Here is a 56,146-nt window from a genome sequence, read left to right on the forward strand (position 1 = left end):
AGCAGACGTGCGGTGGTTTCCATCGAGCGCTTGCCTTTGAACTGCAGCAGGCTGTTCAACAGGTTCGGCACATCGCCGATGTTGTTGAAGAAGTTGCTGACGCCGGTGCGCAGGAAGCTCGGGGTGATGTAGCGATAGCCATCGACGACCGGCAGGAACACCCATTGGTCAAAGCGGTAGTTGAAGTGGTAAACGCGACGGTTCCACTCTTCCAGCGGGTCGTAGACGTTCAGCGCGTTGAGCGTCGAGCGTTCGAACTCGCGCTGATCCAGCCCCGGGTTGAAGGTGAGTTTGCTCAGCGGCTCCTTGAAGCCGTCACTGTCGACGACGACAGGGGCGTTGGCTTTGCTGTTGTCGGCATTGGCGACGCCTGCACAGAGTAACGCTGCGATAAGCAGGAGATATTTAGCCACGGAAGAACTCCAGCATGGCGTCGCTGTTGACGCGGTAATTAAGGTTGCCGCAATGGCCGCCCAATGGGTAAACGGTCAGGCGGTCGCCGAAGGTCTTGCGCAGGAAACCGAGGTCGCCCGGGCCGAGGATGACGTCGTCGGCGTTGTGCATGACGGAGATTTTCGGGCTGTCGCGCAGGTAATCCTTGAGCGCATACAAGCTGACCTGGTCGATCAGTTGCAGCAGGCTGCCGCCGTCAGTGCGGGCGCGCCACATCGGGATGACCTGTTCGGTGATGTAGCAATCGAAGTCGCACTGCAGCGCACGCTTGAGGAATGGCGTGAGGCTGGTGCCTTCGGTGATCGGGTATTTCGGGGGGGTGATCAGGCCGCGGCGGTTGATCAGGTCCGAGGTAAAGGCAATATCGGCAGCCGAGAAACGGAACGAAGTGCCGATCAGCATGGCCATCTGTTCGTTGGTCAGGTGCTGTTTGGACTGCTGGAAGTCGTAGAGCAGCGCATCGTTGAGGTCGATGTAGCCTTTTTGCTGGAAGTAGCGGGTCAGTTTGTTCAACACCAGTTCATAGAACGTCGTGCTGTTGTTGATGCCCTTCACCTCGGTCTGAACGAGTTTGTCCAGATTGGTGATGGAGGTGTAGAGGTTGACCGGCGGGTTGAGCAGCAGAACTTTCTTGAAGTTGAAGCTGCGACGGGTTTCGTCCAGGTGCGCGACGAACGCGGCATCCAGTGCGCCGAGGCTGTAGCCCGTCAGGTAATACTCGGTAACCGGCACTTTCGGGTTTTGTGCTCGAACCGCTTGCATCACCCGGTACATGTCTTCGGCATCTTCCTTGGTGATGCCCGGGGTCGCGAAGCGTGAAGCGGCGCTGATGAAGTCGAAGCTTGTCGGCGACGACAACTGCACGACGTGGTAACCCGCTTTGTAGTAGAGCTTCTTCAGGTACTCGTTAAGGCTGCTGTCATAGCGCGCACCGGTGCCGGCGATCAGGAAGATCAGCGGCGCCGCTTTATCCTGGGTCGCGATACGGTAGGTCAGTTTTTTTACCGCCCAGAAGTTATCCGGCAGTTCGAAGGCGCGCTCCGGTCGCAGGGTAATGCTGCGATCCTCCTGATTGATGTCGTCGTCCAGCGGCAGCTCCGGACGCAGGTCCGGTGGGGTCGTGGCAATGGTCGCCTCGAACGGGTTGGTCAAGGGGTAGCCATAACTGGCGGCGTCGATGTCGACCGCCAGTGCGGACGCACTCAAAATAAGGCCGCCAAACAGGGCGGCGAAGCGCAAGGAACGGAGCATGACTAGATCCCTTAGAGGAAGGTGCCGGATGAAGTTCGCAGGCTATGACCACAGGTTCGGTGCCAAAGTGCCACGCATCGGCACCAAACTGGCTTAATTCCGGGTAATAGAAGCTGGACGATACACTTTGCGGCTGTTTCATGACTAGTTATCTGTTACGCGCGTTTGCTTAAAGCCGCGAGGGGATTAAGCTGGCCGCCGTTTTCGTCTATTGGAGTGCTCCATGTCTCGCCGTCTGCCCGTGATTTTGCTGCTTGTTTTGCTGCCGATATGGCTGGCCGCCAGTTATGGCGCGCGTTATGGCTTCATGGAGGATGCGCAATGGGTCGGGCTTTGCGTGGATGAGGCGAATCGTTGGGAGTGTCAGGTTCGTTCGAACCTGGGCTTGATGATTCATTTCAACGTGTTGGGCTGGTCAGCGGTCGCGGCGGCTGTGATCGGTTTCTTGCTGCCGGGGCGGGCAGGGTGGTGGTTGGCGGTGCTGGCGCTGGTGTTGGGGTTCCCGGCGTTGGCTTTATACAACACGACGCTGGCTGTGTTTGCGGTGGTGATTGCTGCTTTGCGGTTGGTCAGGGCGCCTCGTACTGTTTAATAGTCAGTCATCGCGAGCAGGCTCACTCCTACATTTTGACCGTGTCCAACAGGCGGGCGCGGTCAAAATGTAGGAGTGAGCCTGCTCGCGAGCAGGCCGGTAAGGTTGGCAAATGTCCCATCTAACATAGTCAGGTTGCAGCTTCTACCTAACAGTTCTGATAGTAGACAGCCCTTCTGATAACTCCGAATCTAGCTATCCAACCCTGGATATGAAACGGAGCAACGCCATGACTGTTCAGCGAGAGACGTTGCTCTGCCGCTATCAATACGACCCGCTGGATCGGGTGATGAATTGCGCGCCCTTGAATCAGGACGGTGTTCAGCGCTTTTATCGGAAAAATCGTCTGAGTACTGAGATCCAGGGGTCGGTGCGGTACTCGGTGTTCGAGCACGAATCGCAGCTCATGGCGCAGCAACAGCGTGAGGCGGGGCGGGTGGACTGCGCTTTGCTCGCCACTGATTTGCAACGCTCGGTGTTGCATATGGTTGCTGTTGGTGAGCATCAACGGCCTGTTTATGCTCCCTATGGTCATCGATCACCTGAAAGCGGTCTGAGCAGTCTTTTGGGTTTCAATGGTGAGCGACGGGATCCGGTCACCGGGCATTATTTGCTGGGGAACGGGTATCGCGCGTTTAACCCGGTGTTGATGCGATTCAACAGCCCGGACAGTTTGAGTCCGTTTGGGAAGGGTGGGGTGAATGCTTATGCGTATTGCGCTTGGGATCCGGTCAACATGGTGGACCCGATGGGGGAGTTTGCATTATTTGCTCGAGGAGTTTCGCAACTTACATCTGCGGCACATTCGGCCTCCCGGCAAATTGGAAAAGGCCTGAGCGCAATGAAAAAAAGCGTGATAGGTCGCTTGAATAAAGCACCGAAATCGCCTCGGCCTGGGCATGGGCCGTTGACTACGATCGAGTCAGGCCGGCAGGGGCTAACGAAGACAGTACCCAAAAAACAAAGCGCCCAGGTAAAGGAGGCGATGGCAAAAGCGAATGAATTGAATTTTTATGATGTGGGAGCAAAATATCAACGCGCCGCATTACCAATCGCTATAAACGAACCGAGAGCGGCGCAATTGCAGCGCATAGCTAAAGCAAAGCAATTTCCGGAGGTCATAAAATATAACTTCCCTGCGGATTACCCTAAATCTCTTTCCGAATTTCAACTGGCTGATAGGAATCTAGGCAACGCAGTTTTGGATCATGTATTGCAATTCCCTGGAGAATTAATGCATACAGAGTCGCTAGTAGCATTAATAAGAAGGGTGTGACCAAACCGAAATAATTAAGGGATTGGCCTTGTCGTCAACCCCTGCGAACCCGCAAACACCGCCACAACGCCGCCACCATCAACACACTCACCAGCGCCCAACCCCAGGCCTGCTGGTTCTGCAGCCCTTCACGAAACAACTGCGGCGCAATGCCAGCGCCCACAATGAAGGTCAGCAATGCAATCTCCCGGCGCGGCACGTTCACCGGGCGGCACAGGTAGACCAGTGCCGGGACGATGAACGCCATGCTCGGGAAGCTGCGATAGCGCGGGTCGAAGACCAGTTCCAGCATCGTCACCGCTGCCGCGAAGCCTGCGAACGCAACCAGCCAACCCGCCCGGCGTTCAAGCACGTTAAACGCACTATCACGCCAGCCGGTACGGGCACTCAAGGTCAGCGCGGCATGGACCAGTACCAGTAAGTTCAACGCCGTCAGCAACCCGACCCACAACCATTCACTGGTGAACCGTGTAGTGACCCGTGCCAGGTCGCCCCAGGCGCCAATCGAGCAGGCGGCCAGCGCGCCGAGCAGCGGTAGAACCAGAGCTGCACGAGTGCTGCGTACGCGGCCGCCAAGGATCAGCGTGCCCAGAAAGATCAAGCTGCCCACAACCAGCCACTGCGACCAGTACGGCACATTCGACACCGGACCCGCCAATACGCCTTTGTCCTGGCGATCTGCATCGAACAGTCCCCAGTAACCACCCACCGCGCCTTCACTCGCGCGTTTCCACGGCTGGTCAAACGCCTCGATCAGGTTGTAATGCCAGCCTTGTTGTTCGGCCATCGCGACGAAGCCCCGAATGAATTTCGCCTCGTTGACCCGGCTTGGCAATGCGGTCTCGCGCTGACGGCCTTCGCTCGGCCAACCGGTTTCGCCGATCACTACATCTTTTGGAGCGAACTTGTTGCCGAATACTTGTCGCACTTCGGCGACATGCTGGAGGGCTGCATCAATGTTCGAAGGTTCATCTTCCCAATACGGCAGCAGGTGAATCGTCAGGAAGTCCACCGCCGGCGCGATTTCCGGGTGCTTGAGCCAGAACTCCCAGACGTCGGCGTAAGTGACAGGCTGTTTGACCTGGCTTTTGACTTTATTGATCAACCTGGCCAGTTGCGCACCGGTCACTTCCTTACGCAGCAAGGCTTCGTTGCCGACGATGACCGAGGTCACCACGTCCGCGTTGGCGTTGGCCGAGGCGATCAGCAGGTCCACTTCTTTCTCGGTGTCCACCGGGTTGCTGTTGACCCAGGCACCGATCATCAGCTTCAGACCATGTTTGCGCGCCAGATCGGGCAGGGCTTCGAGGCCGGTCATCGAGTATGTGCGGATGCATTCAAATCGGGTGGCCAGCAGCGCGAGGTCCGCGTCCATGCGCTCGGGGCGCAATTTGAACGGCACGTCAAACGGCGACTGGTCTTTGTCGAACGGGGTGTAGGAGGCGCATTGCAACTTGTGCGTCGCGCTGGCCACGTCGGGCAGGATCACGGGTTTGCCCAGGCCGTACCAGAAACCACCCAAGGCAAACAGCCCCAGCAGGCAAGCGAACAGGTAGGCAAAAAAAGGAAATCGGGTAGTCGCGGACATGGTCAGGCCGTGTGGGAGCAAAGCCGCGCATGTTACCTGCATTTGCCTCGCGCTTGGTGGCGTACATGGTTTTGACATGCAAAGTTCGGGCGGATCGGCCTGTGTGCTTTGCCCGGTCAGGGTTAATGGCGTTCTGATGTCGTTTCTCGATGCCTTGAGGTCGCTGGCAGAGAAGGTCGCAGTTGTCGTGAGGTTGATGATCAAGGCATCAGCGCGTTTATAGAGACATCGCGCTGATGATCCAACGAGTTTGCAGTGAAGCGTGATGGGCGCACGGCGCACCAAAACAATACGTTGACGCGACTCGGCATCCGTCGAGCGCAGCACTTTCGGGGAAGTAACGATGAAGATGCGACGACTTTTAGGCGCGGGTGCCGCTCTGGTGCTTGCGATTGGCTCCACAATGGCCAATGCCGAGAGCAAAACCCTGAGCATCGGTTATGTCGACGGATGGTCCGACAGCGTCGCGACCACGCATGTGGCCGCCGAGGTGATCAAGCAGAAGCTGGGTTATGACGTGAAACTCCAGGCGGTGGCGACCGGGATCATGTGGCAGGGCGTGGCAACCGGCAAACTCGACGCCATGCTGTCCGCGTGGCTGCCGGTGACTCACGGCGACTACTGGACCAAGAACAAGGACCAGGTCGTCGACTACGGCCCGAACTTCAAGGACGCCAAAATCGGCTTGATCGTGCCGGAATACGTCAAAGCCAAGTCGATTGAGGACCTGAAAACCGACGATAGCTTCAAAGGTCGCATTGTTGGCATCGACGCAGGGTCGGGCGTGATGCTCAAGACCGATCAGGCCATCAAGGATTACGGACTGACCAACTACACCCTCAAGGCCAGTTCCGGCGCTGGCATGATTGCCGAGCTGACCCGTGCCGAGAAGAAAAACGAATCCATTGCCGTCACCGGTTGGGTGCCGCACTGGATGTTCGCGAAGTGGAAACTGCGCTTCCTCGACGACCCGAAAGGCGTTTATGGCGCAGCTGAAACCGTTAACAGCATCGGCAGCAAAGAGCTGGCGACCAAAGCACCGGAAGTGGCCAAGTTCCTGAAGAACTTCCAGTGGGCGTCGAAAGACGAAATCGGCGAAGTCATGTTGGCGATTCAGGATGGCGCCAAGCCGGATGCAGCGGCGAAGGATTGGGTTGCCAAACACCCGGAGCGTGTTGCTGACTGGATTAAATAACAGTCACCTCGTTTAACCCTGTGGGAGCGAGCCTGCTCGCGATTGCGGTGCATCAGTCAGCAATGATGTTGACGGTTGCACCGCTGTCGCGAGCCGGCTCGCTCCCACATTTATTTCTGTGTGCTGGAGTTTGGCGAGTCTGTCATGTCGTTCTAATACTAAGGTCGTCTGGAACCTGGCCCGCAGCCGCATAGAGTGGATAACGTTCCAACAATAATCTGTGCTGCGAGGATAAAAACAATGAACGACAGCATTTACCTCTCGATTCAAAACAGCCCGCGCTTCAAGGAGCTGGTTAGTAAACGAGAAAAGTTCGCCTGGATTCTTTCGGCGATCATGCTTGGGCTTTACTCCGGATTCATCCTTCTGATTGCTTACGGGCCGCATGTACTGGGGGCGAAAATCAGTCCTGAGTCATCGATTACCTGGGGCATTCCGATCGGTGTCGGGTTGATTCTCTCAGCCTTTATCTTGACCGCTATTTATGTTCGACGCGCCAATGGCGAATTCGACGACCTGAACAATGCGATTCTCAAGGAGGCTCAGCAATGATCCGGCGTCTGATGGCTCTATTGAGCATTGCAGCCTTTGCGCCTGGCGCGTGGGCGGCTGAAGCCCTGACGGGCGAAGTGCACAAACAACCGCTGAACATCCCCGCGATCCTCATGTTCGTGGCGTTCGTCGGCGCAACGTTGTACATCACATACTGGGCCTCGAAGAAGAACAATTCGGCAGCCGACTACTATGCAGCGGGTGGCAAGATCACCGGCTTTCAGAACGGTCTGGCCATTGCCGGTGACTACATGTCGGCTGCGTCTTTCCTGGGTATTTCTGCCCTGGTGTTCACGTCCGGCTACGACGGCCTGATCTACTCGATCGGCTTCCTGGTGGGCTGGCCAATCATTCTGTTCCTGATCGCCGAACGTCTGCGCAACCTGGGTAAATACACCTTTGCCGACGTGGCGTCCTACCGCCTTGGGCAAACCCAGATTCGCTCGCTGTCCGCGTGCGGTTCGCTGGTGGTGGTGGCGTTCTACCTGATCGCGCAAATGGTCGGCGCCGGCAAGCTGATCCAGCTGCTGTTCGGTCTCGACTATCATGTTGCAGTGATCCTGGTCGGCATCCTGATGTGCATGTATGTGTTGTTCGGCGGCATGCTGGCGACCACGTGGGTGCAGATCATCAAGGCTGTCTTGCTGCTGTCCGGTGCCTCGTTCATGGCGCTGATGGTCATGAAGCACGTCAACTTCGATTTCAACGCACTGTTCTCCGAAGCCATCAAGGTTCACCCGAAAGGTGACGCGATCATGAGCCCGGGCGGTCTGGTGAAAGACCCGGTCTCTGCGTTCTCCCTGGGTCTGGCGCTGATGTTCGGTACCGCTGGCCTGCCGCACATTCTGATGCGCTTCTTCACCGTGAGTGATGCGAAAGAAGCTCGCAAGAGCGTGCTGTACGCGACAGGTTTCATTGGCTACTTCTATATCCTGACGTTCATCATCGGCTTCGGCGCGATCCTGCTTGTCAGCACCAACCCTGCCTTCAAAGATGCTGCCGGCGCACTGTTGGGCGGCAACAACATGGCGGCGGTGCACCTGGCCAACGCGGTCGGCGGCAGTATCTTCCTGGGCTTCATCTCGGCAGTAGCGTTCGCGACCATTCTGGCAGTAGTTGCCGGTCTGACCCTGGCCGGTGCTTCGGCGGTGTCCCACGACCTGTATGCCAGTGTGATCAAGAAGGGCAAGGCTAACGAGAAGGATGAAATTCGCGTCTCGAAAATCACCACTATCGCTTTGGCAGTGCTGGCTATCGGTCTGGGCATTCTGTTCGAAAGCCAGAACATCGCGTTCATGGTGGGCCTGGCGTTCTCCATCGCGGCGAGCTGTAACTTCCCGGTGCTGTTGCTTTCCATGTACTGGAAGAAGCTCACCACGCGTGGTGCGATGATCGGCGGCTGGCTGGGTCTGATCAGCGCTGTTGGTTTGATGGTGCTCGGTCCGACCATCTGGGTGCAGATCCTGCATCACGAGAAGGCTATCTTCCCGTATGAGTACCCTGCGTTGTTCTCGATGGCCATTGCGTTTGTGGGGATCTGGTTCTTCTCGGTCACTGACAAATCCGCGGCAGGCGTCAAGGAACGGGCGTTGTTCTTCCCGCAATTTGTTCGTTCGCAGACAGGTTTGGGGGCGAGTGGGGCGGTTTCGCACTAAGGCTTCAGGTTTGTTTGAGTAAGGTGGGTTAAACAGAAATGCCCCGATCGAGAGATCGGGGCATTTTTGTTTCCGTCTGAAGGGTGTGTGTCGCCGGATTTGACCTTATCGCCAGCAGGCTGGCTTCCACATTGGATGCGTGCTCCCTGTGGGAGCCAGCCTGCTGGCGATAGCGATGCTTCAGTCGCTGCGTGAACCCCAGGCAAACAAAAACGGCCTCCTGCTCTTTATATAAAAGCAGGAGGCCGTTTTCGGTACTGCAAAAGACGTTATCGCAAGACAGGTCTTATTTGCGGTCTTCCAGCTTGGTGATGTCACGCGACTCGTAGCCGGTGTACAGCTGGCGCGGGCGGCCAATCTTGTACGGGCTGGAGAGCATTTCTTTCCAGTGGGAGATCCAGCCGACGGTCCGCGCCAGGGCGAAGATTACGGTGAACATGCTGGTTGGAATGCCGATCGCCTTGAGGATGATCCCCGAGTAGAAGTCGACGTTCGGGTACAGCGAGCGTTCGATGAAGTAAGGGTCGGTCAGGGCGATCTCTTCCAGGCGCATGGCCAGTTCGAGTTGCGGATCGTTGTTGATGCCCAGCTCTTTCAGTACTTCGTCGCAGGTCTGCTTCATCACGGTGGCGCGAGGGTCGCGGTTTTTGTAAACCCGGTGACCGAAGCCCATCAGTTTGAACGGATCGTTCTTGTCCTTGGCCTTGGCGATGAACTTGTCGATGTTCGACACATCGCCAATTTCATCCAGCATGGTCAGAACAGCTTCGTTCGCGCCGCCGTGAGCAGGGCCCCACAGTGCAGCGATACCGGCGGCGATGCAGGCGAACGGGTTGGCACCCGAAGAGCCGGCCAGACGTACGGTGGAAGTCGATGCGTTTTGCTCGTGGTCGGCATGGAGGATGAAGATCCGGTCCATGGCCTTGGCGAGTACCGGGCTGATCGGTTTGATCTCGCACGGGGTGTTGAACATCATGTGCAGGAAGTTTTCCGCGTACGTCAGGTCGTTGCGCGGGTACATCATGGGTTGACCCATGGAGTACTTGTAAACCATCGCTGCCAGGGTCGGCATCTTGGCAACCAGGCGGATCGCGGAGATTTCGCGATGCTGCGGGTTATTGATGTCGAGGGAGTCGTGGTAGAAGGCCGAGAGGGCGCCGACTACGCCGCACATGACGGCCATCGGGTGGGCGTCGCGACGGAAGCCGTTGAAGAAGGTCTTCAGCTGCTCGTGAACCATGGTGTGGTTCTTGACGGTGCTGACGAACTGGGCCTTCTGTTCTGCGGTCGGCAATTCGCCGTTGAGCAGCAGATAGCAGGTTTCCAGGTAGTCCGACTTTTCAGCCAACTGCTCGATCGGGTAACCGCGGTGCAACAGAATGCCGTTGTCGCCGTCGATATAGGTGATCTTCGACTCGCAGGAGGCGGTCGACATGAAACCAGGGTCAAAGGTGAAACGGCCCGTGGCCGTCAGGCCCCGAACATCGATAACATCGGGACCAACGGTGCCGGTTAAAATGGGCAGCTCGACGGGGGCTGCGCCCTCGATGATCAACTGCGCTTTTTTGTCAGCCATGTGGCCTCCTATTTATGCTTGAAATCATCAGACAGACCCCCCACGCAGGGCCCGCACCACTATAGTGAGATAAATTCGAATGTCAATTTGCCTAAAGTCTTGCTCCAGAAGGCTTTAACCGTACTTTTTCCTCGAAATTGCCTGCCATTTACGCCTTTTATCCAACTTGTGCAATGCGCTATTAGGGGAAGGTGAACGCGTTGTCATTAGTAGCCTAACTGTCTATACTCGGCCACCGACCGCCAGGGGCTTTTGGGCCTGCTTTATTGGGGGTCGCATCCCTGGGTGGTGGTTACCTGACCAGTGCACTCCCCAACAACTTTGCCCTGATTGTTAGGGGCTCTTCAGTGTGAAAAAAAAGCCGTGAAAAGCCAACGACCTGTAAACCTAGACCTAAGGACCATCAAACTCCCCATCACCGGCGTTACGTCGTTTCTTCACCGTGTTTCCGGCATCATCCTCTTCCTGGGCCTTGGCTTCATGCTTTATGCATTGGGCAAGTCTCTGGGTTCCGAGGAAGGTTTTGCCGACGTGAAGGCAACCTTGACCAGCCCGCTGGCCAAGTTCGTAGCATGGGGCCTCCTGTCCGCTCTTCTGTATCACCTGGTAGCCGGTGTGCGCCACTTGATCATGGATATGGGCATCGGTGAGACGCTGGAAGGCGGCCGCCTGGGCTCGAAAATTATCATCGCCGTTTCCGTGGTGTTGATCGTTCTGGCAGGAGTTTGGATATGGTAACCAGCGTTACGAACCTTTCGCGTTCCGGCCTTTATGACTGGATGGCGCAACGTGTGTCTGCGGTCGTTCTCGCGGCTTATTTCATCTTCCTGATCGGATACCTCGCTGCGAACCCGGGCATTGGCTACGACCAATGGCACGGCCTGTTCGCCCACAACGGGATGCGTATCTTCAGTCTGCTGGCCCTTGTGGCCTTGGGCGCTCACGCCTGGGTCGGCATGTGGACCATCGCGACCGACTACCTGACGCCGATGGCGCTGGGCAAGTCCGCGACTGCAGTACGTTTCCTTTTCCAGGCAGTATGCGGCGTTGCGATGTTCGCTTACTTCGTCTGGGGTGTGCAGATTCTCTGGGGTATCTGATTCATGGCTAACATTCCAACGATTTCTTTCGACGCCATCATTATTGGTGGTGGCGGTGCCGGCATGCGCGCAGCGCTTCAACTGGCGCAGGGCGGTCACAAGACTGCCGTGATCACCAAGGTTTTCCCGACCCGTTCGCACACTGTGTCCGCCCAGGGTGGCATTACCTGCGCCATCGCTTCGGCCGATCCGAACGATGACTGGCGCTGGCACATGTACGATACCGTCAAGGGTTCCGACTATATCGGTGACCAGGATGCTATCGAATACATGTGTCAGGAAGGCCCTGCTGCGGTCTTTGAACTGGACCACATGGGTCTGCCGTTCTCCCGTACCGAACAAGGACGTATCTACCAGCGTCCATTCGGCGGTCAGTCGAAGGATTACGGTAAAGGTGGCCAGGCTGCCCGTACCTGCGCCGCTTCCGACCGTACCGGTCACGCGCTGCTGCACACCCTTTATCAGGGCAACCTGAAAGCGGGCACCACGTTCCTGAACGAGTACTACGCGGTTGATCTGGTGAAGAACGCGCAAGGCGAATTCGTCGGCGTGATCGCCATCTGCATCGAAACCGGCGAGACCAGCTACATTCGCGCCAAGGCCACCGTGCTGGCGACGGGCGGTGCCGGTCGCATCTACTCGTCTACCACCAATGCCCTGATCAACACCGGTGACGGCGTCGGCATGGCCCTGCGTGCTGGCGTTCCGGTGCAAGACATCGAAATGTGGCAGTTCCACCCGACCGGTATTGCCGGCGCTGGTGTACTGGTGACTGAAGGTTGCCGTGGTGAAGGTGGTTACCTCATCAACAAGCACGGCGAGCGTTTCATGGAGCGCTACGCTCCGAACGCCAAAGACCTTGCCGGTCGTGACGTTGTTGCCCGCTCAATGGTCAAGGAAATCATCGCCGGTAACGGTTGCGGTCCGAATGGCGACCACGTACTGCTCAAGCTCGATCACCTGGGCGAAGAAGTACTGCACAGCCGCCTGCCTGGCATCTGCGAACTGTCCAAGACCTTTGCTCACGTTGACCCGGTTGTTGCTCCGGTTCCGGTTGTTCCGACTTGCCACTATATGATGGGCGGTGTTCCGACCAACATTCATGGCCAGGCGATCACCCAGGATGCCGAAGGCGTCGACACCATCATCCCTGGTCTGTTCGCAGTGGGTGAAGTGGCTTGCGTATCGGTTCACGGTGCCAACCGTCTGGGCGGCAACTCGTTGCTCGACCTGGTTGTGTTCGGTCGTGCGGCCGGTCTGCACCTGGAAAAAGCGCTGACTGACGGCATCGAATACGATGACGCTACCGACGCCAACATCGAAACCGCCCTGGCGCGTCTGTCCGCTCTGAACGAGCGTACCGATGGTGAAGACGTGGCAACCCTGCGTCGCGAGCTGCAGAGCTGCATGCAGAACTACTTCGGTGTATTCCGTACCGGCGAATACATGCAGAAGGGTATTGCCCAGCTGGCTGACCTGCGCGTGCGCATCGCCAACGTCAAGATCAACGATAAGTCGCAGGCGTTCAACACTGCGCGTATCGAAGCGCTGGAACTGCAAAACCTGCTGGAAGTGGCCGAAGCCACCGCCATCGCTGCAGAAATCCGTAAAGAGTCCCGCGGTGCTCACGCCCGTGAAGACTTTGAAGACCGCGACGATGAAAACTGGCTGTGCCACACCTTGTTCTTCCCGGGTGACAAGCGCGTTACCAAACGTGCCGTGAACTTCTCGCCGAAAACTGTTCCGACTTTTGAACCTAAGATTCGGACTTATTAAGGGTGGCCGCCATGTTGAAAGTCAGCGTTTATCGTTACAACCCTGATCAGGACGCCGCGCCGTTCATGCAGGAGTTCCAGGTTGATACCGGTGGTAAAGACCTGATGGTGCTGGACGTGCTGGCCCTGATCAAAGAGCAGGACGAAGGTTTCTCCTATCGTCGCTCTTGCCGTGAAGGTGTTTGCGGTTCCGACGGCATGAACATCAACGGCAAAAACGGTCTGGCGTGCGTAACGCCGCTGTCCGCTGTCGTAAAAGGTAACAAGTTGGTTGTTCGTCCACTGCCAGGTTTGCCGGTCATTCGTGACCTGGTCGTCGATATGAGCATCTTCTACAAGCAATACGAGAAGGTGAAACCTTACCTGCAGAACGACACGCCGGCTCCGGCCATCGAGCGTCTGCAGTCCCCTGAAGAGCGTGAAAAGCTCGACGGTCTGTACGAGTGCATCCTGTGCGCTTGCTGCTCGACCTCTTGCCCGTCCTTCTGGTGGAACCCGGACAAGTTCCTGGGTCCAGCTGCCCTGCTGCAAGCGTACCGCTTCCTGGCAGACAGCCGTGATACCAAGACGTCCGAGCGTCTGGCTTCGCTGGATGACCCGTTCAGCGTATTCCGCTGCCGCGGGATCATGAACTGCGTCAACGTATGTCCGAAAGGCCTGAACCCGACTAAGGCCATCGGTCACATTCGTAACATGCTTCTGCAAAGCGGCGTGTGATACAGCAGTAGTACCCGCAAGACCGCTGTACCCGTAGATGCTACGGCGCAGGCTTCAACCGGCGCCGTAGTTTTAACCTGAGCAGCAGCCCATAAAGCTGCGGCTCTTATTTTGAAGAAATGAGACAAGCAGGGGCATCCGGGCTGGTACCCGGACTATCAGCGTGATCCAAGGTGGCTTGTTTTAGTCGCTGCATTCGGACTTCTGCAAGCGTGCTCGGTATCGACGCCGGTGGTGTTCCCCTAACCGAGGGTGACCAAGCATGCAAGAAAGCGTGATGCAGCGCATGTGGAACAGCGCCTACCTATCCGGTAGTAACGCTGCCTATGTGGAAGAGCTCTACGAGCTCTACCTGCACGACCCTAACGCTGTGCCAGAAGAGTGGCGCACCTACTTCCAGAAGTTGCCTGCTGACGGCAACACTGCCACCGATGTTTCGCACTCCACAATTCGCGATCATTTCGTCTTGCTGGCAAAGAACCAGCGCCGCGCACAACCGGTTTCCGCCGGCAGCGTGAGCAGTGAGCACGAGAAGAAGCAAGTTGAAGTGCTGCGATTGATTCAGGCTTACCGTATGCGTGGCCACCAGGCAGCCCAGCTTGACCCGCTGGGGCTGTGGCAGCGTCCTGCACCTGCAGACCTGTCGATCAATCATTACGGCTTGACCAATGCCGATCTTGATACGACCTTCCGTGCCGGAGACCTGTTCATCGGCAAAGAGGAAGCGAGCCTACGCGAAATTCACGAAGCGTTGCAGCAGACATATTGCCGCACCATCGGCGCTGAATTTACGCACATCACCGATTCCGAGCAGCGCCAGTGGTTCCAGCAGCGCCTGGAAAGCGTGCGTGGCCGTCCGACGTACTCCGCCGATATCAAGAGCCATCTGCTTGAGCGCGTGACTGCCGGTGAAGGCCTGGAAAAATACCTGGGTACCAAATACCCGGGCACCAAGCGTTTCGGTCTGGAAGGCGGCGAGAGCCTGATTCCGATGCTCGACGAACTGATCCAGCGTTCCGGTTCCTACGGCACCAAGGAAATCGTCATCGGCATGGCCCACCGTGGCCGTCTGAACGTTCTGGTCAACACCTTCGGCAAGAACCCGCGCGAGCTGTTCGACGAGTTCGAAGGCAAGAAGAAGGTCGAGCTGGGTTCCGGTGACGTTAAATACCACCAGGGCTTCTCGTCCAACGTGATGACCACCGGTGGTGAAGTTCACCTGGCCATGGCGTTCAACCCGTCCCACCTGGAAATCGTTTCCCCGGTGGTCGAGGGTTCGGTTCGCGCCCGTCAGGATCGTCGTAACGACCCTACCGGCGAGAAGGTTCTGCCGATCTCCATCCACGGTGACGCGGCATTCGCCGGTCAGGGCGTGGTGATGGAAACCTTCCAGATGTCGCAGACCCGCGGTTTCAAAACCGGCGGCACTGTGCACATCGTGATCAACAACCAGGTTGGTTTCACTATCAGCAACCCGCTGGACTCGCGTTCCACCGAGTACGCCACCGACGTTGCCAAAATGATCCAGGCGCCGATCCTCCATGTGAATGGTGATGATCCGGAAGCCGTGTTGTTCGTTACCCAACTGGCCATTGATTACCGCATGCAGTTCAAGCGTGACGTGGTGATCGACCTCGTCTGCTACCGTCGTCGCGGCCACAACGAGGCCGACGAGCCGAGCGGCACCCAGCCGATCATGTATCAGCAGATCACCAAGCAGCGCACCACCCGTGAGCTGTACGCCGATCGTCTGACCCAGGGCGGTGTGGTCGACGCAGAGCGTGTTCAGGCGAAAGTCGACGAATACCGCAATGCGCTGGACAACGGTCTGCATGTTGTAAAAAGCCTGGTCAAAGAGCCGAACAAAGAGTTGTTCGTGGACTGGCGTCCGTATCTGGGCCACGCCTGGACCGCGCGTCACGACACTCGCTTCGATCTGAAAACCTTGCAGGAACTGTCCGCCAAGCTGCTGGAAATTCCAGAAGGCTTCGTGGTTCAGCGCCAGGTCTCGAAAATCTACGAAGACCGTCAGAAGATGCAAGTCGGCGGCCTGCCGATCAACTGGGGTTACGCCGAAACCATGGCGTACGCGACCCTGGCGTTCGAAGGTCACCCGATCCGCATGACGGGTCAGGACATCGGTCGCGGTACGTTCTCGCACCGTCACGCTGTCTTGCACAACCAGAAAGACGCGGGCACCTACATCCCGTTGCAAAACCTGTACAAGGGCCAGCCACGTTTCGATCTGTACGATTCGTTCCTGTCCGAAGAAGCCGTACTGGCGTTCGAATACGGTTACTCGACCACCACGCCTGAGGCGCTGGTGATCTGGGAAGCCCAGTTCGGCGACTTCGCCAACGGTGCCCAGGTGGTTATCGACCAGTTCATCACCAGTGGCGAGCACAAGTGGGGCCGTCTTTGCGGTCTGACCATGCTGCTGCCGCACGGTTATGAAGGTCAGGGTCCGGAGCACTCTTCGGCTCGTCTGGAGCGTTACCTGCAGCTGTGCGCCGAGCACAACATTCAGGTAGCCGTACCGACTACGCCGGCTCAGATCTACCACTTGCTGCGTCGTCAGGTGATCCGCCCGCTGCGCAAGCCGTTGATCGTGCTGACTCCAAAGTCGCTGTTGCGTCACAAACTGGCCGTGTCGACCCTGGAAGATCTGGCCGAAGGTTCGTTCCAGACCGTTATCCCGGAAATCGATGTTCAAGACCCGAAAAAGGTCGAGCGCATTGTTCTGTGCAGCGGCAAGGTCTACTACGACCTGCTGGAAAAACGCCGTGCCGAAGGTCGTGACGACATCGCCGTCGTGCGTATCGAGCAGCTGTACCCATTCCCTGAGGACGACTTGAACGAAGTCCTGGCTCCGTACACCAACCTCAAACATATCGTTTGGTGTCAGGAAGAGCCGATGAACCAGGGTGCCTGGTACTGCAGCCAGCATCACATGCGCCGCATCGTTGGCAATCACAACAAGGCACTCGTACTCGAGTACGCCGGTCGTGACGCTTCCGCTGCACCTGCTTGTGGTTATGCATCGATGCACGCCGAACAGCAGGAAAAACTGCTGCAAGACGCCTTTACTGTTTAACGCCTTCGCGCACCTGAAACCGAATTTAAGGACCCACAGATAATGGCTATCGAAATCAAAGCCCCCACTTTCCCGGAATCGGTTGCCGATGGCACCGTTGCCACCTGGCACAAACAACCGGGCGACGCTGTAAAGCGTGATGACCTGATCGTCGATATCGAAACCGACAAGGTTGTTCTGGAAGTGTTGGCTACCGCTGACGGCGTGCTGGGCGCTATCGTCAAGAACGAAGGCGACACCGTTCTGTCCGACGAAGTCCTGGGCTCCATCGAAGCGGGCGGCGCTGCTGCCGCTCCAGCTGCCGCCGCAGCACCTGCTGCTGCACAAGCTGCTGCTCCTGCCGCTGAAGGCGAAGACGATCCTGTTGCTGCACCGGCTGCTCGCAAGCTGGCTGAAGAAAACGGCATCAACATCTCCTCCGTTGCCGGTACTGGCAAAGGCGGTCGTGTGACCAAGGAAGACGTGGTTGCAGCTGTAGCCGCCAAGAAATCCGCACCTGCTGCCGCGCCTGCGAAGGCTGCTGCACCGGCCGCCGCTGCTCCGGTTTTCGCCGCTGGCGACCGCATCGAGAAGCGCGTTCCGATGACCCGCGTGCGGGCCACCGTTGCCAAGCGTCTGGTTGAAGCTCAATCGAACATGGCAATGCTGACTACGTTCAACGAAGTCGACATGACTGAAGTCATGGCGCTGCGTTCGAAGTACAAGGATCTCTTCGAGAAGAGCCATAACGGCGTACGCCTGGGCTTCATGTCGTTCTTCGTCAAGGCGGCTACCGAAGCGCTGAAACGCTTCCCGGCTGTCAACGCGTCGATCGACGGTGCCGACATCGTTTACCACGGCTACGCCGACGTCGGTGTTGCTGTTTCCAGCGACCGCGGCCTGGTTGTACCGGTTCTGCGTAACGCCGAACTGATGAGTCTGGCTGAAATCGAAGGCGGCATCGCCACCTTCGGCAAGAAGGCTCGTGACGGCAAACTGTCCATGGACGAAATGACCGGCGGCACTTTCACCATCACCAACGGTGGTACCTTCGGTTCGATGATGTCGACCCCGATCGTCAACCCGCCGCAGGCGGCTATCCTGGGCATGCATAATATTCTGCAGCGTCCTATGGCGATCAACGGTCAGGTCGTTATCCGTCCGATGATGTACCTGGCTCTGTCCTACGATCACCGTCTGATCGATGGCAAAGAAGCTGTGACCTTCCTGGTTACCATCAAGAACCTGCTGGAAGACCCGGCTCGTTTGCTGCTGGATATCTGATAGAAGCGGCTGCAGGTCTCAAGCTTCAAGCGGCAAGAAATTGCGGCTTGGCTTGAGGCTTGCGGCTTCAAGCTTGTTGCCAAAAGAGGATTTTTTGAATGTCGCAGAAATTTGACGTAGTAGTGATCGGCGCGGGCCCTGGCGGCTATGTGGCTGCCATCAAAGCAGCGCAGCTGGGTCTCTCGACGGCCTGCATCGAGAAATACACCGACGGCGAAGGGAAACTCGCGCTGGGCGGTACTTGCCTGAACGTCGGCTGCATTCCATCCAAGGCGCTGCTGGACAGCTCCTGGAAATACAAGGAAGCCAAAGAAGGCTTCGCGATCCACGGTATCAATCACGCTGGCGTGACCATGGACGTGGCTGCAATGGTTGGCCGTAAAGCCAACATCGTCAAAGGCCTGACCTCTGGCGTTGCAACCCTGTTCAAGGCAAACGGCGTAACTTCCCTGCAAGGCCACGGCAAACTGCTGGCCGGCAAGCGCGTTGAGCTGACCAAGCCAGACGGCACCGTTGAAATCATCGAAGCCGAGAACGTGATTCTGGCTTCGGGCTCGCGCCCGATCGATATTCCACCGGCTCCTGTTGACCAGAACGTGATCGTCGATTCGACGGGCGCACTGGAATTCCAGTCCGTGCCTAAGCGCCTGGGCGTGATCGGCGCTGGCGTCATCGGCCTGGAACTGGGTTCGGTATGGTCGCGTCTTGGTTCCCAGGTCGTCGTTCTGGAAGCGCTGGAGAAGTTCCTGCCGGCCGCTGACGAAGCGGTTTCCAAGGAAGCCTTCAAGACCCTGACCAAACAAGGTCTGGACATCAAGCTGGGCGCTCGCGTTACCGGTTCCAAAGTGAACGGCGACGAAGTCGTTGTGAACTACACCGATGCCAATGGCGAACAGAACATCACGTTCGACAAGCTGATCGTTGCCGTTGGTCGCCGTCCAGTGACCACCGAACTGTTGGCTGCCGACAGCGGTGTGAACATTGACGAGCGCGGTTTCGTTTTCGTTGACGACCAGTGCGCTACCAGCGTTCCGGGCGTTTACGCGATCGGTGACGTGGTTCGCGGCATGATGCTGGCGCACAAGGCGTCCGAAGAAGGCATCATGGTTGTTGAGCGCATCAAGGGCCACAAAGCCCAAATCAACTATGACCTGATCCCGTCTGTTATTTATACTCACCCGGAAATCGCATGGGTGGGTAAAACCGAGCAGACCTTGAAAGCCGAAGGCGTTGAAGTTAACGTCGGCACTTTCCCGTTCGCCGCTTCTGGCCGTGCCATGGCAGCCAACGATACCGGTGGTTTCGTCAAGGTCATCGCCGATGCCAAGACTGACCGCGTATTGGGCGTTCACGTAATTGGCCCGAGCGCTGCAGAACTGGTTCAGCAGGGCGCGATCGGTATGGAATTCGGCACCAGCGCTGAAGACCTGGGCATGATGGTTTTCTCCCATCCGACCCTGTCTGAAGCCTTGCACGAAGCAGCTCTGGCTGTGAATGGCGGCGCCATCCACATCGCCAACCGCAAGAAGCGTTAAGACAATAAGAAACCACGGCGGTTTAGCCCGTCGTGAGCCTTGCATGCAAAGCTCACCGCGGAACATCCGCTGGACGCAGTCTTGCGTAGCTGCACCGGTTGTCCGGAAAGGCTACGCAAGCAGCAGTCACAGGTGGTGCGGCACTTGAACAAGTGCAGCACCGAATGCGCAGTACCTAACGAAGACGGTAATAAGCATGAATCTTCACGAGTATCAGGGTAAGCAGCTGTTCGCTGAGTACGGCCTGCCAGTATCCCAGGGTTTCGCCGTAGACACCCCGGAAGCAGCAGCAGAAGCTTGCGACAAAATCGGTGGTACCGAGTGGGTTGTCAAAGCCCAGGTCCACGCTGGTGGTCGCGGTAAAGCGGGCGGCGTAAAGCTGGTTCGCAGCAAAGAAGACGCCAAGGCATTCGCACAGCAGTGGCTGGGCAAGCGTCTGGTGACTTACCAGACTGATGCCAATGGTCAGCCAGTCACCAAGATCCTGGTTGAATCGTGCACTGATATCGCTAAAGAGCTGTACCTGGGCGCTGTCGTTGACCGTTCCAGCCGTCGTATCGTGTTCATGGCTTCCACCGAAGGTGGCGTGGACATCGAGAAGATCGCTCACGACACGCCTGAAAAAATTCTGAAGGCCACTATCGATCCACTGGTTGGCGCTCAGCCATTCCAGGGTCGCGAGCTGGCATTCCAGCTGGGTCTGGAAGGCAAGCAGGTTGCTCAGTTCGCCAAGATCTTCGTAGGTCTGGCCAAACTGTTCAAGGATCACGACCTGGCTCTGCTGGAAGTGAACCCGCTGGTGATCAAGGCTGACGGCGATCTGCATTGCCTCGACGCCAAGATCAACATCGACGCCAACGCCATGTACCGTCAGCCTAAGCTGAAGACTTTCCACGATCCGTCGCAAGACGATCCGCGCGAAGCGCACGCTGCCAAGTTCGAACTGAACTACGTAGCACTGGAAGGCAACATCGGTTGCATGGTCAACGGTGCTGGCCTGGCCATGGGTACCATGGACATCGTCAACCTGCATGGCGGCAAACCAGCCAACTTCCTCGACGTGGGCGGCGGTGCTACCAAAGAACGCGTTACCGAAGCGTTCAAGATCATCCTGTCCGACACTAACGTCGCTGCAGTATTGGTCAACATCTTCGGCGGCATCGTTCGTTGCGACATGATTGCCGAAGGCATCATCGGCGCTGTGAAAGAAGTCGGCGTGAAAATCCCGGTTGTTGTTCGCCTTGAAGGCAACAACGCTGAGCTGGGCGCTAAAGTACTGGCAGAAAGCGGTTTGAACATCATCGCTGCTACCAGCCTGACCGACGCTGCTCAACAAGTTGTCAAAGCTGCGGAGGGCAAATAATGAGCGTCCTGATCAATAAAGACACCAAAGTTATCTGCCAGGGTATTACCGGTTCGCAAGGTAGTTTCCACACCCAGCAAGCCATCGAATACGGCACCAAGATGGTCGGTGGCGTTACGCCTGGTAAAGGCGGCACCGAACACCTGGGTCTGCCAGTGTTCAACACTGTGAAAGACGCTGTAGCTGCCACTGGCGCCACCGCCAGTGTGATCTACGTTCCAGCTCCTTTCTGCAAAGACTCGATCCTGGAAGCTGCTTTCGGCGGCATCAAGCTGATCGTTTGCATCACCGAAGGCATTCCTACCCTGGACATGCTGGACGCCAAAGTTAAGTGCGACGAGCTGGGCGTAGTCCTGATCGGCCCTAACTGCCCAGGCGTGATCACCCCAGGCGAATGCAAGATCGGCATCATGCCAGGTCACATTCACTTGCCAGGCAAGGTCGGTATCGTTTCCCGTTCCGGCACCCTGACCTACGAAGCTGTGAAGCAGACTACTGACGCCGGTTTCGGTCAGTCGACTTGCGTCGGCATCGGTGGTGACCCGATCCCGGGTTCGAACTTCATCGACATCCTGAAGCTGTTCCAGGAAGACCCGAAGACCGAAGCGATCGTTATGATCGGTGAGATCGGCGGTTCGGCTGAAGAAGAAGCGGCTGCCTACATCAAGGCACACGTGACCAAGCCGGTTGTTTCCTACATCGCTGGTGTGACTGCCCCTGCGGGCAAGCGCATGGGCCATGCTGGCGCAATCATCTCTGGCGGCAAAGGCACAGCAGACGAGAAGTTTGCTGCCCTGGAAGACGCAGGCGTTAAAACCGTGCGTTCGCTGGCAGACATCGGCAAGGCTTTGTCCGAGCTGACCGGTTGGGCGATCAAATAAGCTTCGTGCTTGGCTGACGCTTCACCAAACAAAGGCCACCTTCGGGTGGCCTTTGTTGTTTCCGGGGTTTGCGTTGCCAGTGACTTTTGTGGCGAGGGAGCTTGCTCCCGCTGGGTTGCGAAGCGACCCCAAAACCGGCCATCGAAGTTTGCCTGGTACACCGCATGAACTGGTTTTACGACCGCTTCGCAGCCGGGCGGGAGCAAGCTCCCTCGCCACATGGGCCGGTGCAAGTAAATTAGATATGTAAATGCGACATGGAATTGTCGTGTATCGGATAGTTCGCCCTCTAACAGTGCGTTCGTCACCCAAATTCGTTAGGCTAGCCGCCATTTTTGCGTCAGCGTCCCACAAGGAAGCGTCGCGCTAAAAGGGTCAGTCCTATGCGGACCGACAGCATTTCCCTCACCCATAAGGGAAATCCCTCTCTAAATTCCGATTCAGTAGTGTGGTATTTCCTTAATGAAAGTGTTGAAAGGCCAGGACATCCTGGCACTTGGTTTTATGACGTTTGCCCTGTTTGTCGGGGCTGGCAATATCATCTTCCCACCTATCGTCGGTTTGCAGTCCGGGCCTCATGTCTGGATGGCGGCGCTAGGGTTCCTGATCACAGCAGTCGGTTTGCCGGTCATCACCGTTGTAGCCCTGGCCAAGGTCGGCGGCGCCATGGATGCGTTGAGCAGCCCGATCGGTAAAGTCGCCGGGGGCTTGCTGGCCGCCGCGTGCTACCTCGCTGTAGGCCCTTTGTTCGCCACTCCGCGAACCGCTACCGTGTCGTTCGAAGTCGGCTTGGCACCACTGACCGGTGAAAGCCCGCTGGCGCTGTTCCTCTATAGCTCGGTGTACTTCCTGCTCGTGTTCTTCATTTCGCTCTATCCAGGCCGTCTGCTGGATACCGTAGGAAGGTTCCTCGCGCCGCTGAAGATCATTGCCCTGGCGGCACTCGGCATTGCGGCATTTGCTTTGCCTGCCGGTGATGTCGGTGTGGCCACGCCGGAATACGTGGCGGCTCCATTCTCCCAAGGCTTTATCAATGGTTACCTGACCATGGATACGCTGGGTGCGCTGGTGTTCGGCATTGTGATCGTCAACGCCATCCGCTCTCGTGGCGTTGATTCGCCGGTACTGATTACCCGTTACGCGATTATTGCAGGGCTGATTGCCGGCGTGGGCCTGGCGCTGGTTTACGTCAGTCTGTTCCGTCTTGGGTCGGGCAGCCATGAAGTGGCGGCCGGTGCTACCAACGGTGCGGCAGTGCTGCACGCCTATGTTCAACACACCTTCGGTTCGCTGGGCAGCGGTTTCCTTGCGGTACTGATCTCGTTGGCGTGCCTGGTCACAGCGGTCGGCCTGACCTGCGCTTGTGCCGAGTACTTCAGCCGTGTGCTGCCACTGTCTTACAAGACCCTGGTGATCATCCTGGCGGCGTTCTCCCTCCTGGTGTCCAACCTGGGGCTCACCAAGCTGATTGCGTTCTCGATCCCGGTCCTTACCGCCATCTACCCGCCATGCATCGCGCTGGTGGCGTTGAGCTTCTGCAAAGACTTCTGGCATGAACAGGGCCGCATAGTCGGTCCGGTGATGCTGGTGTCGTTCATCTTCGGCCTGATCGATGCGCTTAAAGGTGCAGGTCTCGCGGACTGGATGCCTGCGCAGTTGTCCCACTTGCCGCTCAGCGAGCAAGGTTTGGCGTGGCTGGTTCCATCGGTCATGACGCTGGTTGTCGCAGTGGTGTGCGATCGCCTGCTGGGCAAACGCGAAGAAGCGTTGGCTTAAGCGTCCTCAAGGCCCGTCACAAACGGGCGGCGAACACACAGGGAAATGCCCCGTATCAATCGATGCGGGGCATTTTTTTTGCAAACGGTGCAGTGTCTTTTTCCCTGATCTATCGTCGAACCACTGCCAGTAAGCGCTAGGCTTACCGACGCCACTACATCACAAGGACCTGCATGTCGTTCATCCACGCCAACCTGATCCATCTTCTCGCCGCGCTCTGGTTTGTCATCTGCTGGGGCGGCTACACCCGTTATGCCACGTGGAAAGGCCGCGACACCGCCTGCCTGGCCAGTGTGCTGCATCTGTATCGTGAAGACTGGATGCGCCGCATGCTCTTGCGCGACAACCGTATTGCCGACGCCAGTGTGATTGGCAACCTGGAACGTAATGCATCGTTCTTCGCCTCCAGCACGCTGATTATTCTGGCCGGTATCCTCACCGTGCTGGGTGCGTCCGAAAGGGCGGTGTCGTTGCTGGCGGATATTCCGATGGTGCAACAGGCGTCCCAAGGCATGTCAGAGATCAAGCTGCTGTGTCTGGCAATGGTTTTTGTCTATGCGTTCTTCACGTTCAGCTGGTGCATGCGGCAATACAACTTTGCGGCCATCCTGGTCGGCTCGGCCCCCATGGTCGGTGAACGGCATGTGTCCGAGCAGGAACGAAAGGCTTTCGCCGCCCGCGCTGCGCGTGTCATTTCGATGGCTGCCAACCAGTTCAATTTCGGACTGCGCTCCTATTACTTTGGCATGACGATGCTGGCCTGGTTTGTCAGCCCGTGGTTGTTCATGCTGTTGAGTACCGGTGTGGTGCTGGTGCTGTACCGACGCGAGTTTCATTCTGACGTTCTCGACGTGATGGTCTATACCCCTACAGAGGCGCCCTTGCCTGAAGCGAACAAAGAGGCTGTTTGATGAGTATTCCGTTTTGGTGTGTGTTTATCAGCGCATTGCTTATTTATGTGGCGCGCATGCCCGTCGCCAAAGCAATGAAAGAGCAGGGCGGTTACAACAATCACCTGCCGCGCCAGCAACAGGCTCAACTCACCGGGTTCGGTGCGCGTGCAGTGGCTGCTCATCAGAACAGCATTGAAGCGTTCATTTTGTTTGCCGTCGGTGTCTTGATGGCTCACACCACGCAAACGGCGGGATGGTTGATTGATTCGCTGGCCATCATCTTTGTTATTTTCCGCATCATCTATCTGCTGTGCTATTGGGGCGATCTGGCCTGGCAACGCAGTCTGGTATGGATCGTCGGCTTAGTGTGTTCTTTGTTACTGATGATTAGTCCGACTTTTAGAACTATTTTGCTGTAACCCTAAAGCCAAATCGCAGACAAAAGAAAACCCGCACTTGGCGGGTTTTCTTTGCGACGCTAAAAACGATTTAGTTTTTAGGTGCTTCTTTTGCAGCTGCTTCGTTCGATTCAGCCTGAGCTTTGGCAGCTTCGGCGTTTTCTTTCGCTGCGTCGTTCACTTTATCCTGAGCTTTGTTCATGTCTTGCTGAGCTTGCTCAGCATGTTGGTTAGCATCTTGAGCTTTGTCCTCGGATTTTTTATCGCAGGCTGCGAGACCGAGGGAAGCGGTCAACATCAAGGCAATAGCTAAAGTCTTCTGCATGGGGTGTTTCTCCTTATGGAAAATATCTACTGGCCTTTCGAGCACAGCCGTCAGCGTTAAGTTCCTCAATTCTCACAGATATATAAGATTATTCTGACGGGAACTTTTGCCCGATCTCATGGGTATGACGAACGAGCATCTAAATGGAGTTTTAATCATGGCTGAAAACCCTGTTTTTGAGCGTGCCACGCGATTTCTTTCCGCATTGCGTCACTGTCAGGTGCTCGGGCTACGCGTTCACAGCGCGAGCAATGAAGGGCTCACCGTCATCCTGCCTTACAGCCCGCAGATTGTCGGGAACCCGCAAACCGGCGTTATCCATGGCGGCGCTCTGACCTCGCTGATGGACACGGCCTGCGGCATGTCCACGTTGTGCGTACTGCCCGAATTCGAAGTCTGCCCGACACTCGACCTGCGTATCGATTACATGCACGCCGCTGAGCCCCATAAAGATGTCTATGGTTTCGCCCAATGCTATCGAGTGACTACCGATGTGATCTTCGCCCGCGGTTTTGCCTATCAGGACGATCCCGAACAGCCTATTGCCCATGTCGTCGGCACGTTCATGCGCATGGGCACGGCCATTAAAGGCACAAAAGGTTTTGGTGGCGCGATCGCCAGCGGTACGAAATGAGGAGTGCGAAATGACTGACACTATCAAGGATCAGCTTAAGCAAGCCCATGAGCAGGGGGATTACGCTCCGCTCCTGGAGTTGATTCCCTACGCCAGGCTGATCGGTGTCGAATGTTCGCGCGTAGGGGATGAATTACTGTTCCGCCTGCCGGCCAATAAAGACAACATCGGAAACCCTTTGCTACCGGCCATCCATGGTGGCGTGATTGCCGGTTTCATGGAGCTGTCCGCAGCGCTGCACCTACTGATTTTCACCGGTTCGCCGGAAGTCCCGAAGATTATCGACTTTTCTCTCGACTATTTGCGTGCAGGGCACTTCCGCGACACATGGGCTCGTTGTCAGGTTGCCCGTCAAGGCCGCCGTGTTGCCAACGTGGCGATTACCGCCTGGCAAAGCACCGAAGCCGAACCCATCGCGACGGCGCGCGCCCACTTCAAAATCGAAGAGCCCTTGAAATCCTGATCACTGCCCCCAACTTTGATGACAACCCGCCGTCGACCCTGAAGGTCACGGCCACTGCCATCTGATTGGAGTTTGATGACCATGAGTGTGGAAACTCAAAAGGAAACCCTGGGCTTCCAGACCGAGGTGAAGCAGCTGCTGCACCTCATGATCCATTCGCTGTATTCCAACAAGGAAATTTTCCTTCGCGAATTGATCTCGAACGCCTCTGACGCTGTCGACAAATTACGTTTTGAAGCCCTGGCCAAGCCAGAGCTGCTGGAAGGCGGCGCGGAACTTAAAATCCGTGTGAGCTTCGACAAGGACGCTAAGACCGTCACGCTCGAAGACAACGGTATCGGTCTGAACCGCGAAGAGGCGATTGCTCACCTGGGCACCATCGCCAAGTCCGGCACCGCTGACTTCATGAAGCACCTGTCGGGCGATCAGAAGAAAGATTCGCACCTGATTGGTCAATTTGGTGTTGGTTTCTACTCTGCATTCATCGTCGCCGATAAGGTTGACGTGTTCAGCCGTCGTGCCGGTGATGCTGCCAGCGAAGGCGTGCATTGGTCGTCCAAGGGCGAAGGTGACTTTGAAGTTGCCACCATCGAAAAGGCTGACCGTGGTACTCGCATCGTCCTGCACCTGAAATCCGGTGAAGACGAATTCGCCGATGGCTGGCGTTTGCGCAACATCATCAAGAAGTACTCCGATCACATTGCCTTGCCGATCGAGTTGCCAAAAGAAGTGGCAGCTGTTGAAGGTGAGGAGGCTCCGGCCGTTGAGTGGGAAACCGTCAACCGCGCCAGCGCCCTGTGGACTCGCCCTCGCAACGAAGTGAAGGACGAGGAATACCAGGAGTTCTACAAGCACATTGCTCATGATTTCGAGAATCCGCTGAGCTGGAGCCACAACAAGGTCGAAGGCAAGCTGGAATACAGCTCGTTGCTTTATGTACCGGCCCGTGCTCCGTTCGACCTGTACCAGCGTGAAGCGCCGAAAGGCCTGAAGCTGTATGTGCAGCGCGTGTTCGTCATGGATCAGGCTGAGTCGTTCCTTCCGTTGTACCTGCGCTTCATCAAAGGCGTGGTCGATTCCAATGATCTGTCGCTGAACGTGTCGCGGGAAATCCTGCAGAAAGACCCGATCATCGACTCCATGAAGTCGGCGCTGACCAAGCGCGTTCTGGACATGCTGGAAAAACTGGCGAAAAACGATCCTGAGCAATACAAGGGTTTCTGGAAGAACTTCGGTCAGGTCATGAAAGAAGGCCCGGCAGAAGACTTCGCCAACAAAGAGAAAATTGCAGGCCTGCTGCGTTTTGCATCCACTCAGGGTGAAGAAGGCGAGCAAGTGGTTTCCCTGGCTGAATACCTGGCTCGCGCCAAGGAAGGTCAGGACAAGATCTACTACCTGACCGGCGAAACCTACGCACAAGTCAAAAACAGCCCGCACCTGGAAGTCTTCCGCAAGAAAGGCATCGAAGTGCTGCTGTTGACCGATCGCATCGACGAGTGGCTGATGAGCTACCTCAGCGACTTCGACGGCAAGACCTTTGTCGACGTGGCACGTGGTGACCTGGATCTCGGCAATCTGGACTCGGAAGAGGACAAGAAGGCCGCTGAAGAAGTCGCCAAGTCCAAAGAAGGTCTGGTTGAGCGTCTGAAATCGGCACTGGGTGACTCGGTTGCTGAAGTGCGGGTTTCCCATCGCCTGACCGATTCTCCGGCGATTCTGGCCATCGGCGAGCAGGACCTGGGCCTGCAGATGCGTCAGATTCTGGAAGCCAGTGGGCAGAAGGTTCCGGATTCGAAGCCGATCTTCGAATTCAACCCGGCTCACCCGTTGATCGAGAAACTCGACAATGAGCAGAGCGACGAGCGCTTCGGCGATCTATCGCACATTCTGTTCGATCAGGCGGCCCTGGCAGCCGGCGACAGCTTGAAGGATCCGGCCGCTTACGTGCGCCGTCTCAACAAGCTGTTGGTTGAACTGTCGGCTTGATCGCGTTGTAAAAAAACCCGCTTCGGCGGGTTTTTTTATGTCGGTCACTTTGTAGCAGCTGCCGAGCCTGCGAGGCTGCGTCGGCTCCGGGGTCGCGCTCGACCGTAGCAGTCGTAAAACCTGTACGCGAGGTCTTATTAAAAATCCGCGCTGCCTGATTTTACGACTGCTCCGGTCGAGCGCGACCCCGGAGCCGACGCAGCCTCGCAGGCTCGGCAGCTGCTACAGGGGCTGTGTCGATTTATGGGGACTTCACAAGGGCGTTGGTTCGCTTCGGTGTTTCGGTAGTTCGATCCGCTCACTTTCCCCCGGCACTGTCGGCCACTCTCCGGCCGCCCAGCGTCGCCGCGCTTCGTCTATTGCCGCCGGGTCGCTCGCCACAAAATTCCAGTTGATCCTGCGTGGCCCATCCAGTGGGGCGCCGCCGAACAACACCGCATGACAGTCGCTCTCGGCGAATAGTGTCAGCTCTTCTCCCGCAGGTAGCACCACCAATGAATTCAACTCCAGACGCTCACCGTCCAGATAGGCATCGCCGCTCAATACGTATAAAGCGCGTTCTTCATGCTCTGTCGGAATCAGCAAGGTCGTAGCTGTCTGAAGGTTCAATTCGGCATACAGCGTAGGAGAAAGCACGGGTACCGGCGATTCCAGGCAAAAACCTGTTCCCGCAATCATCCTGATTTTCACCCCCAGGTTATCGCTGACCGGCAAGGTAGCAGCCGGGTGATGGCTGTAATGCCCCGGCCCCTGCTCGTGAGCCTTGGGAGATGCGAGCCAGATCTGCAGGCCGTGCATCGTGAAGCCGCTTTCCCTCAATGCTTCAGGGGTACGCTCGACGTGGGCAATGGCGCTGCCCGCGGTCATCCAGCTGACATCGCCAGCCGCGACAACCTGGTCGGAACCGAGACTGTCTTTGTGCTGGATTTGCCCCTGGAACAGATAGGTGAGGGTGGATAAGCCGATGTGTGGATGCTGGCGGATGTTCATGCCTTTACCCGGTTGGTAAACCGTTTCAAGCATGTGGTCGAAAAATACAAAGGGCCCGACGCTGCGGCATTTCGCGGAGGGCAGTGGGCGCAGAATCGGTTGGCCTTCGACATCTTCGGCGCGAGGGCGAATCACAAGCGGAGTATTCATCGTGCATTCCAGGCTGAGCGGGTGACGCGAAGAGCATAACCCGCTCGCTCAGCCTTTGCTGTTACTGGCTGAATGCGCCTTCTGACAGGTGAGTTTCGATACTGACGTCAGTGGTGGTCATGAGCTTGTGGATCGGGCAACGATCAGCCACCCGGTGCAGTTCATCACGCTGTGCATCAGTGAGCACACCTTTGAGAGTCAATTTGACGTGCAAGGCGTATTTGCCTTTTTGTTCTTCGCTGTTGTCGCGTTTGACCTCGACCGTAACGCCGGTCAGCGGAATGTCTTTCTTTTTGGCGTACATCTTCAAGGTCAGGGCTTTGCAGGCGCCCAGGGCAGCGTCGAAATAATCGTGCGGTTCCGGCGCCGAGCCTTCGCCGCCGGCAGACGTGGGTACATCGGCAAATAACTCGTGTTCATCGATTTGTACACTGTGACGGAAACCTTCGGCGGATACAGTGTTAACGGTAACTGTCATGGGAAACCTCGTAGGCAGTGGGAAAGTCATTCGATCAAAAGACCTTGAAGTTATAGAGCATTCTTACAGGTGCGCGTTCCACTTTCCTGTCAGATGAACCTCGAACCGCGCGACGGGGTCTACGCTGTTCCTGCCTTCTGGAGATCGCCCGTGCATTTGTTTCGACTCAGCGTTGCTTGCCTGTTGGCTATTTCAAGTGCGGGGGCCAATGCGCGCGAATATGCCTACAGCGATGCGCATCTGCATTACGTGGATTTTTTCCAGGAAACGGCGGGCATGCCGAAATTGCTGAAGGCCATGTCGGATAATCGAATTGAGCATGTGATGATTTCCGGCATCCCCGTCGCCAAGAAATGGCACGAAGACGAGCCGAAACGCCCGCGCTATTACGCAGGTGATGACGCCGATGCTTACTGGTACAGCGCCACTGACGTGATCGTCGCCGCAGCAGTGAACAAACTGACGGCCGAACAGCGCCAGCACTTTCATCCGTTCCTGTCTGGCTTCAATCCCAACGATAAAAACTCCGCCGCGCACATTCAGCGCATGCTCGATCTCAATCCAGGCTTGTGGCAGGGCATCGGCGAAGTATTCACCCGGCACGATGACCTGACGGCGCTGACGTCCGGCGACACGCCTCGTGCGAACAACGAAGCCATGACACGAATCTATCACCTGGCCGCGGAGAACGACCTGCCGGTGATGGTGCATTCCAACATCACGTCCAAGCGTGAGAGAAATCCGTTGTATCTGTCAGAAATCGAAGAACCGTTGCGCAACCATCCGCATACCCGGTTCATCTGGGCTCATGCGGGCACCAGCGCGGAAATCCATCGGCACCAGGTCCAGCTGGATTTTCTACTGCCGACCCTGACACGGATGCTGGAAAAGTACCCCAATCTGTTTATAGACCTGTCGTGGAGCGTGCTCACACCTTATTTGCTGGATGAGAAGGGCAAGCCTCGGGAGGCATGGTTGAAGCTGGTGGAGCGCTTCCCGGAGCGCTTCATGCTTGGCTCTGACGTGGTAGGACGTTTCAACAAGCTCGGCAAGGAAATGCGCAGCTTTGATCCGTTTCTCGATGCGTTGCCGGAAGGCGTCGCCAGAAAGGTCGCACGGGATAATTTCCTGGCAATCCTGCCGCGAACGGTTCCTCGATAACAGCATTCCCTCGCCGCCCTTGTAGGAGCTGTCGAGTGCAACGAGGCTGCGATCTTTTGATTTTGTTTTTAAAGATCAAAAGATCGCAGCCTCGTTGCACTCGACAGCTCCTACAGGAGTGAGGTTACAGGGGGTTATTCCGGGATCGAATGGCAACAGGCAAAAAAAAGCCCCGCATTGGCGGGGCTTTTCTCGTCGACTCGGCTTAGCTGCCTTTGACAGCCTTACCATTGACGGTACCGTCGAGGAGCATGATGTTGTACTCCTTGCCGTCGGTTTCAACCTGTTGCAGGCGAACCAGCAGGTAATCCCAATCCTTGGCGAACCACAGCACGGTGATGCGCTTGCTTTGTGTCGGATCACGTACGCGTTCAACCTTGATCGCATCGATCTGACCGGCCTTGGTGTCGACTTTTTCCGAGCCCAGCACGCGGAAGTCGTAGGTATCGACTTCGCCATCATCGACAACCTGATAGCTCATGCTTTTCTTGCCGGCAGCGACGTCATGCTGCAGCGCCAGCTGATACGTGGACTTGTCGACCATGCCGCGGTTGAGCGGTAGCTTGACCGGGTCACCACGATCGGTGCCTGTGACCATTTTGGTGGTCCAGTCAAAATCCAGGTCAGCCTTCTTGGCCTTGCCCAGTCCACCACGTTCGAAGTGGTAGGACTGCGGGAGCAGGGTGTCCTTGTCCAGCGTCAGGGTGCTTTCTTCGGACAGGCTGGCGATCATCATCGAAGCTTTGAAACTGAGCTTCCAGACGCCGTTGGCTTCCTTGGTCAGGCTGCGTGACGCCGTGCCGCTCATGGGAAGCTGCTTCCAGTCGGCGGTGTAGCTGGCGGAGAAAGGTTGAAGTTCTGCAGCCTGCGCAAACGGCAGGGCGAGCAGAGCGCAAGCGAAGAGCAGGGCGCGACGCATAATATCTCCTAGGTTCGAATCAAGTGGCCGCTGGCTGCGAGCAGCTGCCCGTCCAGTAAAGCACCTTGCTCGCCGAGAGATAAACGACCTTCGGCAAACCAGCGTACGGCCATCGGGTAGATCAGGTGTTCCTGGGTATGGACCCGCTGCGCAAGACTCTGCGGCGAATCGTGTAACTCTACCGGTATTACTGCCTGTACGACCAGTGGTCCGCCATCGAGTTCCTCGGTGACAAAGTGCACGGAGCAGCCGTGTTCGGTATCGCCGGCTTCCAGCGCGCGCTGATGGGTGTGTAACCCTTTGTATTTGGGCAGCAGCGAGGGATGGATATTGAGCAGTCGACCCGCGTAGTGGCGGACAAAATCAGCGCTGAGAATGCGCATGAAACCGGCCAGTACCACGAGTTTTGGGTTGAAGGCGTCGATCAGTTCGATCAGCGCGGCATCGAAGGCTTCGCGGCCCTCGAAAGCCTTGTGATCCAGGGAGCGGGTGTCGATACCCGCATCCCTGGCGCGTTGCAGGCCGTACGCGTCGGCGCGGTTGGAAATCACCGCAGCGATACGGACCGGGCTGTCGCCGGTCCGTGTGCTGTCGATCAAGGCCTGCAAGTTACTGCCGGTGCCGGACAGCAGCACCACCACATCACAGGTCTGGGACATCAATGAGCCTTGAGGTTCTTCAGTTCAACCTGAGCCGCGCCTTCGGCAGCGGTGGAGATCTGGCCGATAACCCAAGGCTGCTCGCCGGCTTCACGCAAAACGTTCAGCGCGTTTTCTACGTGCTCTTGAGCAACGCAGATCACCATGCCAACGCCGCAATTCAGCACGCGGTGCATTTCGTTTTCGTCGACGTTGCCTTTTTCCTGCAGCCAGTCGAACACGGCAGGGCGGGTCCAGCTCGCCACGTCAACCACGGCTTGAGCGCCTTTTGGCAGAACGCGCGGAATGTTGTCCAGCAGGCCACCACCGGTGATGTGGGCCATGGCTTTGACCGCGCCGGTGTCCTTGATCAGCTTGAGCAACGGCTTGACGTAGATGCGGGTCGGGGCCATCAGCAGGTCGGTCAGCGGTTTGCCGTCGAGCTGGATGTTTTCGATGTCTGCACCCGACACTTCGATGATCTTGCGGATCAGCGAGTAGCCGTTGGAGTGCGGGCCGGAAGAAGGCAGCGCGAGCAGGGCATCGCCGGCAGCGACTTTCGAGCCGTCGATGATTTCGGATTTTTCCACGACGCCGACGCAGAAGCCGGCCAGGTCGTAGTCTTCGCCTTCGTACATGCCAGGCATTTCAGCAGTTTCGCCGCCGACCAGGGAGCAGCCGGACAGTTCGCAGCCAGCGCCGATACCCGTGACAACCTGGGTCGCGGTTTCGACGTTCAGTTTGCCGGTGGCATAGTAGTCGAGGAAGAACAGCGGCTCGGCGCCGCACACCACCAGGTCGTTGACGCACATGGCGACCAGGTCGATGCCGATGCTGTCGTGCTTGTTCAGGTTCAGCGCCAGACGCAGCTTGGTGCCGACGCCGTCAGTGCCGGAAACCAGAACAGGCTGCTTGTAGCCGGCCGGGATTTCGCAGAGGGCGCCGAAACCGCCCAGGCCGCCCATGACTTCCGGGCGCGCAGTGCGCTTGGCGACGCTCTTGATGCGTTCGACCAATGCTTCACCGGCGTCGATGTCTACACCGGCGTCCTTGTAGCTCAGGGAGGGTTGCTTGCTCATGATCCAGGCCTTTAGGGGGGATTCAGGGGTAACGACCGAGTCCAGCGGGACCGCAGAAACAGACGAAGGCGAGTGCCGTTCGCGAATTTCAGTGGGCCCGGCTGTTGCCGGTCTGCGAAGGCGCGCGATTTTATCAGGCTTGAGGGGCAGCGGCCATCCTCAGGCCGACGGCAGGGGCATATCAGCCAAAAAAAACCGTCATATCTCGTTTTGGTCGCATCCTTCATGGCTGTATAAGGTATCGCTATTAACCGTCTATCGTTATGACAGTGCAAAAACATCCCGGGGTCGGGTGAATGTTTTGTCGGGGAGCGTGGTCACAGCCTTGCTCATTCGGTTCACGCGGCCTGTTCCAGCCGCTCTCGTCGTCAGGAATCTTCCATGCGTTCTTTTTCGAAATTTTTGCTTGCAGGCTGTTTGTCTTTGTTCAGCCTGGCGAGTCATGCCGAAACCCTGAAAAGTCTTTATCAGGTTCGCCAGCCGGTCAGTGGTCAATCGCCTGAAATCCGTGATCAGGCGACTCAGGAGGCACTGGATACCCTGGTGTTGCGCCTGACGGGTGATCCCAAGGCTGCGCAGAACCCGGGGTTGGCGGCCATCCGCAAGGACCCTCAGCAAATCATCAGTCAGTACGGTTTCGAGGCTGGACCGCCGGAAGTGCTCAAGGTTGATTTTGACCCGGCGACCACCGAGCAGGCATTGCGTCGCGCGGGCCTGTCGTTGTGGGGCGCCAATCGACCCTCGATCCTGGGTTGGTGGTTGAACGATGCCACCGAGGGTTCGAGTCTGGTCGGTGATGGCCAGGCCGCCGCCGTGCCACTGCGTCGTGCGGCACAGCATCGCGGTCTGCCGTTGCGTTTGCCGTTGGCGGACCTGAGTGAGCAGCTGGTCGCTACAGCGCCGAATCTTGAGGGCACAGATGCGGCACCCCTGCGTGGTGCATCGGAACGTTACAACGCGGATGCGTTGCTCGCGGTGCATGCGCGGGAAGAAGGCGGCCAATGGCAGGCCAAGTGGAATTTGTGGATGGGCGACAAAAAAGAAGCGGGCAGCGTACAGGGCGCCGATCAGGCCGCAGTGGCTGACGCTGTGATGCTGGCGGTCAATGAACGCCTTGCGCCGCGATTTGTCGTCAAGCCGGGGGCTTCGGGCGAGCAACTGCTGGAAGTACAGGGCATGAATCTGGAGCGCTATGCGGCGCTCGGGCGGTTGCTGGAGCCCTTCGGCATGCGTCTGCAGAGTGTGGATGGCGACCGGATTCTCTATCGGGTCAAAGGTAGCGCCGAGCAGTTGAAGGCTCAGTTGTCCCTGGCGAAATTGCAGGAACTTCCGGCCGGTGAAGCACCCGCTCCAGTCCCACCGGTACAACCTGCCGTCGAGGGTTCCGCCCCTGCGGCAGCACCCATCCCGGCACCAACACCGCAGTTGCGTTTTCGCTGGTAGTTTTTCTTTCCTTTTCCTTATATAGAAGCAAGCAGGAGTGGTTCATGGCCGATACGCGGCGTTGGTTCTGGTTGGGTGGGGTTGTCCTGCTCTGCGCGTTTGTCTGGCTCTTGCATCCGATCCTGACGCCATTTCTGGTAGCGCTGCTGCTGGCCTATCTGTTCGATCCCCTGGTGGATCGACTGGAGAAGGCTGGCCTGTCCCGAACCTGGGGCGTGGTGGCGGTGTTCGCGTTGTTCACGTTGATCTTCACCACACTGTTGCTGGTGTTGGTGCCAATGCTCGCCAAGCAACTGTTCCGCTTGTACGAGTTGGCGCCGCAGATGCTCGACTGGCTGCAGCACACAGCATTGCCCTGGGCGCAATCGAAGTTTGGCTTGTCTGACGGCTTCTGGAAGTTCGACAAGCTCAAAGCTGCGATCAGCGAGCATATGGGCCAGACCACTGACATTGTTGGCGTGGTGTTGAGTCAGGCGACAGCCTCGAGCCTCGCGGTGATCGGCTGGCTGGCGAATCTGGTGCTGATTCCTGTGGTGAGTTTCTACCTGCTGCGGGACTGGGACCTCATGATGGCCAAGATCCGCAGCCTGCTGCCGCGAGATCGTGAAGAACGCATCGTGACCCTGGCAGGCGAATGCCACGAAGTCCTGGGGGCGTTCGTGCGTGGGCAATTGCTGGTCATGGTGGCGCTGGGCGTTATCTATGCCGCGGGCTTGATGCTGATCGGTCTTGAGTTGGGGTTGTTGATCGGTCTGATTGCCGGCCTCGCCGCCATCGTGCCTTACATGGGGTTTGTCATCGGGATCGGTGCGGCGTTGGTCGCGGGCTTGTTCCAGTTCGGAGGTGACCTGTATCCCATGATCGGCATCGTCGCGGTGTTCATGGTGGGTCAAGCGCTGGAAGGTATGGTGCTGACACCGTTGCTGGTGGGGGACCGAATCGGCCTGCACCCGGTTGCGGTGATTTTTGCGATTCTGGCGGGGGGTGAACTGTTCGGTTTCACCGGCATTCTGCTGGCGTTGCCGGTGGCTGCGGTGATCATGGTGCTTGTGCGCCATATGCATGATTTGTATAAGGATTCAGAAATCTACAGCGGCGAGGACGAACCCGAGCTTTAACGCTCACGTATGGTTCATCACCACTCGCCCGGTCACGTGCCGGGCGGGTGTGCATTCGCTGGGTGGCTGTCGCATTCACCGCCAAAGAAACTGTCATAAAACCAGTGCGTTAACGCAAACCTTTGATTTTGCTTGTGGTCTGTCGCATTGTGCGGCCCGCGTCACGGGTATAAACTTCGCAAACTTTACATAGAGGCCACTAACGGTTCCCTCGGAACTGTTCAGTCAGCATGAAACCGATTCAGCTGCCCCTAGGTGTGCGTCTGCGTGATGACGCCACCTTTATCAATTACTACCCAGGCGCCAATGCCGCTGCACTCGGCTATGTCGAGCGGCTCTGCGAAGCCGACGCCGGCTGGACTGAAAGCCTGATTTATCTGTGGGGCAAGGACGGGGTAGGGCGTACGCACCTGTTGCAAGCAGCCTGTTTGCGCTTCGAACAGTTGGGCGAGCCGGCGGTGTATCTGCCGTTGGCAGAGCTGCTGGATCGCGGCATCGAAATCCTCGATAACCTCGAACAATACGAACTGGTCTGCCTCGATGATTTGCAGGCGGTCGCCGGGCGTGCCGATTGGGAAGAGGCGCTGTTCCATTTGTTCAACCGTTTGCGCGACAGCGGTCGGCGCCTGCTGATTGCCGCGTCGACGTCTCCGCGTGAATTGCCGGTGAAGCTGGCGGATCTCAAGTCCCGGCTGACGCTGGCCTTGATCTTCCAGATGCGTCCGCTCTCCGATGAAGACAAATTGCGCGCATTGCAACTGCGCGCTTCCCGCCGCGGCCTGCACCTGACGGATGAAGTCGGGCATTTTATTTTGACCCGCGGCACCCGCAGTATGAGTGCGTTGTTCGAACTGCTTGAGCGACTCGATCAGGCCTCTCTTCAAGCTCAGCGCAAGCTGACAATTCCGTTTCTAAAAGAAACTCTGGGTTGGTAAAACCACCGTTCTGCAGGGCTTTGGGCACATTTCAGGCGTCAGACATTCCGCTGTCCTACACGTTGTAGGCTGCGAGAGTGTCTAAATGGGGCTTTAGCGCTTAGATGTAAACGCGAAACCGAAAAGTCACATAAAGTTCGATAGAATTTGCAAATGAGGATGATAGCGGGCATAGTCTCGGCTTCTTTACAACTATCAGCCACGGTCGTGCCCATGCTAAATCGCTTCGCACCCCTCGTGCCTCTCGCACTCGTTACCCTGTTGTTCGGTTGCGCTGCTCACTCTCCAGTTTCCGAGCAGACGTCACAGCAGCAGCAACAGTTCAAAAACACTGTTACCGCCCAAGCTTCTTCCGTTCAATACCTGGAAGAGATGGCCACCGAAAAAGAACTGGCGACCTTTGCTGATGGCAAGTCGTACCAGCTTCCGGTTCTGGCCGACAGCATTCTCGAACGTGGCATGTCCCTGATCGGTACCCGTTACCGTTTTGGCGGTACCTCTGAAGCCGGTTTCGATTGCAGCGGTTTCATCGGCTACCTGTTTCGTGAAGAGGCCGGCATGAACCTGCCGCGCTCCACTCGCGAAATGATCAACGTTGATGCTCCGCTGGTCTCCCGTAACAACCTCAAGCCAGGTGACCTGCTGTTCTTCGCCACCAATGGTCGTCGCGGTCGCGTCAGCCATGCCGGTATCTATCTGGGCGATGACCAGTTTATCCACTCCAGCAGCCGCCGCAGCGGTGGTGTTCGGGTTGATAGCCTGGGCGACAGCTACTGGAGCAAAACCTTTATTGAAGCCAAGCGCGCACTCGCGATGGCTCCGACTGTGGTCACGGCGCGCAAGTAAGCTCACAGTTTGTAAGGTGAACTTAAAGTCTTACTTGAAGTTTGCCGTATAGCGTCTAGAATCCTGATCTATTATTGATGGCAAACCGCCTGCGTTACGCGCAGGCGGTTTTCTTTTCTGCCGTTTCGGTGGAAATAGCCGCAGCCAGATCAGGATGTTCTGCTTATGACGACGTCGGCCCGCCTCACCCTCCTGCTCTTAGCAGCGTTGCTCAGCGCTTGCGCCAGCCGCACTCCACCGCCAGCCGCACCGGTTATTCGCGCTCCCATCGTATTTGGTCCTGCCCAACCTTTTTCGCCTGAGGCGGAAGACGTGCTGTTTCGTGCGTTGGGCCTGGTGGGAACGCCTTATCGCTGGGGCGGCAACACGCCGGACTCGGGGTTTGATTGCAGTGGACTGATTGGCTACGTCTACCATGATGTCGCTGGTATTACCCTGCCACGTACCACCCGCGAGATGATCGGCATGCAAGCCGCCAGCGTCGGCAAGGAAGGGCTGCAAACCGGGGATCTGATCTTTTTCGCCACCAACGGTGGTTCCCAGGTCAGCCATGCCGGGATCTATGTAGGTGAAGGCCGCTTCGTTCATGCGCCAGCCACTGGCGGTACGGTGAAGCTGGACAGCCTGTCCAAGGCTTATTGGCAGAAGGCATACCTGAGCGCCAAGCGAGTCCTGCAGCCGGAACACCTGGCACGCAATCCGTAACAGGCGTCCGTTGCGCCCAAAAAGATTAAGGTTGGACAAAAAAAAATCGCAGCTGTCTGCAGTACCTGAATGGACGAACCTACGTCCCCAGAAGCTGCCGATAGCTGCGATTTTTTTTGACCTTATTTAACTGCCGACACCCGCCACACTTTGTTCCCTACGTCATCTGCCACCAGCAAAGCACCCTGCTGATCGATCACCACGCCTACTGGCCGGCCCATGGCTTTTTCGTCTTCATTAAGGAAGCCAGTCAGGACATCGACCGGCTGCCCGGTAGGCTTGCCCGCGCTGAACGGCACGAAAATCACTTTATAACCGCTGTGCGGCTTGCGATTCCATGAGCCGTGCTGACCAATGAACGCGCCTTCCTTGAACTGGGCTGGCAGTGTGTTGCCTTGCGCAAACGTCAGGCCGAGGGAGGCGGTGTGTGGGCCTACCGCATAATCTGGAGCAATCGCCTTGGCCACCAGGTCGGGGTTTTGTGGCTCAACGCGAACGTCTACATGTTGGCCGTAATAGCTGAACGGCCAGCCATAAAAGGCCCCGTCCTTGACCGAGGTGATGTAGTCCGGCACCAGGTCACTGCCGATTTCGTCACGTTCGTTGACAGCGGTCCATAACGCGCCGCTATCCGGCTCCCAGGCCATGCCGTTGGGATTGCGCAGGCCCGAAGCGAAAATTCGGTGATTGCCGGTCGCGCGATCCACTTCCCAAATGGCCGCGCGGCCTTCTTCCTTGTCCATTCCGTTTTCCGCGACGTTGCTGTTGGAGCCAACGGTGACGTAAAGCTTGTTGCCATCCTTGCTGGCGATAACGTTTTTGGTCCAGTGATGGTTCAGCGTACCACCCGGCAAGTCGACCACTTTGATCGGTTGCGATTTGATCGCCGTGTCACCGTCTGCATAGTGGAAACGCAACAAGCGGTCGGTGTCGGCGACATACAGATCATTGCCGACCAGGGTCATGCCGAAGGGCGAATTCAGGTTCTCCAGAAACACGGTGCGGGTTTCAGCAATGCCGTCGTGATCCTTGTCCCGCAGCAGCGTGATGCGATTTGGACTTGGGACGCCAGCCCCCGCGCGTCCCATGACGGTCTTCATGACCCAGCCTTTTATGCCTTTGCCATCATCGGGCTTTGGCGGTGCGTTGGTTTCCGCCACCAGCACATCACCATTGGGCAGCACGTAGAGCCAGCGTGGGTGATCGAGCCCTTCGGCAAATGCCGCCACCTGCGTGCCGGCCGCGGCTGTCGGTTTGGCACCGTCAGCCCAGCCGACGGCCGGGGCGATGTTCACCGTCGGTATCAGGGTCTTGTTCGGTTCTGGCAGCTTGGGTGACGGACCGGTGCCGTCGGAGACTTGCAGGCTGGAGGTTTCACCGCAGGCGACGAGACCTCCGGCGAGCGCGATGACGAGAACGAGCTGGGGTTTGCGCATGCTGATCTTCCCTTTAAATGCATTGACCTGATCAGTAGAGAAGCGCAAATGTGCGATGGTTCAACGGGGCACAATCAATCAAACGATCTGCGGCAGTTATTCGCGCAGACAAGTCCCGTCTTTAATTGACGCTCCACCCCCAACCCTCTAACCTTCGCGGCTTGTTTCAGGTGCTCTGTGACGTCGTCGACAGAGTGAAACAGGGAAGCCGGTGAGTGATCGCTTTGTTGCACGAAGCTTCGCGATCCCGGCGCTGCCCCCGCAACGGTAAATGAGTAAAAACTGCGCCTTGTGCCACTGTGTCGATTATCGGTATGGGAAGGCGCGCAGTTCGGCGTCAAGCCGCTCATGAGCCCGGAGACCGGCCTGATCCATCCAGCGGCATCACGGTGGGCGATGCCAGGCTTTTTGCCGTCTATTCTTGTGCCTGCCCGCCGTTATCCAGCCCCAACGGAGAGCTTCCCCATGACTGATACCCCTGATCGCGACGAACGCCACCTGGCGCGCATGTTGCGCAAAAAAGCCGTGATCGACGAACGCATCGCCAACTCCCCGAATGAATGCGGCCTGCTGCTGGTGCTCACCGGCAACGGCAAGGGCAAAAGCAGCTCGGCGTTCGGCATGCTTGCCCGGTCCATGGGGCATGGTATGCAGTGTGGTGTAGTGCAGTTCATCAAGGGGCGTAACAGCACCGGTGAAGAACTGTTCTTCCGCCGCTTTCCGGAGCAGGTGCGTTTTCATGTGATGGGCGAAGGTTTCACCTGGGAAACCCAGGACCGTCAGCGTGACATTGCTGCTGCCGAAGCGGCGTGGGCAGTTTCTCGTGAATTGTTGCGCGATCCGTCGATAGGTCTGGTGGTGCTGGACGAGTTGAACATCGCGCTCAAGCACGGCTATCTCGACCTCGATCAGGTACTCAGCGATTTGCAGGCCCGCCCGCCGATGCAGCACGTCGTGGTAACCGGGCGCGGCGCCAAACCGGAAATGATTGAACTGGCTGACACCGTGACCGAAATGGGCGTGATCAAGCATGCGTTCCAGGCCGGGATCAAAGCGCAAAAAGGCGTCGAATTGTGAATCAACCCCGTCATTGCCCCGCGGTACTCATCGCCGCGCCGGCCTCCGGTCAGGGCAAGACCACCGTCACCGCTGCGCTGGCCCGTTTGCATCGCAATCAGGGGCGCAAGGTCCGCGTATTCAAATGCGGTCCGGACTTTCTGGACCCGATGATTCTCGAGCGCGCCAGCGGTTCGCCGGTCTATCAACTGGACATGTGGATGGTTGGCGAGCAGGACAGCCGTCGGCTCCTGTGGGAAGCCGCGGGTGAGGCAGACCTGATCCTCATTGAAGGCGTCATGGGGCTGTTCGACGGCACACCGTCCAGTGCCGATCTGTCGCGGCATTTCGGTGTGCCGGTGCTGGCCGTGATCGACGGCACGGCCATGGCGCAGACCTTTGGTGCGCTGGCGTTGGGGTTGGCGCGGTATCAGCCAAACTTGCCGTTTGCCGGCGTATTGGCCAATCGGGTCGGTACCTTGCGCCATGCGCAGTTGCTCGAAGGCAGCCTGACGGAAGGGTTGCGTTGGTACGGCGCATTGTCCAGAGAAACCGGGATTCAATTGCCGAGCCGGCATCTCGGCCTGGTGCAAGCGAGTGAGTTGAACGACCTGGACCTGCGCCTCGATGCCGCAGCCGATGCACTGGCTGGCAGTTGCGAAGTTGCGTTGCCCCCGGCGGTGGAATTCGCCGCGCCGGATGTGATCGTCGCCGAGCCCTTGCTGGCGGGCGTGCGGATTGCCGTGGCCCGTGATGAAGCGTTCGCTTTCACCTATGGCGCGAGCCTGGATTTACTGAGGGCCATGGGTGCCGAGTTGCTGTTTTTCTCGCCGATCCGGGACGCCCATTTGCCCGACGCGGACAGCCTGTATCTGCCAGGCGGTTATCCCGAATTGCACCATGTAACACTGTCACAGAACACCTCGATGCTGAATGCGATTCGTGCTCACCATAGCGCTGGTAAACCACTGCTGGCCGAGTGTGGCGGCATGTTGTACCTGCTCGACTCATTGACCGATGTCGACGGCACGCGCGCGAAGCTGGTCGGCTTGTTGGCGGGAGATGCAGTGATGCAAAAGCGACTGGCGGCGCTGGCGTTGCAGGCGGTCGATTTGCCCGAAGGCTCACTGCGCGGGCATACCTATCACCACTCTTTGACCAGCACCGAGCTTCAACCGATCGCCCGTGGGCTGAGCCCGAACGGTGGGCGCGGGGCCGAGGCGGTTTATCGTGAGGGGCGGATGACGGCTTCTTACGTGCATTTTTACTTTCCGTCGAATCCGTCCGCGATTGCTGCACTGTTTGCGCCTGACCGTGAAGTAGCCATCGCTGGCAAGTCGAGTCGTCGCACCGCAGCTCTCACAGTTGATCACCTGCTCCTTGTGGGAGCTGGCTTGCCAGCGAACAGGCCATGACCGACAACACATTTTCTGAAGCCGAACGCGATGCAGTCTATCGAGCCATCGCCGAACGCCGCGACATGCGCCACTTCAGCGGTGGCACCGTCGAGCCCGAACAGCTGCAACGCTTGCTCCAGGCCGCCCACCAGGCGCCCAGTGTCGGCTTGATGCAGCCTTGGCGTTTCATTCGCATCAGCGACCGGGCCTTGCGTGGCCAGATTCAATCGCTGGTGGAAGAAGAGCGCATTCGCACTGCCGAAGCCCTGGGCGAGCGCACCGACGAATTCATGAAGCTCAAAGTCGAAGGCATCAACGACTGTGCCGAAGTCCTGGTTGCCGCGCTGATGGACGATCGTGAGCGGCATATTTTCGGCCGTCGGACCTTGCCGGAAATGGACCTCGCCTCAGTGTCCTGCGCGATCCAGAACCTGTGGCTGGCGTCTCGTGCCGAAGGGTTGGGCATGGGCTGGGTGTCGCTGTTCGAACCCCAGGCCCTGGCGGATTTGCTGGACATGCCAGAAGGCGCCAAACCGGTTGCCGTGTTGTGCCTGGGCCCGGTGAAAGCGTTTTATCCAGCGCCAATGCTGGTGCTCGAAGGTTGGGTGCAGGCGCGTCCGCTGAGTGAACTGCTGTATGAAAATGTGTGGGGAGTGAGTCAATGAGTGTGGCGTTGTTGAGTGTCGCCGCCGTGGCGCTGGATGCGCTGCTGGGTGAACCGAAACGCTGGCATCCGCTGGTGGCGTTCGGCCGATTTGCCGACCGCATCGAGCAACGTTTCAACAGTGGTGGACGCGGCTGGCGTAGCCATGGCGTGACCGCCTGGGTGATAGCTGTGCTGCCGCTGACCGTGTTGGCGACGGCATTTTCCTGGGCGCCTTATGTCGGCTGGATCGTGGAGATTCTCGCGCTCTATTGCGCGCTTGGCATGCGCAGTCTCGGCGAGCATGTCGAGCCCGTGGCCAAGGCCCTGCGCAGCGATGATCTGGAAGAGGCGCGCAAACGCGTGGGGTATCTGGTCAGTCGCCAAACCAGCGAACTGGATAAAACCGAAGTCGCCCGCGCCGCGACCGAATCCGTATTGGAAAACGGCAGTGATGCGGTGTTTGCTGCGCTGTTCTGGTTTGCCGTGGCCGGCGCGCCGGGCGTGGTGCTCTACCGTTTGAGCAACACCCTGGACGCCATGTGGGGTTATCGCAACGAACGCTTCGAGCGGTTTGGCTGGGCGGCGGCGAAGATAGACGACGTGCTCAATTACATTCCGGCACGGCTGGTGGCATTGACTTACGCCCTGTTGGGGAAAACCCGGCTTGCATTGAAATGCTGGCGCACCCAAGGGCCGACCTGGGACAGTCCGAACGCCGGTCCGGTGATGGCAGCCGGTGCTGGCGCGCTTGGGGTCGAGTTGGGCGGGGCGGCGATCTATCACGGTGAATTGCATCAGCGCCCGCCGCTGGGTGAAGGTGAGCCTGCGAGTGCCGACTCCATTGATCGAGGCTGGCAATTGGTCCAGCGCGGGGTATGGTTGTGGCTGTTGATTCTCTGCGTGGGTGCTGAATTTTATGCTTGAACACGGTGGCCGTTTACGCAAGGCGGCGCTCGAGTACGGCATCGCCGAAGCGGATTGGCTCGACCTGTCCAGTGGGCTCGCACCCTGGCCGTTCCCGGTCCCGGAGATCCCTTTGCAGGCCTGGGCACGTCTGCCTGAAACTGACGACGGTCTGGAACAGGCCGCCTGCGATTATTACGGGGCCGTTCAAGTGCTGCCGGTGGCCGGCTCGCAAATGGCGATCCAGCTGCTGCCGCGTTTACGTCGCTCCGGCAAGGTCGGCGTGCTGTCGCCCTGTTACGCCGAACACGCCGAAGCGTGGCGCCGCAGCGGCTATATCGTGCGCGAGGTACTTGAACAGGAGGTCGACTTCTATATCGACAATCTGGATGTGCTGGTGGTGGTCAACCCGAATAACCCCACAGGATTGAGTCTGACGCCGAATCGCTTGCTCGACTGGCACGCGCGACTGGCACAGCGCGGTGGTTGGCTGGTGGTGGACGAGGCATTCATGGACAACACGCCGCAGCTCAGCCTGGCACCGTATGCCCATCAAGTGGGTTTGATCATATTGCGTTCCTTCGGCAAGTTTTTCGGCCTGGCCGGTGTGCGGCTGGGGTTCGTCCTGGCTGAGCGAAAGCTGCTCAAATTACTCGCGGAGCAAGTGGGGCCGTGGGCGGTCAGCGGACCGACTCGCGTGCTCGGCCAGGCGTGCTTACGGGATGTCGAAGGGCACGCTCACCAGCGTAAACGCACGGACGAAGCTGGCAAACGCCTGGCGCAATTGCTTGAACAGTATGGTTTTGCGCCCCATGGCGGTTGCGCACTGTTCCAGTGGTTGATGATCGAGCGCGCTGCAGAACTGCATGAATTCATGGCCCGGCGCGGAATTCTGCTGCGGTTGTTCACCCACAACAGCAGCCTGCGATTCGGTTTGCCCGCCGATGAAGCAGACTGGGTCCGGCTGGAGCAATCGCTTCAAGCCTTCGTCAAGGAAACGCAATGACCACGCTGATGGTGCAAGGCACTACGTCCGATGCCGGTAAAAGCACCCTGGTGACGGCGCTTTGTCGTTGGGTGGTGCGCCAAGGGGTAAGCGTTGTGCCGTTCAAGCCGCAGAACATGGCGTTGAACAGTGCAGTGACTGCCGATGGCGGCGAGATCGGGCGCGCGCAGGCGGTGCAGGCACAGGCTGCCCACCTGGAACCCCACACCGACATGAACCCGGTGCTGCTCAAACCCAACAGCGACACCGGTGCCCAGGTGATCATCCATGGGCGGGCGGTGACGACCATGAACGCCGTCGCCTATCACGACTACAAAGCCATCGCCATGCAAGCCGTACTGGCCTCCCATGCTCGCTTGAGTGCGGCGTATCCGGTGGTGATGGTGGAAGGGGCAGGGTCGCCGGCGGAGATCAATCTGCGCGCCGGCGACATTGCCAACATGGGCTTTGCCGAAGCGGTCGATTGCCCGGTGGTGTTGATTGCCGATATCAACCGTGGCGGCGTTTTCGCGCATCTGGTGGGCACGCTGGAACTGCTGTCCGCCAGTGAACAGGCGCGGGTGAAAGGCTTCATCATCAATCGCTTTCGCGGTGACATTGCGTTGTTGCAGCCTGGTCTGGACTGGCTGGAGGCGCGCACTGGCAAACCGGTGATCGGCGTGCTGCCCTATGTGATGGACTTGCACCTGGAAGCCGAAGACGGCATCGACCAGCGTCAGACCGTTAAGGCAGAGCAGGTGTTGAAAGTCGTGGTGCCGGTTCTGCCGCGCATCAGCAACCACACTGATTTCGACCCGCTGCGCCTGCATCCCCAAGTTGATCTGCAGTTCATTGGCCCCGGCCAACCGATTCCACCGGCTGACCTGATTATTCTCCCTGGGTCGAAAAGCGTGCGCAGTGACCTCGCGTTCCTGCGCGCCAATGGCTGGGACACCGCGATCGCCCGTCATCTGCGTTATGGCGGAAAATTGCTGGGTATCTGTGGTGGCCTGCAGATGCTCGGTGAGCAGGTGCATGATCCGCTTGGCCTCGAAGGCGCGCCGGGTTCCAGTGCCGGTTTGGGTTTGCTGGCGTTCGAAACCCAGCTCGAAGAAGAGAAGCAGCTGCGCAATGTGCGCGGGCGCCTGATGCTGGAAGACGCTGTCGTCAGTGGTTATGAAATTCATGCCGGGGTGACCACCGGGCCGGCGCTGGAGAACGCTGCGGTGCAGCTCGACGATGGTCGCTGCGACGGTGCGCAAAGTGTTGATGGGCAGGTGTTTGGCACCTATCTGCATGGTCTGTTCGAATCACCGGCGGCATGCAGTGCGCTGCTGCGCTGGGCGGGATTGGAGGATGTGCAGGACGTGGATTATCACGGGTTGCGTGAGCGGGATATCGAGCGGTTGGCGGATCTGGTGGAGCAGCATCTGGATACAGCGTTGTTGCGTCAGCTCTGTGGTTTCCAAGTTGACCGGGCCGGCCTCATCGCGAGCAGGCTCACTCCCACTGGAGATCTGCAGTGGACATAAAATTTGTGTTCACCATCAATCATCTGTGGGAGCGAGCCTGCTCGCGATAAGGCCCGATGCCTCACCGAAGATTTCAAGGAATAAACCATGCTCCAACTGATCCTCGGCGGTGCCCGCTCCGGCAAAAGCCGCCTGGCCGAAAAGCTCGCTTCTGACAGCAAACTGGCGGTGACCTATATCGCCACCAGCCAGCCTCTGGATGGTGAAATGAGCCAGCGGGTGCTCCATCACCGCGCGCGTCGTCCAGCCGAATGGGCGCTGATCGAAGAACCCCTTGAGCTCGCTCGCGTGCTGCGTGAAACCGCTGGCGCCGACCGCTGCCTGCTGGTCGATTGCCTGACCTTGTGGCTAACCAATCTGCTGATGCTCGACGATGCCGAACGGCTGACGGTCGAGCGTGAAGCGCTGCTGGATTGCCTGGCGTCGCTGCCGGGTGAAATCATTTTTGTCAGCAACGAGACCGGAATGGGCGTCGTGCCGCTGGGCGAATTGACGCGTCGCTATGTCGATGAAGCCGGTTGGCTGCATCAAGCCTTGGCCGAACGCTGCCAGCGCGTCGTACTGACTGTCGCCGGTCTGCCCCTGACTTTGAAAGGAACCGCGTTATGACTCAATCCTGGTGGCTGAACCCTTGCAAGTCCATCGACGCCCAGAGCATCGAACAGGCTGAGGCCCGGCAACAACAGCTGACCAAGCCCGCGGGTTCTCTCGGTCGTCTCGAGTCGGTGGCGGTGCAACTGGCGGGGATGCAGGGGCAGGTCAAACCCTCCCTCGATCAACTGTGGATCGCCATATTTGCCGGTGACCACGGTGTGGTTGCCGAAGGTGTGTCTGCTTTTCCCCAGGAAGTGACCGGGCAGATGCTGCACAACTTCGTCAGCGGCGGTGCGGCGATCAGTGTGCTGGCGCGTCAGTTGGGCGCTTCGCTGGAAGTGGTGGACCTGGGCACCGTCAATCCGGCGCTGAATTTGCCTGGTGTACGCCACTTGAACATCGGTCCCGGTACGGCGAATTTTGTAGAAGCTGCGGCCATGACTCAAACCCAGGGTGAACTTGCGCTGCAGGCGGGACGCGACAGTGTGCAGCGAGCACTGGCGGCGGGTGCGCAATTGTTCATCGGTGGCGAAATGGGCATCGGCAACACCACCGCAGCCAGTGCATTAGCCTGCGCGCTGCTCGATTGCCCGGTGGTGTACCTCACCGGGCCGGGCACCGGGCTGAACGCAGCGGGCGTCAGCCATAAAGCCCAGGTCATCGAGCGCGCATTGGCGTTGCACAATGCTCAGCGTGGCGATGCCTTGCAGACGCTGTTCAACCTCGGCGGTTTCGAAATCGCAGCACTGGTCGGCGCCTATCTGGCGTGTGCGCAGGAAGGCGTTGCAGTGCTGGTGGACGGTTTCATTTGCAGTGTTGCCGCGTTGGTGGCGGTGCGGTTGAACCCGCAATCTCGTCCTTGGCTGTTGTTCGGTCATCGTGGCGCCGAGCCGGGTCATCGGTACGTGCTGGAAGCGCTGGGTGCTGAACCGCTGCTGGACCTCGGTCTGCGCCTGGGCGAGGGCAGTGGTGCGGCGTTGGCCGTGCCGTTGCTGCGTCTGGCCTGCGACCTCCACGGCCAGATGGCGACTTTCGCCGAAGCCGCCGTCGCGGACCGTCCGGCATGACCTTGCGGCTCGATCTGTTGCGTCACGGCGAAACCGAACTCGGCGGCGGCTTGCGCGGCAGTCTCGACGACGCGTTGACTGACACCGGCTGGGCGCAGATGCGCGGGGCCGTCATCGAGCAAGGCCCGTGGGACCGTCTGGTCAGTTCGCCGTTGCAGCGTTGCGCGCGGTTTGCCCACGAACTCGGTGCGCAATTGGGCTTGCCGGTGCAACTCGAAAAAGATCTGCAGGAGCTGCATTTCGGTGCCTGGGAAGGGCAGAGTGCCTTGGCGCTGATGGAGACCGACGCCGAAGCGTTGGGCCAGTTCTGGGCTGACCCCTATTCGTTCACACCGCCTCAGGGCGAGCCCGTCGTGGACTTTTCGGCGCGGGTATTGGCGGCAGTCCAGCGTCTGCACGCGGCCTATGCGGGGGAGCGGGTGCTGTTGATCAGTCACGGAGGCGTCATGCGGTTGTTGCTGGCTCAGGCCCGGGGATTACCGCGCGAGCAATTGCTCAACGTTGAAGTCGGGCACGGCGCGTTGTTTTCGCTGGCGGTCGAGCCCGGCGGCTTATTGCGGGAAGCGAGCTGAAGATGCTGCCATTCTGGATTGCCTTGCAGTTCCTGAGCAGCTTGCCGATTCGTCTGCCGGGCATGCCGGCGCCGCAGGAACTCGGGCGGTCGTTGCTTTTCTATCCGCTGGTGGGGCTGCTGTTTGGTGTGATTCTGTGGGCGATGAACTGGCTTTTGCTTGGTACGCCATTGTTGCTTCACGCCGCATTGCTGCTGACGACTTGGGTATCGCTCAGCGGCGCTTTACACCTTGATGGCCTTGCCGACAGCGCCGATGCGTGGCTCGGAGGATTCGGTGATCGAGAGCGCACCCTGACGATCATGAAGGACCCGCGAAGCGGGCCGATTGCCGTGGTGACGCTGGTGCTGGTGTTGCTGCTCAAGTTCGCTGCGTTGCTGGCGTTGATCGAACAGCATCACGGCCTTGTCCTGATCATCGTTCCGCTGATGGGGCGCGCTGCATTGCTGGGGTTGTTCCTGACCACGCCTTATGTGCGTGCAGGCGGATTGGGGCAGGCGCTGGCTGATCATTTGCCGCGATTGGCCGGTAAGCGTGTGCTGGCGCTGAGTGCGTTGGCCTGCGTACTGATTGCGGGTTTGAGCGGTGTTGTTGCGCTGGTGCTGGCGGCGCTGGTGTTTGTCTGGCTGCGACAGGTGATGCTGCGGCGATTGGGTGGGGCGACGGGGGATACGGCGGGCGCGATGCTGGAGCTGCTTGAGGTCGCGGTGTTGGTCGGCGTGGCGTTGATCTGAGACTGGCGTATTGACCTTTTCGTTGGCGCTTTCGGGTGAAACGAGGCTGCGATCTTTCTGCCTGACCTTATCTGTAACTTGATTTAACTGACTCGCGGGTATATACACGCATCATGCTCGACTCCCAATGTTTATGTATCAACCTGCGTCGCGCCGCTCGTGGCGTCAGCAGGCATTACGACGGCGCTCTCGATGGCTTCGGGATCAACGTCGCCCAGTATTCTCTTCTGTGCAATCTGCAGCGCCTCGATCAGCCGAGTATTTCCACTTTGGCTGAAGCCATGGGCCTTGATCGCAGCACCTTGGGGCGCAACCTTCGGGTGCTTGAGGGGGAAGGCCTGGTGATGCTGGTTGAGGGCGAGGACATGCGCAATCGCATCGTCAGGCTCACCGATGCCGGGGCTGACCGCCTCGCAGCGGCCCTTCCGGCCTGGGAAGCGGCGCAGCAGCGACTGGTTGAACGTCTGGGCACCGAGAAGCGTGAAATCTTGCTGAAATTGCTGGATGAACTGGCTTGAGGCCAGTTTGTTCAGTCTTAAGCGGGTATATACCCGCGACCGGAGAACAAGAATGACATCGATGTGGCGTACGTGTGGTTGGGTTCTGTTGGGGAGTGCGCTGATCCTGGCGTTATCGCTGGGTGTGCGACACGGTTTCGGGCTGTTTCTCGCGCCGATGAGTGCCGAGTTCGGCTGGGGGCGTGAAACGTTCGCCTTCGCCATTGCCTTGCAGAATTTGATCTGGGGGCTCGCGCAGCCTTTCACTGGCGCCCTGGCTGATCGCTTTGGTGCGGCGAAAGTGGTGCTCATCGGGGGCATTTTGTACGCGGTGGGTCTGGTGTGCATGGGGCTGTCCGATTCGGCGCTGACCCTGTCCCTGAGTGCCGGATTGCTGATTGGTATCGGTCTCTCGGGTACGTCGTTCTCGGTGATTCTCGGCGTGGTCGGGCGCGCAGTGCCGCCTGAGAAGCGCAGTATGGGTATGGGCATCGCCAGTGCCGCCGGCTCCTTCGGTCAGTTCGCCATGTTGCCGGGCACCCTGGGATTGATCGGTTGGCTTGGCTGGTCCGCGGCTTTGTTGGTGCTGGGACTGCTGGTGGCGTTGATCGTGCCGCTGGTGAGTATGCTCAAGGACAAACCGCTGCCAACGCTGGGTCATGAGCAAAGCCTCTCTGAAGCGCTTCGCGAGGCCTGTTCCCATTCGGGTTTCTGGCTGTTGGCGTTCGGCTTTTTTGTCTGTGGTTTCCAGGTCGTATTCATCGGCGTACACCTGCCGGCCTATCTGGTGGATCAGCACCTGCCTGCCACCGTCGGCACTACCGTTTTGGCACTCATCGGGCTGTTCAATATTTTCGGTACCTATAGCGCCGGATGGCTGGGTGGACGGATGTCCAAGCCCCGTTTGCTGACCGGTTTGTACCTGTTGCGGGCCGTGGTGATCGGGCTGTTCCTGTGGGCGCCGGTGACCACGACGACCGCGTACCTGTTCGGCATGGCGATGGGGTTTCTGTGGCTGTCGACCGTTCCGTTGACCAACGGCACCGTGGCCACCTTGTTTGGTGTGCGAAACCTGTCCATGCTCGGAGGGATTGTTTTCCTCTTTCACCAGCTGGGTTCCTTCCTCGGAGGCTGGTTGGGCGGGGTGGTGTATGACCGGACCGGGAGCTATGACTTGATTTGGCAGGTAGCGATTCTCTTGAGCCTGTTGGCGGCAGCGCTGAATTGGCCCGTTCGTGAGCAGCCTGTGGCGCGCCTGCAAACCCAGCTGAGTGCGCTATGAACAGACTCTGGCCGCGCATCCTCCTGGCGGGCGCTGGCACGTTGCTGCTGGCACTGGTGTGGTGGGGTTGGCATCAGGGCGGACTGGCGCTGATGCAGTTGGGCATGGGCGCTTGCTAGCAGGGCGTCAGGACGAGTAACTTCTTCCTGACGATCTTCTCAAGGATGCACGGTTATGCAGATGCGCTGGCTTGCAGTTCCCGCGTTACTGGTTGCGTTTTGTGGTGTGGCCCAAGCGGCGGAATGTCCGGAATTGTTGCAAGGTTCGTTGCCGAAACTGCGTGCCAAGGAATCAATCGACCTGTGCCAGCGCTTTGCGGGCAAACCATTGGTGGTGGTCAATACCGCGAGCTTCTGTGGGTTCGCCCCGCAATTCAAAAGTCTTGAGGCGTTGAATCAGCGATATAAGGCTCAAGGCCTGGAGGTGATCGGCGTACCTTCCAATGACTTCAAGCAAGAGTCCAAGGACGGTGCTGAGACCGCCAAGGTCTGCTACGTGAACTACGGCGTGACGTTCACCATGACCGAACCGCAGAACGTCCGCGGCGCCGATGCGACTCATCTGTTCAAGGTGCTCGCCGAACAGACCAGCGCCCCGAAGTGGAATTTCTATAAGTATGTGGTCGATCGCCAAGGCAAGGTGATCGCCAATTTCTCCAGCCTGACCAAGCCCGACGATCCGGAATTCATTGCCGCGGTGGAGAAAGCCCTGGCTTCGCAACCCTGATCGCCACCCACTAAAAAGCCCCGGCTCTTAGCAAGAGAGCGGGGCTTTTTTGATTCAGGTGGCGAGCCGTTCAGGTTCGCCGTGAATCATCAGAAGCGGTAGGTTGCACCCACACCGAAACCGTTCGCCCAGTTTTCGTACTTGGCGTTGTAAGTCTGACCACGGTCGTTGCTGTTGTTAACCTTGACCGAATCTTCACGCAGGTACGAATACGCTACGTCGATGGTCAGGTCGTCGGTCGGGCTCCAGCCAGCGCCCAGGCTGAAAATCTTGCGATCGCCAGTCGGGATGCGTGGGGAGCGGTCTTCGTTGTTGGTCGGTGCCTGGTCGAAGGACAGGCCGGTACGCAGCACCCATTGCTTGTTCAGCTGATAGGACGCGCCGATGGCGTGAGCCCAGGTGTCGTGCCAGTTCTGTTCTTCGGTGATGGTCCCGAATTGACCATTGAGGACCGCAGGAACGCCGCTGTTTTCAACGGTGATCTCTTTCAAACGGCTCCAGCGAGTCCAGGTGCTGCCTGCGTAGAGGGTCCACTGGTCATCCAGTTTGTGCGTGACCGAGAAGTCCACCGACTCAGGCGTCGTCAGGTCCAGGGAGGCATCGTACTTCTGGCTAGGGTTTTGACCGATCAGGCCCAGGACGTTGTAATTGACCTTGGTGTTGCCTTCGAGCTTGTACTTCACTTTCGAGTGGTAAGTCAGGCCGAGGCGGGTGCTGTCGGTGGCTTGAACCAGCACGCCGATGTTGTAGCCCAGCGCGGTGTCGTCACCCTTGATCTTGACTTCGCCATCTGGCGCGGCCTGGGTGATCGACAGGTTCGATTCCAGCTTGCCGTCGATACGGTTGATGGTCGGACCGAAACCGATGGACACCTTGTCGTTGAAGGCGTAGCTGACAGTCGGTTGCAGGGTCACGATTTTAACGTCGCTCTTGCTGCCGAAGTAACGGCCAGCGAAGCCTTGCTCGTAGTCGGTCACCAGGCCGAACGGAGCGTAGATGCCCACACCGACTGCCCAATGGTCGTCGATTGGCTTGACGTAGTAGCCCATAGGTACGGCGATGAAGGGAACCATGTCGCCTTTGTTGCTGCCGCCGTTCGGGCTGGAGCTGGCGTTGCTGATATCGGTGTGTGCGTCGAGCATTGCAGCGCCGCCGGTGACTTGTTCGCGCTTGATGCGCGACATGCCGGCAGGGTTGCCAAAAATGGTGCTTGCGTCATCGGCAGAGGAAGATCGCCCGGCAAAACCTGTACCCATCCCGCTGATACTTTGTTCGTTGATGGCAAAGCCAGCTGCAAAGATCTGGGTGGATGCCAGGGTAACGGCGAGGCTAAGGGTGGTTTTGAGCATTACTTTTTTCATTATTAGAACTCCTGGTGATCACCGGGGCGAAAATTACCAACATTTTCGTCCCAGCGCTATAGGCTGTATCGCTTGAGTTAGAGCGGTTTTGTAGGACAATCCGACCGGATTCGCGACCTGTTGAGCGATCTTGTGAAATGGGCGGATCAGCAGGCGACCTGATTCAAAGTTGAAACACAGGTTTGCCAGGCGCAGGTGAAGTCTCTAAGACGTCCTTGGGGCTGGAAGGTCTGGCGCCAGATTCGGGCCATTCCCAGCAGGTCGTCTGCTTCGGGGAGCGAGGTGTTTTGTTCTTCGACCAGCAGCCAGGCGATGGCAGTGGCGTAACGCAGGTTGACGGTCAATTCCAGGTGCGGGCTGCTAAGGAAAGCATGTTGACTCGCCAGGCCTCTTACCAGGCTGGCGCGTTCCGGATCGAGGGCCAGATAATGGTCCCAGAGCGCTTGATGACGGGGTTCGGCGATTCGGTAGAGGCCATGGCCGCGGCGGTCATGAAGGGCGGATCCGAGGGCAGACTGGCTGGCGGCGATGCCCAGCAACAGGGATTCGGCAGTTGCGCTATGACGCCCGAGATAGAGCAAGGTCGGACGGATCACATAACGGCACAGTTCGCTGGCAGCGATACCCATAAAGCCCTCGAAACATAAAGTGGGCGGCGATGCCTGAAGGGGCCTTGGCAGCAGTGAATCGACTCAGGCTCGCCGGAAGCGGATCACGCCGCTTGAGTTGAAGTGTAGTGTCATATTCACGCTGTAAAGGCCTGTTTTTAAAATATTTCCGGCGCGGAGTTATAACCGTTATATCGGTTAGTACTTAGGCCTTGGCGACGACAAGGGAAATATCAGGCAATAAAAAGCCCTGCTATTGAAGCAGGGCTTTTGAGGTTTTCAGCCTTTCTGGCGTATCAGGCAACCAGTGCCTGACGGGTACGATCGATCACGGCCTGCAGCGGTTCTGCGCTGGAGTATTGATCGGGGTACAGGCGTTCGCTGTGACGAGCGATACCGTGTTCGTTAACCAGTGTGAAGCTGAAGCAGCCTTTGCGAGCGGCCATGATCAGGCAGTTCATTGGTGCAAAAGCGTTGGTTAAGGTGCGAATTGCATCTTGGGTGTGGATTTGAGTAGTCATTATTGGGTGTTCCTACAAGCGACACGGATAAGAGCCGTGCAAAATTAAAACGTTCCAGTGACGACGACCACCGTTGGTCGAACGAAGAACCCGACTGGAACAAAGCAGCCAGTTTGAAGCGCTGATAATTGGCGCGCTTGGGCTGGCAGGTAGGTACTTAGGAGGGCAGGCAACACATCAAGGGCAAAGGTTCTGGGCCCGGGGTGAAGATCCTGATCAATTTGCAGGCTGGTTCGTTCAGAGTAAGTGAGCTTGGCAACACCCTTTGCTTTTGATTCAAAGGCTGTGTTGACACAAGGTTTACCTGGAAACCATCGAGGTGGTCGATCCCGCTTGTTCGGTGGAGGCTTCCTTTGGGAAGGCTGACCGGGGGGATTTGTTCGACCAGAATTGACTTTCAGCTTGGTACTAACGCCGCGGATACTAACGGATTGAATTTGAGAATGGAAGTGTGTTAGCAAAAAAGATTGCCATTGAGCGCATTGGAAAGGGGCAGGCGGACGCTGATTTCCGGTGATTGCGCAGGCCGTAGCCCGTCATCCGACGGCTGGTGCGCCGTTTTGCGGCCGGCTTGGATCAACGTGATGCACGGTAAACCGAGGGTTATCCCCAGCTTCATCCATCAAAATGCGTCAAAAAAGCGCACCGATATAACCGCCTTGCAGGTACTTGTGCACATTAGTTGCGAACGTTGTCACCCCGCTGTCATCTTGCCTTCAAACGCAGTGGGTGCCTGTAACCAAAATTTAAGTCAATGAAAAACATCGCTTTTTTTTACTGGTGAAAAAATCGTCAGTTTGACTGCGAGCCCCATTCCACAGGGGTTTGCGAGAGTTCAAGGGCGGTTGTCCACTGACTTATCCACAGCTTCTGTGGATTGTCCCGAGCGCTTGCTCTAGGACGGGCGTGCCGGGTTTTTTTAGGCTTTACCTGTAAGAAAAAAAGAGTAGAGTGGCGCGCCTTCCGATCTGCCCTACAGTGTTTTATGAAGTTTCGTTCAGTATCAGTTTCCGTAACCACTCCACCGACTGCTGTTACCCCACCCAAACGCTTTTCAATGCGTGTGGCCGAGTGGCTACTGGACAGCCCGCGCCTTAGCGAAAATACCAACGTCAAACACTTTGCCGGACGCCTGCTCAAGCAACCGGCGCGTGAAGGTATCGTGGCGGCGCAAAGCCGCCTCGGCCAGTTGATGTGCCGCGAATGTGGCAACGCCCGGGACCGTCGTATCGGCCAGGACCTGTTGCGCCAGGCGGCACGGGCAGGTGATCGACGCGCCCAGCGCGAGCTAGGCCTGGCCGAAGACTGAGCTGTCCAAGACCTGACGCCTTGGTTAACCTTCAGGCTTTATCGAATTAGCAGGAGTGGCTATGGCTATGGACTTGACCAGCATATTGCTTGGTCTGGCAGGTGCGGCATTGCCATT

General features: G+C 58.0%; 55 protein-coding genes and 1 riboswitch (1 of these 56 running past the window's edge). Of the genes, 41 read left to right on the plus strand and 14 right to left on the minus strand.

What is annotated here, in order from left to right:
* Together ACA063_RS07995 and ACA063_RS08000 are read right to left on the minus strand one after the other, a co-directional pair.
* Window positions 1-413 carry the 5' portion of an MlaA family lipoprotein gene (locus tag ACA063_RS07995; RefSeq protein ID WP_497665420.1) on the minus strand. It extends 376 nt beyond the left edge of the window, so only the first 413 of its 789 coding nucleotides appear in the window; its start codon is at window positions 411-413; its stop codon lies off the left edge, out of view.
* The gene (locus ACA063_RS08000) at window positions 406-1,704 is read right to left on the minus strand and encodes a serine/threonine protein kinase (protein ID WP_162436046.1); all 1,299 of its coding nucleotides are present in this window, start codon (window positions 1,702-1,704) and stop codon (window positions 406-408) included. The genes ACA063_RS07995 and ACA063_RS08000 overlap by 8 nt, the downstream gene beginning before the upstream one ends.
* A 223-nt stretch (window positions 1,705-1,927) precedes the next feature.
* On the opposite strand from ACA063_RS08000, the gene ACA063_RS08005 reads away from it, so the two are divergent.
* Window positions 1,928-2,296: a hypothetical protein gene (locus tag ACA063_RS08005; RefSeq protein WP_497665421.1), complete on the plus strand. Its 369-nt coding sequence runs from the start codon at window positions 1,928-1,930 to the stop codon at window positions 2,294-2,296.
* A 229-nt stretch (window positions 2,297-2,525) separates the two neighbouring features.
* The gene (locus tag ACA063_RS08010; RefSeq protein WP_497665422.1) at window positions 2,526-3,572 is read left to right on the plus strand and encodes an RHS repeat-associated core domain-containing protein; all 1,047 of its coding nucleotides are present in this window, start codon (window positions 2,526-2,528) and stop codon (window positions 3,570-3,572) included.
* A 34-nt stretch (window positions 3,573-3,606) separates the two neighbouring features.
* On the opposite strand, the gene ACA063_RS08015 is transcribed toward ACA063_RS08010, so the two are convergent.
* A complete protein-coding gene (locus ACA063_RS08015; protein WP_497665423.1) occupies window positions 3,607-5,202 on the minus strand; it encodes a glycoside hydrolase family 17 protein in 1,596 nt (531 codons plus the stop codon).
* A 301-nt stretch (window positions 5,203-5,503) separates the two neighbouring features.
* On the opposite strand from ACA063_RS08015, the gene ACA063_RS08020 reads away from it, so the two are divergent.
* From ACA063_RS08020 to ACA063_RS08030, 3 genes are all read left to right on the plus strand, one after another.
* Window positions 5,504-6,355: a glycine betaine ABC transporter substrate-binding protein gene (locus ACA063_RS08020; RefSeq protein ID WP_162436050.1), complete on the plus strand. Its 852-nt coding sequence runs from the start codon at window positions 5,504-5,506 to the stop codon at window positions 6,353-6,355.
* A gap of 240 nt (window positions 6,356-6,595) precedes the next feature.
* The gene (locus ACA063_RS08025; RefSeq protein ID WP_123434089.1) at window positions 6,596-6,907 is read left to right on the plus strand and encodes a DUF485 domain-containing protein; all 312 of its coding nucleotides are present in this window, start codon (window positions 6,596-6,598) and stop codon (window positions 6,905-6,907) included.
* The gene (locus tag ACA063_RS08030; protein ID WP_162436052.1) at window positions 6,904-8,562 is read left to right on the plus strand and encodes a cation acetate symporter; all 1,659 of its coding nucleotides are present in this window, start codon (window positions 6,904-6,906) and stop codon (window positions 8,560-8,562) included. Before ACA063_RS08025 ends, ACA063_RS08030 begins: the two co-directional genes overlap by 4 nt.
* 286 nt (window positions 8,563-8,848) lie before the next feature.
* On the opposite strand, the gene gltA is transcribed toward ACA063_RS08030, so the two are convergent.
* Window positions 8,849-10,138, minus strand: coding sequence for a citrate synthase (gltA, locus tag ACA063_RS08035; protein WP_003222994.1), 1,290 nt, complete (start codon window positions 10,136-10,138; stop codon window positions 8,849-8,851).
* 363 nt (window positions 10,139-10,501) lie between these two features.
* Between gltA and sdhC the strand changes: the two genes are divergently transcribed.
* The 12 genes from sdhC (at window position 10,502) to ACA063_RS08095 (ending at window position 24,954) form a co-directional block, all read left to right on the plus strand.
* A complete protein-coding gene (sdhC, locus tag ACA063_RS08040) occupies window positions 10,502-10,876 on the plus strand; it encodes a succinate dehydrogenase, cytochrome b556 subunit (protein WP_033052382.1) in 375 nt (124 codons plus the stop codon).
* Window positions 10,870-11,238, plus strand: coding sequence for a succinate dehydrogenase, hydrophobic membrane anchor protein (gene sdhD, locus ACA063_RS08045; protein ID WP_007977503.1), 369 nt, complete (start codon window positions 10,870-10,872; stop codon window positions 11,236-11,238). Before sdhC ends, sdhD begins: the two co-directional genes overlap by 7 nt.
* A 3-nt stretch (window positions 11,239-11,241) precedes the next feature.
* The gene (gene sdhA, locus ACA063_RS08050) at window positions 11,242-13,014 is read left to right on the plus strand and encodes a succinate dehydrogenase flavoprotein subunit (RefSeq protein WP_497665424.1); all 1,773 of its coding nucleotides are present in this window, start codon (window positions 11,242-11,244) and stop codon (window positions 13,012-13,014) included.
* A gap of 11 nt (window positions 13,015-13,025) precedes the next feature.
* Window positions 13,026-13,730, plus strand: a complete 705-nt coding sequence (locus ACA063_RS08055) for a succinate dehydrogenase iron-sulfur subunit (protein WP_045057758.1) — start codon at window positions 13,026-13,028, stop codon at window positions 13,728-13,730.
* Between the two features lie 262 nt (window positions 13,731-13,992).
* A complete protein-coding gene (locus tag ACA063_RS08060) occupies window positions 13,993-16,824 on the plus strand; it encodes a 2-oxoglutarate dehydrogenase E1 component (protein ID WP_162436057.1) in 2,832 nt (943 codons plus the stop codon).
* A 42-nt stretch (window positions 16,825-16,866) separates the two neighbouring features.
* A complete protein-coding gene (odhB, locus tag ACA063_RS08065; RefSeq protein WP_162436058.1) occupies window positions 16,867-18,087 on the plus strand; it encodes a 2-oxoglutarate dehydrogenase complex dihydrolipoyllysine-residue succinyltransferase in 1,221 nt (406 codons plus the stop codon).
* A gap of 98 nt (window positions 18,088-18,185) precedes the next feature.
* Window positions 18,186-19,622: a dihydrolipoyl dehydrogenase gene (lpdA, locus tag ACA063_RS08070; RefSeq protein WP_162436059.1), complete on the plus strand. Its 1,437-nt coding sequence runs from the start codon at window positions 18,186-18,188 to the stop codon at window positions 19,620-19,622.
* Between the two features lie 196 nt (window positions 19,623-19,818).
* Window positions 19,819-20,985 (plus strand): ADP-forming succinate--CoA ligase subunit beta, encoded by a 1,167-nt coding sequence (gene sucC / locus ACA063_RS08075; RefSeq protein ID WP_008148602.1) that lies wholly within the window; start codon window positions 19,819-19,821, stop codon window positions 20,983-20,985.
* Window positions 20,985-21,866 (plus strand): succinate--CoA ligase subunit alpha, encoded by an 882-nt coding sequence (sucD, locus tag ACA063_RS08080; RefSeq protein WP_008148605.1) that lies wholly within the window; start codon window positions 20,985-20,987, stop codon window positions 21,864-21,866. Before sucC ends, sucD begins: the two co-directional genes overlap by 1 nt.
* A gap of 462 nt (window positions 21,867-22,328) precedes the next feature.
* On the plus strand, window positions 22,329-23,642 hold the full coding sequence (gene brnQ / locus ACA063_RS08085) for a branched-chain amino acid transport system II carrier protein (protein WP_162436060.1): 1,314 nt from the start codon (window positions 22,329-22,331) through the stop codon (window positions 23,640-23,642).
* Between the two features lie 173 nt (window positions 23,643-23,815).
* Window positions 23,816-24,553 (plus strand): DUF599 domain-containing protein, encoded by a 738-nt coding sequence (locus ACA063_RS08090; RefSeq protein ID WP_162436061.1) that lies wholly within the window; start codon window positions 23,816-23,818, stop codon window positions 24,551-24,553.
* Window positions 24,553-24,954, plus strand: a complete 402-nt coding sequence (locus ACA063_RS08095) for an MAPEG family protein (protein ID WP_497665425.1) — start codon at window positions 24,553-24,555, stop codon at window positions 24,952-24,954. Before ACA063_RS08090 ends, ACA063_RS08095 begins: the two co-directional genes overlap by 1 nt.
* A gap of 70 nt (window positions 24,955-25,024) precedes the next feature.
* On the opposite strand, the gene ACA063_RS08100 is transcribed toward ACA063_RS08095, so the two are convergent.
* A complete protein-coding gene (locus tag ACA063_RS08100) occupies window positions 25,025-25,258 on the minus strand; it encodes a hypothetical protein (protein ID WP_162436063.1) in 234 nt (77 codons plus the stop codon).
* A 157-nt stretch (window positions 25,259-25,415) separates the two neighbouring features.
* Between ACA063_RS08100 and ACA063_RS08105 the strand changes: the two genes are divergently transcribed.
* From ACA063_RS08105 to htpG, 3 genes are all read left to right on the plus strand, one after another.
* The gene (locus ACA063_RS08105; RefSeq protein ID WP_497665426.1) at window positions 25,416-25,892 is read left to right on the plus strand and encodes a PaaI family thioesterase; all 477 of its coding nucleotides are present in this window, start codon (window positions 25,416-25,418) and stop codon (window positions 25,890-25,892) included.
* Between the two features lie 10 nt (window positions 25,893-25,902).
* A complete protein-coding gene (locus tag ACA063_RS08110) occupies window positions 25,903-26,355 on the plus strand; it encodes a PaaI family thioesterase (RefSeq protein ID WP_497665427.1) in 453 nt (150 codons plus the stop codon).
* Window positions 26,356-26,436: 81 nt separating this feature from the next.
* A complete protein-coding gene (gene htpG, locus ACA063_RS08115) occupies window positions 26,437-28,341 on the plus strand; it encodes a molecular chaperone HtpG (protein WP_497665428.1) in 1,905 nt (634 codons plus the stop codon).
* Between the two features lie 252 nt (window positions 28,342-28,593).
* Here htpG and ACA063_RS08120 read toward each other — a convergent pair whose 3' ends face one another.
* Both ACA063_RS08120 and ACA063_RS08125 read right to left on the minus strand, forming a co-directional pair.
* Complete coding sequence (locus ACA063_RS08120; protein ID WP_497665429.1) at window positions 28,594-29,481, minus strand: pirin family protein; 888 nt, start codon at window positions 29,479-29,481, stop codon at window positions 28,594-28,596.
* Between the two features lie 61 nt (window positions 29,482-29,542).
* Window positions 29,543-29,959: an OsmC family protein gene (locus ACA063_RS08125; protein ID WP_497665430.1), complete on the minus strand. Its 417-nt coding sequence runs from the start codon at window positions 29,957-29,959 to the stop codon at window positions 29,543-29,545.
* Between the two features lie 150 nt (window positions 29,960-30,109).
* On the opposite strand from ACA063_RS08125, the gene ACA063_RS08130 reads away from it, so the two are divergent.
* Entirely contained in the window at window positions 30,110-31,120 is a 1,011-nt protein-coding gene (locus tag ACA063_RS08130; RefSeq protein ID WP_497665431.1) for an amidohydrolase family protein, read from the plus strand.
* 205 nt (window positions 31,121-31,325) lie between these two features.
* Here the strand turns inward: ACA063_RS08130 and ACA063_RS08135 are convergent, their stop codons facing one another.
* From ACA063_RS08135 to purM, 3 genes are read right to left on the minus strand one after another with little or no spacing between them, the layout of a single operon-like run.
* Complete coding sequence (locus tag ACA063_RS08135) at window positions 31,326-32,039, minus strand: DUF3108 domain-containing protein (RefSeq protein ID WP_162436070.1); 714 nt, start codon at window positions 32,037-32,039, stop codon at window positions 31,326-31,328.
* 8 nt (window positions 32,040-32,047) lie between these two features.
* Entirely contained in the window at window positions 32,048-32,698 is a 651-nt protein-coding gene (purN, locus tag ACA063_RS08140) for a phosphoribosylglycinamide formyltransferase (RefSeq protein WP_497665432.1), read from the minus strand.
* Window positions 32,698-33,756: a phosphoribosylformylglycinamidine cyclo-ligase gene (purM, locus tag ACA063_RS08145; RefSeq protein ID WP_497665433.1), complete on the minus strand. Its 1,059-nt coding sequence runs from the start codon at window positions 33,754-33,756 to the stop codon at window positions 32,698-32,700. Before purM ends, purN begins: the two co-directional genes overlap by 1 nt.
* 381 nt (window positions 33,757-34,137) lie before the next feature.
* Between purM and ACA063_RS08150 the strand changes: the two genes are divergently transcribed.
* From ACA063_RS08150 to ACA063_RS08170, 5 genes are all read left to right on the plus strand, one after another.
* Window positions 34,138-35,199 (plus strand): DUF2066 domain-containing protein, encoded by a 1,062-nt coding sequence (locus ACA063_RS08150; RefSeq protein WP_497665434.1) that lies wholly within the window; start codon window positions 34,138-34,140, stop codon window positions 35,197-35,199.
* Window positions 35,200-35,243: 44 nt separating this feature from the next.
* Window positions 35,244-36,317 (plus strand): AI-2E family transporter, encoded by a 1,074-nt coding sequence (locus tag ACA063_RS08155; protein WP_497665435.1) that lies wholly within the window; start codon window positions 35,244-35,246, stop codon window positions 36,315-36,317.
* A 230-nt stretch (window positions 36,318-36,547) separates the two neighbouring features.
* A complete protein-coding gene (hda, locus tag ACA063_RS08160) occupies window positions 36,548-37,252 on the plus strand; it encodes a DnaA regulatory inactivator Hda (RefSeq protein ID WP_008033543.1) in 705 nt (234 codons plus the stop codon).
* A 213-nt stretch (window positions 37,253-37,465) separates the two neighbouring features.
* Window positions 37,466-38,098, plus strand: coding sequence for a C40 family peptidase (locus ACA063_RS08165; RefSeq protein WP_497665436.1), 633 nt, complete (start codon window positions 37,466-37,468; stop codon window positions 38,096-38,098).
* Between the two features lie 165 nt (window positions 38,099-38,263).
* Window positions 38,264-38,803, plus strand: coding sequence for a C40 family peptidase (locus ACA063_RS08170; protein WP_497665437.1), 540 nt, complete (start codon window positions 38,264-38,266; stop codon window positions 38,801-38,803).
* Between the two features lie 122 nt (window positions 38,804-38,925).
* Here the strand turns inward: ACA063_RS08170 and ACA063_RS08175 are convergent, their stop codons facing one another.
* Entirely contained in the window at window positions 38,926-40,239 is a 1,314-nt protein-coding gene (locus ACA063_RS08175; protein ID WP_497665438.1) for a PQQ-dependent sugar dehydrogenase, read from the minus strand.
* 151 nt (window positions 40,240-40,390) lie between these two features.
* A riboswitch (cobalamin riboswitch) is annotated at window positions 40,391-40,623 on the plus strand.
* Window positions 40,624-40,704: 81 nt separating this feature from the next.
* On the opposite strand from ACA063_RS08175, the gene cobO reads away from it, so the two are divergent.
* The 14 genes from cobO to ACA063_RS08245 all read left to right on the plus strand — a co-directional run bounded on the left by cobO (window position 40,705) and on the right by ACA063_RS08245 (window position 52,230).
* Complete coding sequence (cobO, locus tag ACA063_RS08180) at window positions 40,705-41,316, plus strand: cob(I)yrinic acid a,c-diamide adenosyltransferase (RefSeq protein ID WP_074874701.1); 612 nt, start codon at window positions 40,705-40,707, stop codon at window positions 41,314-41,316.
* Window positions 41,313-42,710: a cobyrinic acid a,c-diamide synthase CobB gene (locus tag ACA063_RS08185; protein ID WP_497665439.1), complete on the plus strand. Its 1,398-nt coding sequence runs from the start codon at window positions 41,313-41,315 to the stop codon at window positions 42,708-42,710. Before cobO ends, ACA063_RS08185 begins: the two co-directional genes overlap by 4 nt.
* On the plus strand, window positions 42,707-43,357 hold the full coding sequence (gene bluB, locus ACA063_RS08190; RefSeq protein ID WP_497665440.1) for a 5,6-dimethylbenzimidazole synthase: 651 nt from the start codon (window positions 42,707-42,709) through the stop codon (window positions 43,355-43,357). The genes ACA063_RS08185 and bluB overlap by 4 nt, the downstream gene beginning before the upstream one ends.
* On the plus strand, window positions 43,354-44,262 hold the full coding sequence (cbiB, locus tag ACA063_RS08195; protein WP_497665441.1) for an adenosylcobinamide-phosphate synthase CbiB: 909 nt from the start codon (window positions 43,354-43,356) through the stop codon (window positions 44,260-44,262). Before bluB ends, cbiB begins: the two co-directional genes overlap by 4 nt.
* Window positions 44,255-45,247, plus strand: a complete 993-nt coding sequence (cobD, locus tag ACA063_RS08200; RefSeq protein WP_497665442.1) for a threonine-phosphate decarboxylase CobD — start codon at window positions 44,255-44,257, stop codon at window positions 45,245-45,247. Before cbiB ends, cobD begins: the two co-directional genes overlap by 8 nt.
* On the plus strand, window positions 45,244-46,758 hold the full coding sequence (locus ACA063_RS08205) for a cobyric acid synthase (protein ID WP_497665443.1): 1,515 nt from the start codon (window positions 45,244-45,246) through the stop codon (window positions 46,756-46,758). Before cobD ends, ACA063_RS08205 begins: the two co-directional genes overlap by 4 nt.
* Window positions 46,759-46,845: 87 nt before the next feature.
* Window positions 46,846-47,367 carry a bifunctional adenosylcobinamide kinase/adenosylcobinamide-phosphate guanylyltransferase gene (cobU, locus tag ACA063_RS08210; protein ID WP_497665444.1) on the plus strand — a complete coding sequence of 174 codons (522 nt, stop codon included), beginning with the start codon at window positions 46,846-46,848 and terminating at the stop codon, window positions 47,365-47,367.
* Complete coding sequence (cobT, locus tag ACA063_RS08215; protein WP_497665445.1) at window positions 47,364-48,419, plus strand: nicotinate-nucleotide--dimethylbenzimidazole phosphoribosyltransferase; 1,056 nt, start codon at window positions 47,364-47,366, stop codon at window positions 48,417-48,419. The genes cobU and cobT overlap by 4 nt, the downstream gene beginning before the upstream one ends.
* Window positions 48,416-48,991, plus strand: a complete 576-nt coding sequence (gene cobC, locus ACA063_RS08220) for an alpha-ribazole phosphatase family protein (protein WP_497665446.1) — start codon at window positions 48,416-48,418, stop codon at window positions 48,989-48,991. Before cobT ends, cobC begins: the two co-directional genes overlap by 4 nt.
* Window positions 48,992-48,993: 2 nt before the next feature.
* Entirely contained in the window at window positions 48,994-49,725 is a 732-nt protein-coding gene (locus ACA063_RS08225) for an adenosylcobinamide-GDP ribazoletransferase (protein WP_497665447.1), read from the plus strand.
* 113 nt (window positions 49,726-49,838) lie between these two features.
* Entirely contained in the window at window positions 49,839-50,243 is a 405-nt protein-coding gene (locus ACA063_RS08230; protein ID WP_497665448.1) for a MarR family winged helix-turn-helix transcriptional regulator, read from the plus strand.
* Between the two features lie 52 nt (window positions 50,244-50,295).
* Window positions 50,296-51,504: an MFS transporter gene (locus tag ACA063_RS08235; protein WP_497665449.1), complete on the plus strand. Its 1,209-nt coding sequence runs from the start codon at window positions 50,296-50,298 to the stop codon at window positions 51,502-51,504.
* Window positions 51,501-51,623 carry a hypothetical protein gene (locus tag ACA063_RS08240; RefSeq protein ID WP_497665450.1) on the plus strand — a complete coding sequence of 41 codons (123 nt, stop codon included), beginning with the start codon at window positions 51,501-51,503 and terminating at the stop codon, window positions 51,621-51,623. Before ACA063_RS08235 ends, ACA063_RS08240 begins: the two co-directional genes overlap by 4 nt.
* A 55-nt stretch (window positions 51,624-51,678) precedes the next feature.
* The gene (locus tag ACA063_RS08245) at window positions 51,679-52,230 is read left to right on the plus strand and encodes a glutathione peroxidase (protein WP_162436089.1); all 552 of its coding nucleotides are present in this window, start codon (window positions 51,679-51,681) and stop codon (window positions 52,228-52,230) included.
* Between the two features lie 89 nt (window positions 52,231-52,319).
* On the opposite strand, the gene ACA063_RS08250 is transcribed toward ACA063_RS08245, so the two are convergent.
* From ACA063_RS08250 to ACA063_RS08260, 3 genes are all read right to left on the minus strand, one after another.
* Window positions 52,320-53,591 (minus strand): OmpP1/FadL family transporter, encoded by a 1,272-nt coding sequence (locus tag ACA063_RS08250; protein ID WP_497665451.1) that lies wholly within the window; start codon window positions 53,589-53,591, stop codon window positions 52,320-52,322.
* A gap of 146 nt (window positions 53,592-53,737) precedes the next feature.
* Window positions 53,738-54,220 (minus strand): hypothetical protein, encoded by a 483-nt coding sequence (locus ACA063_RS08255; protein ID WP_194690604.1) that lies wholly within the window; start codon window positions 54,218-54,220, stop codon window positions 53,738-53,740.
* Window positions 54,221-54,495: 275 nt separating this feature from the next.
* Window positions 54,496-54,720: a hypothetical protein gene (locus ACA063_RS08260; RefSeq protein ID WP_162436092.1), complete on the minus strand. Its 225-nt coding sequence runs from the start codon at window positions 54,718-54,720 to the stop codon at window positions 54,496-54,498.
* Between the two features lie 985 nt (window positions 54,721-55,705).
* Here ACA063_RS08260 and ACA063_RS08265 point away from each other — a divergent pair.
* On the plus strand, window positions 55,706-56,029 hold the full coding sequence (locus ACA063_RS08265; RefSeq protein WP_497665452.1) for a sel1 repeat family protein: 324 nt from the start codon (window positions 55,706-55,708) through the stop codon (window positions 56,027-56,029).
* Window positions 56,030-56,146 lie beyond the last annotated feature (117 nt).

The sequence above is a fragment of the Pseudomonas sp. LBUM1643 genome (assembly GCF_059716215.1).

Coding starts and splice junctions, on each gene's coding strand:
- cobO (WP_074874701.1), top strand. CDS start 40,705: ATGACTGATACCCCTGATCGCGACGAACGCCACCTGGCGCGCATGTTG.
- ACA063_RS08205 (WP_497665443.1), top strand. CDS start 45,244: ATGACCACGCTGATGGTGCAAGGCACTACGTCCGATGCCGGTAAAAGC.
- ACA063_RS08120 (WP_497665429.1), bottom strand. CDS start 29,481: ATGAATACTCCGCTTGTGATTCGCCCTCGCGCCGAAGATGTCGAAGGC.
- sucD (WP_008148605.1), top strand. CDS start 20,985: ATGAGCGTCCTGATCAATAAAGACACCAAAGTTATCTGCCAGGGTATT.
- ACA063_RS08155 (WP_497665435.1), top strand. CDS start 35,244: ATGGCCGATACGCGGCGTTGGTTCTGGTTGGGTGGGGTTGTCCTGCTC.
- ACA063_RS08000 (WP_162436046.1), bottom strand. CDS start 1,704: ATGCTCCGTTCCTTGCGCTTCGCCGCCCTGTTTGGCGGCCTTATTTTG.
- ACA063_RS08095 (WP_497665425.1), top strand. CDS start 24,553: ATGAGTATTCCGTTTTGGTGTGTGTTTATCAGCGCATTGCTTATTTAT.
- sdhD (WP_007977503.1), top strand. CDS start 10,870: ATGGTAACCAGCGTTACGAACCTTTCGCGTTCCGGCCTTTATGACTGG.
- ACA063_RS08025 (WP_123434089.1), top strand. CDS start 6,596: ATGAACGACAGCATTTACCTCTCGATTCAAAACAGCCCGCGCTTCAAG.
- ACA063_RS08230 (WP_497665448.1), top strand. CDS start 49,839: ATGCTCGACTCCCAATGTTTATGTATCAACCTGCGTCGCGCCGCTCGT.
- cobU (WP_497665444.1), top strand. CDS start 46,846: ATGCTCCAACTGATCCTCGGCGGTGCCCGCTCCGGCAAAAGCCGCCTG.
- brnQ (WP_162436060.1), top strand. CDS start 22,329: ATGAAAGTGTTGAAAGGCCAGGACATCCTGGCACTTGGTTTTATGACG.
- ACA063_RS08170 (WP_497665437.1), top strand. CDS start 38,264: ATGACGACGTCGGCCCGCCTCACCCTCCTGCTCTTAGCAGCGTTGCTC.
- cbiB (WP_497665441.1), top strand. CDS start 43,354: ATGAGTGTGGCGTTGTTGAGTGTCGCCGCCGTGGCGCTGGATGCGCTG.
- ACA063_RS08265 (WP_497665452.1), top strand. CDS start 55,706: ATGAAGTTTCGTTCAGTATCAGTTTCCGTAACCACTCCACCGACTGCT.
- ACA063_RS08110 (WP_497665427.1), top strand. CDS start 25,903: ATGACTGACACTATCAAGGATCAGCTTAAGCAAGCCCATGAGCAGGGG.
- purN (WP_497665432.1), bottom strand. CDS start 32,698: ATGTCCCAGACCTGTGATGTGGTGGTGCTGCTGTCCGGCACCGGCAGT.
- htpG (WP_497665428.1), top strand. CDS start 26,437: ATGAGTGTGGAAACTCAAAAGGAAACCCTGGGCTTCCAGACCGAGGTG.
- sucC (WP_008148602.1), top strand. CDS start 19,819: ATGAATCTTCACGAGTATCAGGGTAAGCAGCTGTTCGCTGAGTACGGC.
- lpdA (WP_162436059.1), top strand. CDS start 18,186: ATGTCGCAGAAATTTGACGTAGTAGTGATCGGCGCGGGCCCTGGCGGC.
- ACA063_RS08235 (WP_497665449.1), top strand. CDS start 50,296: ATGACATCGATGTGGCGTACGTGTGGTTGGGTTCTGTTGGGGAGTGCG.
- ACA063_RS08030 (WP_162436052.1), top strand. CDS start 6,904: ATGATCCGGCGTCTGATGGCTCTATTGAGCATTGCAGCCTTTGCGCCT.
- ACA063_RS08055 (WP_045057758.1), top strand. CDS start 13,026: ATGTTGAAAGTCAGCGTTTATCGTTACAACCCTGATCAGGACGCCGCG.
- ACA063_RS08250 (WP_497665451.1), bottom strand. CDS start 53,591: ATGAAAAAAGTAATGCTCAAAACCACCCTTAGCCTCGCCGTTACCCTG.
- ACA063_RS08255 (WP_194690604.1), bottom strand. CDS start 54,220: ATGGGTATCGCTGCCAGCGAACTGTGCCGTTATGTGATCCGTCCGACC.
- cobC (WP_497665446.1), top strand. CDS start 48,416: ATGACCTTGCGGCTCGATCTGTTGCGTCACGGCGAAACCGAACTCGGC.
- gltA (WP_003222994.1), bottom strand. CDS start 10,138: ATGGCTGACAAAAAAGCGCAGTTGATCATCGAGGGCGCAGCCCCCGTC.
- ACA063_RS08105 (WP_497665426.1), top strand. CDS start 25,416: ATGGCTGAAAACCCTGTTTTTGAGCGTGCCACGCGATTTCTTTCCGCA.
- ACA063_RS08015 (WP_497665423.1), bottom strand. CDS start 5,202: ATGCAGGTAACATGCGCGGCTTTGCTCCCACACGGCCTGACCATGTCC.
- ACA063_RS08100 (WP_162436063.1), bottom strand. CDS start 25,258: ATGCAGAAGACTTTAGCTATTGCCTTGATGTTGACCGCTTCCCTCGGT.
- ACA063_RS08010 (WP_497665422.1), top strand. CDS start 2,526: ATGACTGTTCAGCGAGAGACGTTGCTCTGCCGCTATCAATACGACCCG.
- ACA063_RS08245 (WP_162436089.1), top strand. CDS start 51,679: ATGCAGATGCGCTGGCTTGCAGTTCCCGCGTTACTGGTTGCGTTTTGT.
- ACA063_RS08225 (WP_497665447.1), top strand. CDS start 48,994: ATGCTGCCATTCTGGATTGCCTTGCAGTTCCTGAGCAGCTTGCCGATT.
- ACA063_RS08165 (WP_497665436.1), top strand. CDS start 37,466: ATGCTAAATCGCTTCGCACCCCTCGTGCCTCTCGCACTCGTTACCCTG.
- ACA063_RS08060 (WP_162436057.1), top strand. CDS start 13,993: ATGCAAGAAAGCGTGATGCAGCGCATGTGGAACAGCGCCTACCTATCC.
- ACA063_RS08240 (WP_497665450.1), top strand. CDS start 51,501: ATGAACAGACTCTGGCCGCGCATCCTCCTGGCGGGCGCTGGCACGTTG.
- cobT (WP_497665445.1), top strand. CDS start 47,364: ATGACTCAATCCTGGTGGCTGAACCCTTGCAAGTCCATCGACGCCCAG.
- ACA063_RS08090 (WP_162436061.1), top strand. CDS start 23,816: ATGTCGTTCATCCACGCCAACCTGATCCATCTTCTCGCCGCGCTCTGG.
- ACA063_RS08175 (WP_497665438.1), bottom strand. CDS start 40,239: ATGCGCAAACCCCAGCTCGTTCTCGTCATCGCGCTCGCCGGAGGTCTC.
- cobD (WP_497665442.1), top strand. CDS start 44,255: ATGCTTGAACACGGTGGCCGTTTACGCAAGGCGGCGCTCGAGTACGGC.
- purM (WP_497665433.1), bottom strand. CDS start 33,756: ATGAGCAAGCAACCCTCCCTGAGCTACAAGGACGCCGGTGTAGACATC.
- ACA063_RS08135 (WP_162436070.1), bottom strand. CDS start 32,039: ATGCGTCGCGCCCTGCTCTTCGCTTGCGCTCTGCTCGCCCTGCCGTTT.
- hda (WP_008033543.1), top strand. CDS start 36,548: ATGAAACCGATTCAGCTGCCCCTAGGTGTGCGTCTGCGTGATGACGCC.
- ACA063_RS08260 (WP_162436092.1), bottom strand. CDS start 54,720: ATGACTACTCAAATCCACACCCAAGATGCAATTCGCACCTTAACCAAC.
- sdhA (WP_497665424.1), top strand. CDS start 11,242: ATGGCTAACATTCCAACGATTTCTTTCGACGCCATCATTATTGGTGGT.
- ACA063_RS08125 (WP_497665430.1), bottom strand. CDS start 29,959: ATGACAGTTACCGTTAACACTGTATCCGCCGAAGGTTTCCGTCACAGT.
- ACA063_RS08150 (WP_497665434.1), top strand. CDS start 34,138: ATGCGTTCTTTTTCGAAATTTTTGCTTGCAGGCTGTTTGTCTTTGTTC.
- ACA063_RS08020 (WP_162436050.1), top strand. CDS start 5,504: ATGAAGATGCGACGACTTTTAGGCGCGGGTGCCGCTCTGGTGCTTGCG.
- ACA063_RS08005 (WP_497665421.1), top strand. CDS start 1,928: ATGTCTCGCCGTCTGCCCGTGATTTTGCTGCTTGTTTTGCTGCCGATA.
- bluB (WP_497665440.1), top strand. CDS start 42,707: ATGACCGACAACACATTTTCTGAAGCCGAACGCGATGCAGTCTATCGA.
- odhB (WP_162436058.1), top strand. CDS start 16,867: ATGGCTATCGAAATCAAAGCCCCCACTTTCCCGGAATCGGTTGCCGAT.